Origin of the sequence: Caenispirillum bisanense, assembly GCF_900230255.1 — a bacterium.
Classification (GTDB): domain Bacteria; phylum Pseudomonadota; class Alphaproteobacteria; order Rhodospirillales; family Rhodospirillaceae; genus Caenispirillum; species Caenispirillum bisanense_A.
In genome coordinates, this window is sequence record NZ_OCNJ01000003.1 from 233,435 (window position 1) to 290,255 (window position 56,821).

General features: G+C 71.2%; 45 protein-coding genes (1 of these 45 only partly in view). 27 read left to right on the plus strand and 18 right to left on the minus strand.

All coding sequences use genetic code 11. The annotated features are described in order from the left end of the window. Positions 1-387 precede the first annotated feature (387 nt). Entirely contained in the window at positions 388-1,134 is a 747-nt protein-coding gene (locus CRP50_RS08325; protein WP_097278559.1) for an SGNH/GDSL hydrolase family protein, read from the plus strand. 13 nt (positions 1,135-1,147) lie between these two features. Here the strand turns inward: CRP50_RS08325 and CRP50_RS08330 are convergent, their stop codons facing one another. From CRP50_RS08330 to CRP50_RS08340, 3 genes are all read right to left on the minus strand, one after another. Then, the gene (locus CRP50_RS08330; protein WP_097278560.1) at positions 1,148-3,535 is read right to left on the minus strand and encodes a glucose/quinate/shikimate family membrane-bound PQQ-dependent dehydrogenase; all 2,388 of its coding nucleotides are present in this window, start codon (positions 3,533-3,535) and stop codon (positions 1,148-1,150) included. Between the two features lie 93 nt (positions 3,536-3,628). Beyond that, on the minus strand, positions 3,629-4,021 hold the full coding sequence (locus CRP50_RS08335) for a VOC family protein (RefSeq protein ID WP_217992018.1): 393 nt from the start codon (positions 4,019-4,021) through the stop codon (positions 3,629-3,631). After that, positions 4,018-4,920, minus strand: coding sequence for a LysR family transcriptional regulator (locus tag CRP50_RS08340; protein WP_217992019.1), 903 nt, complete (start codon positions 4,918-4,920; stop codon positions 4,018-4,020). The genes CRP50_RS08335 and CRP50_RS08340 overlap by 4 nt, the downstream gene beginning before the upstream one ends. A 189-nt stretch (positions 4,921-5,109) precedes the next feature. On the opposite strand from CRP50_RS08340, the gene cimA reads away from it, so the two are divergent. The 3 genes from cimA (at position 5,110) to bluB (ending at position 8,273) form a co-directional block, all read left to right on the plus strand. Next, positions 5,110-6,705, plus strand: a complete 1,596-nt coding sequence (cimA, locus tag CRP50_RS08345; protein WP_097278563.1) for a citramalate synthase — start codon at positions 5,110-5,112, stop codon at positions 6,703-6,705. A 75-nt stretch (positions 6,706-6,780) separates the two neighbouring features. Continuing rightward, the gene (locus tag CRP50_RS08350; protein ID WP_416045205.1) at positions 6,781-7,617 is read left to right on the plus strand and encodes an RNA methyltransferase; all 837 of its coding nucleotides are present in this window, start codon (positions 6,781-6,783) and stop codon (positions 7,615-7,617) included. Beyond that, positions 7,614-8,273 carry a 5,6-dimethylbenzimidazole synthase gene (bluB, locus tag CRP50_RS08355; protein WP_097278565.1) on the plus strand — a complete coding sequence of 220 codons (660 nt, stop codon included), beginning with the start codon at positions 7,614-7,616 and terminating at the stop codon, positions 8,271-8,273. Before CRP50_RS08350 ends, bluB begins: the two co-directional genes overlap by 4 nt. Positions 8,274-8,287: 14 nt before the next feature. On the opposite strand, the gene CRP50_RS08360 is transcribed toward bluB, so the two are convergent. Continuing rightward, positions 8,288-9,424: a HEAT repeat domain-containing protein gene (locus CRP50_RS08360; protein ID WP_141415091.1), complete on the minus strand. Its 1,137-nt coding sequence runs from the start codon at positions 9,422-9,424 to the stop codon at positions 8,288-8,290. Between the two features lie 326 nt (positions 9,425-9,750). On the opposite strand from CRP50_RS08360, the gene CRP50_RS08365 reads away from it, so the two are divergent. From CRP50_RS08365 to CRP50_RS08380, 4 genes are all read left to right on the plus strand, one after another. Then, a complete protein-coding gene (locus CRP50_RS08365; protein WP_097278568.1) occupies positions 9,751-11,355 on the plus strand; it encodes an ABC transporter ATP-binding protein in 1,605 nt (534 codons plus the stop codon). Then, positions 11,345-12,463, plus strand: a complete 1,119-nt coding sequence (locus CRP50_RS08370; protein ID WP_097278569.1) for an ABC transporter permease — start codon at positions 11,345-11,347, stop codon at positions 12,461-12,463. Before CRP50_RS08365 ends, CRP50_RS08370 begins: the two co-directional genes overlap by 11 nt. A gap of 1 nt (position 12,464) precedes the next feature. Further along, positions 12,465-13,385, plus strand: a complete 921-nt coding sequence (locus CRP50_RS08375; protein WP_097278571.1) for an ABC transporter permease — start codon at positions 12,465-12,467, stop codon at positions 13,383-13,385. Between the two features lie 85 nt (positions 13,386-13,470). Further along, entirely contained in the window at positions 13,471-14,589 is a 1,119-nt protein-coding gene (locus CRP50_RS08380; protein WP_097278572.1) for a BMP family ABC transporter substrate-binding protein, read from the plus strand. Between the two features lie 87 nt (positions 14,590-14,676). On the opposite strand, the gene CRP50_RS08385 is transcribed toward CRP50_RS08380, so the two are convergent. Both CRP50_RS08385 and CRP50_RS08390 read right to left on the minus strand, forming a co-directional pair. After that, positions 14,677-15,336, minus strand: coding sequence for a PRC-barrel domain-containing protein (locus tag CRP50_RS08385; RefSeq protein ID WP_097278573.1), 660 nt, complete (start codon positions 15,334-15,336; stop codon positions 14,677-14,679). Positions 15,337-15,526: 190 nt separating this feature from the next. Further along, a complete protein-coding gene (locus CRP50_RS08390) occupies positions 15,527-16,846 on the minus strand; it encodes a DUF4142 domain-containing protein (protein WP_097278574.1) in 1,320 nt (439 codons plus the stop codon). A 364-nt stretch (positions 16,847-17,210) separates the two neighbouring features. Here CRP50_RS08390 and CRP50_RS08395 point away from each other — a divergent pair, with 364 nt between their 5' ends. From CRP50_RS08395 to CRP50_RS08410, 4 genes are all read left to right on the plus strand, one after another. Beyond that, on the plus strand, positions 17,211-18,158 hold the full coding sequence (locus CRP50_RS08395) for a TAXI family TRAP transporter solute-binding subunit (protein ID WP_097278576.1): 948 nt from the start codon (positions 17,211-17,213) through the stop codon (positions 18,156-18,158). Positions 18,159-18,317: 159 nt separating this feature from the next. Further along, positions 18,318-20,441: a TRAP transporter permease gene (locus tag CRP50_RS08400; RefSeq protein ID WP_097278577.1), complete on the plus strand. Its 2,124-nt coding sequence runs from the start codon at positions 18,318-18,320 to the stop codon at positions 20,439-20,441. Further along, positions 20,438-20,842: a DUF1850 domain-containing protein gene (locus CRP50_RS08405; RefSeq protein WP_097278578.1), complete on the plus strand. Its 405-nt coding sequence runs from the start codon at positions 20,438-20,440 to the stop codon at positions 20,840-20,842. The genes CRP50_RS08400 and CRP50_RS08405 overlap by 4 nt, the downstream gene beginning before the upstream one ends. Before the next feature lie 84 nt (positions 20,843-20,926). Beyond that, on the plus strand, positions 20,927-22,183 hold the full coding sequence (locus CRP50_RS08410) for a hypothetical protein (protein ID WP_097278580.1): 1,257 nt from the start codon (positions 20,927-20,929) through the stop codon (positions 22,181-22,183). A 51-nt stretch (positions 22,184-22,234) separates the two neighbouring features. On the opposite strand, the gene CRP50_RS08415 is transcribed toward CRP50_RS08410, so the two are convergent. Then, positions 22,235-23,206, minus strand: coding sequence for a hypothetical protein (locus CRP50_RS08415; RefSeq protein WP_097278581.1), 972 nt, complete (start codon positions 23,204-23,206; stop codon positions 22,235-22,237). A 166-nt stretch (positions 23,207-23,372) separates the two neighbouring features. Then, positions 23,373-25,724, minus strand: a complete 2,352-nt coding sequence (locus tag CRP50_RS08420; RefSeq protein ID WP_097278582.1) for a Tex family protein — start codon at positions 25,722-25,724, stop codon at positions 23,373-23,375. A gap of 184 nt (positions 25,725-25,908) precedes the next feature. Between CRP50_RS08420 and CRP50_RS08425 the strand changes: the two genes are divergently transcribed. The 3 genes from CRP50_RS08425 (at position 25,909) to CRP50_RS08435 (ending at position 27,704) form a co-directional block, all read left to right on the plus strand. Next, a complete protein-coding gene (locus tag CRP50_RS08425; protein ID WP_176525085.1) occupies positions 25,909-26,358 on the plus strand; it encodes an SRPBCC family protein in 450 nt (149 codons plus the stop codon). 106 nt (positions 26,359-26,464) lie between these two features. After that, positions 26,465-26,881 (plus strand): ferritin-like domain-containing protein, encoded by a 417-nt coding sequence (locus CRP50_RS26015; protein WP_097278584.1) that lies wholly within the window; start codon positions 26,465-26,467, stop codon positions 26,879-26,881. A gap of 4 nt (positions 26,882-26,885) precedes the next feature. Then, positions 26,886-27,704 (plus strand): family 1 encapsulin nanocompartment shell protein, encoded by an 819-nt coding sequence (locus CRP50_RS08435; protein ID WP_097278585.1) that lies wholly within the window; start codon positions 26,886-26,888, stop codon positions 27,702-27,704. Between the two features lie 7 nt (positions 27,705-27,711). Here the strand turns inward: CRP50_RS08435 and CRP50_RS08440 are convergent, their stop codons facing one another. Genes CRP50_RS08440 through CRP50_RS08450 form a run of 3 tightly spaced genes read right to left on the minus strand, consistent with a single transcriptional unit; the run spans position 27,712 to position 34,261 of the window. Beyond that, positions 27,712-28,842 carry a M14 family metallopeptidase gene (locus CRP50_RS08440; RefSeq protein ID WP_097278586.1) on the minus strand — a complete coding sequence of 377 codons (1,131 nt, stop codon included), beginning with the start codon at positions 28,840-28,842 and terminating at the stop codon, positions 27,712-27,714. A gap of 9 nt (positions 28,843-28,851) precedes the next feature. Further along, positions 28,852-29,235: a response regulator gene (locus tag CRP50_RS08445; RefSeq protein ID WP_176525086.1), complete on the minus strand. Its 384-nt coding sequence runs from the start codon at positions 29,233-29,235 to the stop codon at positions 28,852-28,854. A 16-nt stretch (positions 29,236-29,251) separates the two neighbouring features. Beyond that, on the minus strand, positions 29,252-34,261 hold the full coding sequence (locus CRP50_RS08450) for a PAS domain S-box protein (protein WP_097278589.1): 5,010 nt from the start codon (positions 34,259-34,261) through the stop codon (positions 29,252-29,254). A gap of 86 nt (positions 34,262-34,347) precedes the next feature. Here CRP50_RS08450 and CRP50_RS08455 point away from each other — a divergent pair, with 86 nt between their 5' ends. Next, positions 34,348-35,325: a cation diffusion facilitator family transporter gene (locus CRP50_RS08455; RefSeq protein WP_097278590.1), complete on the plus strand. Its 978-nt coding sequence runs from the start codon at positions 34,348-34,350 to the stop codon at positions 35,323-35,325. Positions 35,326-35,389: 64 nt separating this feature from the next. Next, positions 35,390-35,953 (plus strand): thermonuclease family protein, encoded by a 564-nt coding sequence (locus CRP50_RS08460; RefSeq protein ID WP_097278591.1) that lies wholly within the window; start codon positions 35,390-35,392, stop codon positions 35,951-35,953. Between the two features lie 272 nt (positions 35,954-36,225). Here the strand turns inward: CRP50_RS08460 and CRP50_RS08465 are convergent, their stop codons facing one another. The 5 genes from CRP50_RS08465 to CRP50_RS08485 form a co-directional block, all read right to left on the minus strand. Further along, positions 36,226-37,464: an ABC transporter substrate-binding protein gene (locus tag CRP50_RS08465; protein ID WP_245913411.1), complete on the minus strand. Its 1,239-nt coding sequence runs from the start codon at positions 37,462-37,464 to the stop codon at positions 36,226-36,228. Between the two features lie 21 nt (positions 37,465-37,485). After that, on the minus strand, positions 37,486-39,033 hold the full coding sequence (locus tag CRP50_RS08470) for an AMP-binding protein (RefSeq protein ID WP_097278592.1): 1,548 nt from the start codon (positions 39,031-39,033) through the stop codon (positions 37,486-37,488). Between the two features lie 85 nt (positions 39,034-39,118). Continuing rightward, positions 39,119-40,486 (minus strand): ATP-binding protein, encoded by a 1,368-nt coding sequence (locus tag CRP50_RS08475; protein WP_097278593.1) that lies wholly within the window; start codon positions 40,484-40,486, stop codon positions 39,119-39,121. Next, on the minus strand, positions 40,483-41,232 hold the full coding sequence (locus tag CRP50_RS08480; protein ID WP_217992020.1) for a response regulator: 750 nt from the start codon (positions 41,230-41,232) through the stop codon (positions 40,483-40,485). Before CRP50_RS08480 ends, CRP50_RS08475 begins: the two co-directional genes overlap by 4 nt. A 64-nt stretch (positions 41,233-41,296) precedes the next feature. Continuing rightward, the gene (locus tag CRP50_RS08485; protein ID WP_141415092.1) at positions 41,297-42,511 is read right to left on the minus strand and encodes an NnrS family protein; all 1,215 of its coding nucleotides are present in this window, start codon (positions 42,509-42,511) and stop codon (positions 41,297-41,299) included. 100 nt (positions 42,512-42,611) lie between these two features. Between CRP50_RS08485 and CRP50_RS08490 the strand changes: the two genes are divergently transcribed. The 3 genes from CRP50_RS08490 (at position 42,612) to CRP50_RS08500 (ending at position 45,385) form a co-directional block, all read left to right on the plus strand. After that, positions 42,612-43,301, plus strand: a complete 690-nt coding sequence (locus CRP50_RS08490; RefSeq protein WP_097278597.1) for an NnrU family protein — start codon at positions 42,612-42,614, stop codon at positions 43,299-43,301. 84 nt (positions 43,302-43,385) lie between these two features. Continuing rightward, the gene (locus tag CRP50_RS08495) at positions 43,386-44,546 is read left to right on the plus strand and encodes an SIR2 family protein (protein WP_097278598.1); all 1,161 of its coding nucleotides are present in this window, start codon (positions 43,386-43,388) and stop codon (positions 44,544-44,546) included. Positions 44,547-44,569: 23 nt separating this feature from the next. After that, entirely contained in the window at positions 44,570-45,385 is an 816-nt protein-coding gene (locus tag CRP50_RS08500) for an alpha/beta hydrolase family esterase (protein ID WP_097278599.1), read from the plus strand. A 7-nt stretch (positions 45,386-45,392) separates the two neighbouring features. On the opposite strand, the gene CRP50_RS08505 is transcribed toward CRP50_RS08500, so the two are convergent. Together CRP50_RS08505 and CRP50_RS08510 are read right to left on the minus strand one after the other, a co-directional pair. Beyond that, positions 45,393-46,415, minus strand: a complete 1,023-nt coding sequence (locus CRP50_RS08505; RefSeq protein WP_097278600.1) for a 2-oxoacid:ferredoxin oxidoreductase subunit beta — start codon at positions 46,413-46,415, stop codon at positions 45,393-45,395. Positions 46,416-46,420: 5 nt separating this feature from the next. Further along, positions 46,421-48,316 (minus strand): 2-oxoacid:acceptor oxidoreductase subunit alpha, encoded by a 1,896-nt coding sequence (locus CRP50_RS08510; protein ID WP_097278602.1) that lies wholly within the window; start codon positions 48,314-48,316, stop codon positions 46,421-46,423. A gap of 315 nt (positions 48,317-48,631) precedes the next feature. Here CRP50_RS08510 and CRP50_RS08515 point away from each other — a divergent pair, with 315 nt between their 5' ends. From CRP50_RS08515 to CRP50_RS08545, 7 genes are all read left to right on the plus strand, one after another. Beyond that, the gene (locus CRP50_RS08515; protein ID WP_097278603.1) at positions 48,632-49,822 is read left to right on the plus strand and encodes an amidohydrolase family protein; all 1,191 of its coding nucleotides are present in this window, start codon (positions 48,632-48,634) and stop codon (positions 49,820-49,822) included. A 101-nt stretch (positions 49,823-49,923) separates the two neighbouring features. Then, positions 49,924-50,763: an FAD binding domain-containing protein gene (locus tag CRP50_RS08520; protein WP_097278604.1), complete on the plus strand. Its 840-nt coding sequence runs from the start codon at positions 49,924-49,926 to the stop codon at positions 50,761-50,763. After that, positions 50,760-53,531 (plus strand): molybdopterin-dependent oxidoreductase, encoded by a 2,772-nt coding sequence (locus CRP50_RS08525; protein ID WP_097278605.1) that lies wholly within the window; start codon positions 50,760-50,762, stop codon positions 53,529-53,531. Before CRP50_RS08520 ends, CRP50_RS08525 begins: the two co-directional genes overlap by 4 nt. Positions 53,532-53,535: 4 nt before the next feature. Further along, entirely contained in the window at positions 53,536-55,029 is a 1,494-nt protein-coding gene (locus CRP50_RS08530; RefSeq protein WP_097278607.1) for a 6-hydroxynicotinate reductase, read from the plus strand. A gap of 14 nt (positions 55,030-55,043) precedes the next feature. Further along, positions 55,044-55,952 carry a UPF0280 family protein gene (locus tag CRP50_RS08535; protein ID WP_097278608.1) on the plus strand — a complete coding sequence of 303 codons (909 nt, stop codon included), beginning with the start codon at positions 55,044-55,046 and terminating at the stop codon, positions 55,950-55,952. Next, positions 55,945-56,529 carry an amino acid synthesis family protein gene (locus CRP50_RS08540; RefSeq protein WP_097278609.1) on the plus strand — a complete coding sequence of 195 codons (585 nt, stop codon included), beginning with the start codon at positions 55,945-55,947 and terminating at the stop codon, positions 56,527-56,529. The genes CRP50_RS08535 and CRP50_RS08540 overlap by 8 nt, the downstream gene beginning before the upstream one ends. Next, positions 56,526-56,821, plus strand: partial view of an amino acid synthesis family protein gene (locus CRP50_RS08545; protein WP_097278610.1) — the 5' portion only. Its footprint extends 289 nt past the window's final position; the window shows 296 of its 585 coding nt (coding positions 1-296); its start codon is at positions 56,526-56,528; its stop codon lies off the right edge, out of view. Before CRP50_RS08540 ends, CRP50_RS08545 begins: the two co-directional genes overlap by 4 nt.

Sequence of the window (56,821 nt, forward strand, 5' to 3'; positions counted from 1 at the left end):
ATGCGCGGGTCGAGCCCGCGCATGACAAGGTTTTGAGATCGCTGAGGAAATTGCCATGGCCGGGCGTGACCCGGCCACCCGCGGCGTCACGGCCGGCGGCCGCGGGCGCCGTCCTCCACGGCAGGCACCCGTGCACGCCGTGGGTGCGCGGGTCGAGCCCGCGCATGACAAGTGGTTGAAATTTCTCCTTAAATTGTCATGGCCGGACTTGATCCGGCCATCCACGGCGCCACCGGCGGCGGCCGTGGCGTCCTGTGCCTCGGCGGGCGGAAGGTGCGTCCCCACCCGCTGTGACAACCGCCTCCGCCGCCCCGGAAACGTTAACCCGGCGGTAAGAGACCGGCCTCACTGTCGCGGCAGCCGTCCCCGTGCCAGGAGCCGCCGTCCATGTCCCTCCGCCGTCTCATCGCCCTTGCCGCCGTCGCCCTCGTGGCGGGACCGGCCGCCGCCTCGGCCGCGTCCGAGCGCTGCGCCGTCGCCGCCACGGCCCATCCGCCGCTGCCGCGGGTGGCGCGGCTGGTGACCGAGGGGCAGCCGCTGCGCATCGTCGCCATCGGCTCGTCAAGCACCGAGGGTACCGGCGCCACCAGCCCCGACCGCACCTATCCGGCGCAGCTGCGCGCCATCCTCGCCACCGGGCGCCCGGCGGTCGCGGCGGAAATCGTCAACAGCGGCATCGGCGGCGAGACGGTGGGCATGAACATGGCGCGGCTGGACCGCGACGTGCTGGCGCACCGCCCTGACCTCGTCATCTCGCAGATCACCACCAACGACGTCTTCCGCAACGTGCCGCAGGCGACCTATGCCGCCGAAGCGCGGGAGGGCATCCGACGCCTGCGCGCCGGCGGCGCCGACGTCATCCTCATGGAGCCGCAGTACCTCGCCGCCAAGGCGGGCGACGGCGCCTTCCTGGCCGCCGTCGCCACGGTGCGCGAGCTCGGGGCGGAGTTCGGGCTGCCGGTGGTCGCGCGCTTCGACTTCATGAAGCAGTGGCTGGACGACGGCCGCTTCACACCGACCGACCTGCTGTCGGCCGACGGCCTGCATATGACCGACGCCAGCTACCGCTGCCTCGCCGAGGTGGTGGCCGACATCGTGGCGCCGCCGGCCGTCGCCACCGCCTCGGGCGGCTGACACACCCCCCGGCTCATTGCGGCAGGGCGTAGGCGATGACGGCGTCGCCCGCCTTGGTGCCGAGCGACCCGTGGCCGCCGGCGATCACCAGCACGTACTGCCGGCCGTCGGCGCCCTCGTAGCTCATGGGCGTCGCCTGTCCCCCGGCGGGCAGGCGGGCGCGCCACAGCTCGTCGCCCGTCGCCACGTCGTAACCGCGCACGTAGTAGTCGAGCGTCCCCGACAGGAAGGCGACGCCGCCCGCGGTCACCACGGGGCCGCCCAGGTCGGGCACGCCCATGGCGAAGGGCAGGGGCACCGGCGCCATGTCGCGCACGGTGCCGTTCTTGTGCATCCAGACGATCTCGCCGGTGGTCAGGTCTGCCGCCGAAACGTAGCCCCACGGCGGCTGCTGGCAGGGCAGGCCGATGGGCGACAGGAAGGGCTTCAGCTCCACCGCGTAGGGCGCGCCGAAGTTCTCGTTGAGCGCCGGCAGGCTGCCCTCGGGCGCCTTCGTGTTGACGTACAGGGACTCGTCGTCCTCGCGCGGGATCAGCCTGGACGTGAAGGCGAGGTAGGCGGGCGTCGAGAAGGCGATCTGGCGGTGCGGGTCGACGGCGATGCCGCCCCAGTTGAAGACGCCGAAGTTGCCGGGATAGATGAGCGAGCCCTGCAGCGACGGCGGCGTGTAGCGACCCTCGTAGCGCAGCTGCTTCAACTGGATGCGGCAGGCGAGCTGGTCGAACAGCGTCGCGCCCCACATGTCGGCGCCGTCGAGCGGCGGCGGATCGTAGCTGAGCGCCGATACCGGCTGGGTCGCGGCGGTGTGGTCCCCTTCGGCGGCACCCTGCGGCGCCACGACCTCGGTCACCGGCAGGATGGGCTCGCCGGTGCGGCGGTCGAGGACGTAAAGGTCGCCCTGCTTGGTGGGCTGCACCAGGGCCGGCACGGTCTCGGCGTCGATGGTGAGGTCGACGAGGCTCGGCTGGGCCGGCACGTCGTAGTCCCACAGGTCGTGGTGGACGGTCTGGAAGTGCCACCGCGGCATCCCCGTTCGCAGGTCCAGCGCGACCACCGACGTCGAGTAGCGCTCCACCATCGCGCTGCGGTTGCCGCCGAACTGGTCGGGCGGCTGGTTGCCGAGCGGCACGTAGACCAGCCCCAGGTCCTCGTCCGCCGCCGAGATGGACCAGCTGTTGGGGGAATTGGGCGTGTAGGTCTCGCCCTCGGGCAGCGGGTCGGTCTGGGTCGGGTTCGCAGGGTCCCAGTTCCACAGCAGGTCGCCCGTCGCCGCGTCGAAGCCGCGGATGACGCCCGACGGCTCGCTGGTCGAGACGTTGTCGAGCACGGTGCCGCCGATCACCACCACGTCGCGCGTCACCACCGGCGGCGAGGTGGAGTAGTACGCGCCGGGGTTCACGTTGGGCATGTGCTGCCACAGGTCGACGTCGCCGTTGCCGCCGAACTGCTCGCACCGGGTGCCGGTTTCCGGGTCGAGGGCGATGAGGCGGCCGTCGGCGGTCGGCATGTAGAGGCGGGCGTCGCAGCGCTCGCCTGCGCCCGCATCCGCTCCCGCCGCCTGCGCGGCCGGCGGGCGGTAGCCGAGGCCGCGGCAGGTGAGGTGCTGCAGGGCCAGCTCGCCCTGGATCTTCGGGTCGAAGCGCCACAGTTCCTCGCCCGTGTCGGGGTCCAGCGCGATGACGAACTGGTGCGGCGTGCACAGGAACAGGCGGTCGCCGATCTTCAGCGGCGTCACCTCGAAGGTGGTTTCCGTCGGGTCGCCCGGCTGGCCGCGCATGTCGCCGGTGTGATACTCCCACGCCACTTCCAGCCGGTCGACGTTCTCCGGCGTGATCTGGGCGAGCGGGCTGTAGCGCTTGCCGTCGTGGGTGCGGCCATAGGCGTGCCACTCGCCGGCCGGGATGCCGAAGGTTTCCGCCGCCGCGCCGGCCGGAGCCTCGGCGACGCGCCCGGCGATGCGGTGCGGATCGGTGAACCAGGACGCGACGGCGACCGCCAGCGACACCGCCAGCACCACGGCGAGCGGCAGGCCGGGCCGGCGCGCCAGGGTGCCGCCGGTGGGCGCGCGCAACGGCCGGGTGATCCACGGCAGCAGCAGGAGGGCGCCGAGCACGAAGACCAGCCCGCCGCGCGTCGCAAGCGGCCACCAGTCGAGCCCCGCCTCCCGTAATGCCCAGGCGAGCGTTCCCGCCACGACCGCCGCGAAGACCCACAAAGCCGCCGGACGGCCGGCGACGAGCAGCGCCGCCGTCGCCAGCAGACCGAGGCCGGCGATCAGGTAGAACCACGATCCGCCGAGGGCGATCAGCCACCCGCCGCCGGCGGCGAGCGCGAGGCCGCACAGGGCGAGCACCGCGGCCAGAATCCAGACGAGGGCGGAGCGGGGCGAGGCGGCGGCCATGGCATGTTTCTCCGGCGACGAGCAGGATGCGTGCACGGTGAACGCGCGGTTCGCGCCGGCGTTGCACTGCGCGGTCGCCTGAGAAGCCGCCCCTTACGCGCTGATTTCGTTCGATAGTTCGACGAGATTGCCGTCCGGGTCACGGATGTAGACCGACAGCAGCGGCGCCCGCGCGCCCGTCCGTTTCACCGGGCCGTCCTCCACCGCCACGCCCTCCGCCGCCAGATGGGCGAGAACGGCCTCCATGGGGGTGGCCGTGCGGAAGCACAGGTCGGCGGAGCCGGGCAGGGGCGTGCGGGCCTTGGGCTCGAACTCGGCGCCGGCCTGGTGCAGGTTGATCTTCTGACTGCCGAAGGCGAGCGCCGTGCGCCCGCCGCCGAAGGTGACCGGCTCCATCCCCAGCACCCGGGCATAGAAGTCGGTGGTGACGGCGATGTCGGCGACGGTGAGGACCAAGTGGTCGAGGGCGTCGAGGCGGATGGTCACGGGGCGGGCTCCACGGCGGCGAGCAATTGAGCGAGCAGCAGGCGGGCGGGCACGGTCAGGGCCTCGCGGTCGCGTACGGTGATGACGAGGTCGCGGCGCGCCCACGGGTCGGTGAGCGGCACGGCGGCGATGCCCATGCGCCCGAGGTGCGGCCGCACGCAGCCGGCCGGCAGCACTGCGATGCCGAGCCCGGCCTCCACAAGCCGCATGGCGGCGTCGAAGCTGGTGACGGTCAGGCGCATGCGCAGCTCCGTGCCCGCCTCGCGGGCGGCCTGGGAGAGCAGGGCCTGCAGGGCGCTGTCGTCGCGCAGCACGATGTGCTCCCACGCCAGCAGGTCGCGGAACTCCGCCGTCTCGCGCGCCGCCGGGGCGGAGCCGGCCGGCACCACCGCCACCAGCCCGTCGCCGCGGTAGGGCAGGCTGTCGAGCCCCGGCGGCAGATCGACATGGACCGAATGCAGGCCGAGGTCCACCACCCCGTCCACCACCGCCTGCACCACGCGGGCGCTGGTCATCTGCTCCAGCGCCACGCTGATGCCGGGCTGGGCGGCGGAAAAGGCGGCCAGTTCCTCCGGCAGGTGCAGCAGCAGGGCGGAGGTATTGGCGGCGAGGCTCACGCGCCCGCGCAGGCCCTCGGCGTATTCCGACAACTCGCCCTGCATGCGGTCGATGATGCCGAACAGGCTGCGCGCATGGCGTGCCAGGGCGGCGCCGGCGGCCGTCGGCACCACGCCCTTGCTGTGGCGGGTGAGCAGGGGCGTGCGCAGCGTCGCCTCCAGGTCGGAGATGCGCTTGGAGACGGCGGAGGCGGCGATGTGCTCGCGGTCCGCCGCCCGCGCGATGTTGCCCTCCTCGGCGACGGCGAGGAACAGCTTGAGGGTGACGAGGTCGTAGCGCATGCGGGCATCCGGATGGGTCCTGGTACGCCGTACCCTGCGACATTTTCCTGACATCGCGCAATCTGCGTCTGCGCGCGGCAGCCATCGCGACGCGCGACGGATGTGTCGCGGCGTGCTGGGGTCTTGGCACGGGCGCCGGGGTGGGGCATTCTCCGCCATTCCCGAATCGTCAAGGCACCAGGAAGACCGATGACCGACGACAGGCGCGTCTACATCTACGACAGCACGCTGCGCGACGGTGCGCAGACGCACGGTGTGGATTTCTCCGCGGCCGACAAGGCGGCGATCACGCGCGAACTGGACGCCATCGGCATCGACTACATCGAAGGCGGCTGGCCCGGCGCCAACCCCACCGACGACGCCTTCTTCAAGAACCTGCCCGAGACGAAGCGCGGCCGCATCGCCGCCTTCGGCATGACGCGGCGCGGCGGCCGCTCGGCCAGCAACGACCCCGGCCTGACGGCGGTGGTGAACGCCGGCGCGCCGGTGGTGACGCTGGTGGGCAAGAGCTGGGACTTCCAGTGCAAGGTCGCGCTGGGCGTGGAACTCGACGAGAACCTGCGCATGATCGGCGACAGCATCGCCCACGCCGGCACGGTGGCGCGCGAGGTGATGTTCGACGCCGAGCACTTCTTCGACGGCTACAAGGCCAACCCCGACTACGCGCTGTCGTGCATCAAGGCGGCCTACGACGCCGGTGCCCGCTGGGTGGTGCTGTGCGACACCAACGGCGGCACCCTGCCGCACGAGGTGGAGGCCATCGTCGCCGCCGTGACGCGGGTGGTGCCGGGCGGCAACGTCGGCATCCACTGCCACGACGACACCGGCAACGCCGTCGCCAACAGCCTGGCCGCCGTGCGCGTCGGCGCCCGCCAGATCCAGGGCACCCTCAACGGCCTGGGCGAGCGCTGCGGCAACGCCAACCTGATCTCCATCATCCCGAGCCTCATGCTCAAGATGGGCTTCGAGACGGGGCTGACCGCCGACGACCTGAAGGGCCTGCAGCGCCTGTCGCGCTCGCTCGACGCGCGCCTCAACCGGGTGCCCGACCGCGGCGCGCCCTACGTCGGCGAGAGCGCCTTCGCTCACAAGGGCGGCCTGCACGTGTCGGCCGTCGCCAAGGACCCCAAGTGCTACGAGCACGTCGACCCGGCCAGCGTCGGCAACCGGCGGCTCATCCTGGTGTCCAACCAGGCCGGCCTGTCGAACCTGCTGGCGCGGTTCGAGGAGATCGGCATGGAGGTGGACCGCAAGGACCCGCGCCTCGCCCGCCTCATCGAGCTGGTGAAGGAGCGCGAGTTCCAGGGCTACGCCTACGACGGCGCCTGGGCGAGCTTCGAGCTACTGGCCCGCCGCATGCTGGAAGACGTGCCCGAGTACTTCAAGGTCGACGCCTTCCGCGTCATCGACGAACGGCGCTGGAACGCCAAGGGCAAGCTCATCACCCTGTCGGAGGCCATCGCCAAGCTGACGGTGAAGGGCGAGCGGGTGATGTCGGTGGCCGAGGGTGACGGCCCGGTCAACGCGCTCGACGCCTGCCTGCGCAAGCTGCTGCTGCCGCGCTACCCGCAGCTCGGCGACCTGCGGCTGGTGGACTTCAAGGTCCGCATCCTCAACCCCGATGCGGCGACGGCGGCGGTGACCCGCGTCACCATCGAAAGCGCCGACGGCACCGGCACCCGCTGGACCACGGTCGGCGTTTCGGAAAACATCATCGACGCGTCTTTCGAGGCGTTGTCGGACAGCATCAACTTCAAGCTCTACCGCGAGGGCGCCACCGCCTGAGGCGGCGGGGCGCACTTCCGGTACGGCACGATTGGACCGATGGCAGGAACAGACAGAACCCGGGCCCGCGAGGCGGTGATCGACCCGCTCGCGCCCATCATCATCCTCGACCGCCCGCAGCTCGGGGAGAACGTCGGCACGGCGGCGCGCGCCATGCTCAACTGCGGCCTGACGCAGATGCGCCTGGTGCAGCCGCGCGAGGACCATCTGGGCGAGAAGGCGATCGCCGCCTCGTCGGGCGCGCTGGAGGTGCTGGAGAAGGCGCAGGTCTTCGACACGCTGGAGGAGGCGGTAGGGGACCTGCACCGCGTCTACGCCACCACGGCGCGCCGCCGCGACATGATCAAGCCGCTGATGACGCCGAAGCGCGCTGCCGAGGACATGCACGCCCAGGCGGCGCTCAACCAGCGCACCGGCATCCTGTTCGGCAAGGAGCGCACGGGGCTCGAGAACGACGCCCTCGCCGTGTCCGACATCATCGTCGAGGCGCCGCTCAATCCGGCCTATTGCTCGCTGAACCTGGCCCAGGCAGTACTGCTCATGGGCTACGAGTGGTACCAGATCAAGGTCGATCCGCCGGCCGAGGTTCTGGTCACCAACCAGAGCCAGGTCGCCAGCAAGGACATGGTGTTGCGCTTCTTCGCTCACCTGGAGGCCGAACTGGACGCCAGCGGTTTCCTGCGCGTGCCGGACAAGCGGCCGTCTATGGTGCGCAACATTCGCAACATGTTCTGGCGCGCCACCCTGACCGAGACCGAGGTGCGCACCCTGCACGGCATCGTCAAGGAACTGCGCTGGGGCCGCCGCCCCGACCAGCCGCCCTACAGCGGCCGCCAGAAGCCGTCGGAAGTGGGCGAGGAAGCCCTCGCCGCAGCGCCTCCGCCGCCCGACGACGCGGGGAGCGGCAAGTGACGGCCGCGGGGGGCGGCTCGGCGCCGGTCTTCGACCAGCGCTTCCGCGCCCAGCTGCGCGACCTGATCGCGTGGCGCCGCGACATCCGCCACTTCAAGCCGGACCCCCTGGACCCGGCGCTGGTGGACGACCTCGTCCGGCTGGCCTGCCAGGCGCCCTCGGTCGGCAACAGCCAGCCGTGGCGCTTCGTGCTGGTGGAGGACCCGGCCCTGCGGGTGCGGGTGCGGGCCAATTTCGCCGCTGCCAATTCGGAAGCCCTGCACGAATACGAGGGCGAGCGGGCCAAGCTCTACGCCTCGCTGAAGCTGGCCGGCCTCGACAAGGCGCCGGTGCAGATGGCGGTGTTCTGCGATGCCGCCGGGGCGCTCGGTCACGGTCTCGGCTCCCGGACGGTGCCGGAGACGCTGATGCATTCGGTGGCCGGCGCGGTGACGCTCCTCGCCCTGGCGGCGCGGGCGCATGGGGTGGGCGTCGGCTACGTCTCCATCCTCGACCCGCAGCGCCTGTGCGAGGATCTGGAGGTGCCGGCGGACTGGCATTTCGTCGCCTACCTGTGCCTCGGCTACCCGGGCATCGAGGACAGCGACGTGCCGGAACTGCAGCGCCGCGGCTGGCAGGACCGGCTGGAATACCGGAGCTTCGTGCACCGGCGGTAATGGGCCCTCAGGCCTCACCACTCCTCCGCCGCCGCTTCCGCCAGGGCGTCGAGGGCCTGCTGGGCGGCCTCGGCGACGCGGTCTTCGGAATCCTCCGCCAGTTCGCGCAGCACCGGGGCCGCCGTCAGGTCGCCCAGGGTTTCCAGCGCCGCCGCCACGGCCGCCCGCACCTCCGGCTTGCGGTCGCGGGCGAGGCGGCCGAGCCAGGTGACGGAGGCACGGCCGTCGATCTGGCCGAGCGCCGCCACGATGGCCAGCCGTCCCTCCAGGTCCGCCCGCTCCGCCGCCCGGCCGAGCAGCACGGCCGTATCCTCGTCGGCGACGGGCACCAGGGCCGCCACCACCGCCGGCAGGTCGAGCGGCGTCGCCGCCGGCAGCCAGGCTTCCAGGGCTTCCTTGCCGCCGCGCAGGGCCAGCGCGCCCAGCGCCAGGGCGGCGGCGCGCGCCACCGACTGCACCGGGTCGACCAGCAGAGCCTCCAAAGCCGGCGCCGTCTGGCGCAGGCGCAGGGCGCGGGCGAGGCCGCAGGCGCTGATACGCACGGCCGCCACCTCGTGCGTCAGGTGGCGACGGGCGAGGGGTGCCGCCGGCCGATGGCGCACCGCCGCCAGCACGTCGAGCGCCAGCGCCAGCGACTCGGCCGACAGGGCATCCAGCGTCGCGAGGTCGGTCACCGCCGTCGCGCAGGCGGGCTCGGCGACCGCCGCCAGCGCCCGCAAGGCGGCGCGCATCTCGGGCGCGGCGGCGTCGCGGTCGAAGCCCGCGAAGCGGTGGGCGAGGCGCAGCAGCACGGGCGCCGCCGCCCGCTCGGCCCGCGCGCCCAGGGCATCGGCCAGGGCCACGAAGGCCGCCATGGCCGGGCGGTCGTCGTCGAGCAGTTGCGTCAGGTGGGCGATCAGCTCCGCCGTCGGCAGTCCACCCAGCGACTCCATCGCCCCCGTCTCGACGGCCGGCGACTCCGCCTCGGCCGCCGCCGGGGCAGGGGCGGGGGGCGGCGCCGGCCGGCGCGGCCAGGCGAAGAGGTCGCCCTGGGAGCGGGCGGCGCCGCCGCGGCGGCCCTTGGCGGCGCGCTTGGCCGGCCGGGCGCCGGAGGGCGCGCGGCCACGGGTGCCGGCGGGGCGGGTGGGCTCGGGCAGGGGGAGGAGGTCCATGGCGGGCATCCGGCAGAAGGGGTGTTCGACGTCTGTTCCGTTCCGCCGATCATGGCGAGGATGAGAACATTCTGTCAACATGCCTCCGCTTTGGGCGCTGGCTGCCTCGCCGCCGGGCAGCGCCGCCGCCGACCTTGACCAAATGGACGAAAAAACGCCGGGCCTCCGATGTAATCGAATTGGCACAAACGGTGCAGCGCGGTAAAAGGAGTTTCGACGACGGAGCGCGCGGGGGCTGCCTTGCTGTCGCCTTTTGCCGATCCGGTCGAGACGCCGCCCTAGCGCATCCGATCCGGCCGTCGTCCGGCCGCTGTCATGGAAGAGGCATGTCCCCCACGCCCCGTACCGACGCCGACCGAACCGAGTCCGCGCCGCCGACGCCGCGTCTGGCCCTGCACGGCATCACCAAGGTCTTCCCCGGCACCATCGCCAACCAGGACGTCTCGCTGTCGCTGCTGCCCGGCGAGATCCACGCCCTGCTGGGCGAGAACGGCGCCGGCAAGTCGACGTTGGTGAAGATCGTCTACGGCCTGCTGCAGGCCGACGCCGGCGAGATCCGGTGGGAAGGGGCGCCGACCGTCATCGCCAGCCCGGCGGAGGCGCGCCGCCTCGGCATCGGCATGGTGTTCCAGCATTTCTCGCTGTTCGATTCGCTGACCGTCGCGGAGAACGTCGCCCTCGGCACCGGCGACCGCACCCCCATGCGCCAGCTGGAAGAGCGCATCCGCGAGGTCTCCACCCGCTACGGCCTGCCGCTCGACCCCAGGCGACCGGTCCATGCCCTGTCGGTGGGCGAACGCCAGCGCGTGGAGATCGTGCGCTGCCTGCTGCAGGACCCGCGCCTGCTCATCATGGACGAGCCGACCAGCGTGCTGACGCCGCAGGAGGCCGAGCAACTGTTCGAGACCCTGCGCCGCCTGCGCGAGGAAGGCCGCACCATCCTCTACATCTCGCACAAGCTGGAAGAGATCCGCGTGCTGTGCGACCGCGCCACCATCCTGCGCGCCGGTAAGGTGGTCGACGCCGTGAACCCGCGCGAGAAGACGGCCCGCCAGCTCGCCCAGGCCATGATCGGCTCCGACTTCGCCACGCCGGCCCGCGCCGCCGCGGCGGCCGTGGAGGCGCCGCGCGGTGACGGCCTGCTGGAGGTGGAGCGCCTCAACCTCGCCTCCGGCACGCCCTTCGGCACCACGCTGGTCGACGTGTCGCTGTCGCTGCATCCGGGCGAGATCCTCGGCATCGCCGGGGTCGCCGGCAACGGCCAGTTCGAGCTTCTGTCGGCGCTGTCGGGCGAGACGCTGGTGCAGGATGCCCGCAGCGTCCGCATCGCCGGTGCGCCGGCCGGCCACCTGGACCCGCGTCGCCGCCGTGAACTGGGCCTCGGCTTCGTGCCCGAGGAACGGCTCGGCCGCGGTGCCGTGCCCGACATGAGCCTGGCGGAAAACGCCCTGCTGTCGCGCGGCGGCGGGGCCGACGACATGGTCAGCCGCGGCCTCATCAGCTTCCGCAAGGCCCACGGCCTCGCCGAGCGCATCATCTCCGCCTACAACGTGGTGGCCGGCAACGGCGCGCGGGCGACGGCCAAGAGCCTGTCGGGCGGCAATTTGCAGAAGTTCATCATCGGCCGCGAGATCATGCGCAAGCCGCGCATCCTCATCGCCGCCCACCCCACCTGGGGCGTCGATGCCGGCGCCGCCGCCGCCATCCATCAGGCGCTGCTCGACCTGCGCGACCAGGGGACGGCGGTGCTCATCGTCAGCCAGGACCTGGATGAATTGTTCGTGCTGTCGGATCGCATCGCCGTCATGAGCCACGGCCGCCTGTCGGAAAGCCGCCCCGCCCACGAGGCGACGGTCGAGCAGATCGGCCTGCTCATGGGCGGCGTGTTCGAAACCTCCGACGCCTGGGAGGCGGACGCTCATGCGCATTAAGCTCGAGGCCCGCGCCCACACGCCGGCTGCCGTCGTCTATGCCACGCCCGTGGTGGCGGCGCTGCTGACGGCGGTCGCCGGGGGCGTGCTGTTCGCCGCCCTCGGCTACCCGCCGTTGCAGGCGCTGCACGCCTTCTTCATCCAGCCGCTGTCGACCCTGAACGGGCTGGCCGAGGTGGGGGTGAAGGCGACGCCGCTGGTGCTCATCGCCATCGGCCTGTCCATCGGCTTCCGCGGCAACGTGTGGAACATCGGCGCCGAGGGGCAACTGACCATGGGCGCCGTCACCGGCGGTGCCGTGGCGCTGGCGTTCTATGACGTCGAAGGGGTGTGGCTGTTGCCGCTCATGACGCTCGCGGGCGCGCTCGGCGGCATGGCCTACGGGGCGATCCCGGCACTGCTGAAGACGCGCTTCAATGCCTCGGAAATCCTGACGAGCCTCATGCTCACCTATGTGGCGACGCTGTTCCTCAGCTACCTCGTCCACGGGCCGCTCATGGACCCGGACGGCTTCAATTTCCCGCAGAGCCGCCTGTTCCACGACAGCGCCATCCTGCCGGTGCTGGGCTTCACCCGCCTGCACCTGGGCGCGGCGGTCGCGCTGTTCGTGGTGCTGGCCGGCTGGTTCGTCATGGCGCGCACGCTGATCGGCTTCCAGATCAAGGTCATCGGCCTGACGCCGGCGGCCGGCGGCTATGCCGGCTTCAGCCAGAAGCGGGTGGTGTGGCTGAGCTTCCTGGTGTCCGGCGGCCTCGCCGGCATGGCCGGGCTGTTCGAGGTGGCCGGCCCGATCGGCCAGTTGCAGCCCTCCATCTCGCCGGGCTACGGCTTCACCGCCATCATCGTCGCTTTCCTCGGCCGCCTGCATCCGCTCGGCATCCTGCTCGCCGGCCTGCTCATGGCGCTGTCCTACCTGGGCGGCGAGGTGGCGCAGATCGAGCTGGGGCTGCCGCTCGCCATGACCGGGGTGTTCCAGGGCATGCTGCTGTTCTTCCTGCTCGGCGCCGACGTCTTCACCCGCTACCGCCTGCGCCTCGGCAGCCCGCCGGCCGCCGCGCGCGTAGCCGCCGCCGCCGACAAGCCCAAGCCGGCCGGGGAGGCCGCCTGACATGGACCAGTTCGTCAACTTCATGGTCATCATGCTGGGCGCCGCCACGCCGCTCATCTTCGCCGCCGTCGGCGAGCTGGTGACGGAGAAGTCGGGGGTGCTCAACCTGGGTGTCGAGGGCATGATGCTCATGGGCGCCGTCGCCGCCTTCGCGACCACGCTGACCACCGGATCGCCGGTGCTCGGCCTGATCGCGGCCATGGCGGCGGGCGTGATGATGTCCATGATCTTCGGCCTGCTGACCCTGACGCTGCTCGCCAATCAGGTGGCGACGGGGCTCGCGCTGACCATCTTCGGCATCGGCCTGTCGTCCTTCGTCGGCCAGGACTTCGTCGGCAAGCCGGTGCAGGCGGTGGCGGCGGTGGATCTCGGCCCGCTGACCGCCATTCCGGTCATCGGCCCCATCGTGTTCGGCCAGAACCCGCTGGTCTACCTGGCGCTCGCCGTGGTGGCGGGCGTGGCGTGGTTCCTCTACCGCACCCGCGCCGGCCTGATCCTGCGCGCGGTCGGCGAGAGCCACCATGCGGCGCACGCCATCGGCTACCCGGTCATCGCCATCCGCTACGGCGCGGTCGCCTTCGGCGGCGCCATGGCCGGGCTCGGCGGCGCCTACCTGAGCCTCGCCTACACGCCGATGTGGGTGGAGAACATGACCGCCGGCCGCGGCTGGATCGCGCTGGCGCTGGTGGTCTTCGCCACCTGGCGGCCGTGGCGCGTGGTGGCCGGCGCCTGGCTGTTCGGCGGCGTCACCATCCTGCAGCTGCATGCGCAGGGGGCGGGCATCGCCGTGCCGTCGCAGCTCATGAACATGCTGCCCTACCTCGCCACCATCGTGGTGCTGGTCGTCATCTCGCGCGACGCCACCCGCATCCGCATGAACGCGCCGGCCTCCATCGGCAAGGTGTTCCATCCGGAACGCTGAGGAACAAGGCGTTCCACCCGGAACGCCGACGCCGGCGGACGCCGCCCGAACCATACGCCTGTCCCTTCAGAGGAGTGCATTGGGGATGAGTGAGAAGACCTGGACCATCACCCGCCGTACCGTGCTCGGCCTGGCGGCCGGCGCGCTGGCGCTGGGTGCCGCCGTGACCGCGCCGTTCGGCGGCGCCGCCCTGGCGGCCGACCCGTTCAAGGTCGGCTTCGTCTACGTCGGCCCGATCGGCGACCACGGCTGGTCCTACCAGCACGACCAGGGCCGTCTCGCCGTCGAGAAGCAGTTCGGCGACAAGGTGAAGACCACCTACGTCGAGAACGTCGCCGAGGGCGCCGACGCCGAGCGCGTCATCAACCAGCTGGCGCAGTCGGGCCACGACCTGATCTTCACCACGTCCTTCGGCTTCATGAACCCGACGGCCAAGGTCGCCAAGCGCTACCCGAACGTGAAGTTCGAGCACGCCACCGGCTACACCCGCGCCGACAATCTGGCGACCTATGCCGCCCGCTTCTACGAGGGCCGCTACCCTGTCGGCGTCATCGCCGGCCGCATGACCAAGTCCAACGTCATCGGCTACATCGCGCCGTTCCCGATCCCGGAAGTGGTGCGCGGCATCAACGCCTTCACCAAGGGCCTGCACTCGGTGAATCCCGAGGCCGACGTGAAGATCATCTACGTCAACGCCTGGTACGACCCGGGCAAGGAGCGTGAAGCCGCCGAGACGCTGGTCGCCCAGGGCGCCGACGTGCTGGTGCAGCACACGGACTCCGCCGCCGCCATGCAGCTGGCCGAGGAAAAGGGCCTGACCGCCTTCGGCCAGGCCTCCGACATGCGTCAGTTCGGCCCCAACGCCCAGGCGACCGCCATCGTCGACAACTGGAACGACTATTACGTCGCCCGCGTCCAGGCAGCCATGGACGGCACCTGGAAGAGCGAGGACACCTGGGGCGGCCTGAACACCGACATGGTGCACATGGCCGACTACGGCCCCAAGGTGCCGGAAGAGGTGAAGGCCGAGGCGAACGCCATCATCGAGAAGATCAAGTCGGGCGAATTCCAGATCTTCGCCGGCCCGATGAAGGACAACCAGGGCGCCGTCCGCGTCGAGGAGGGCAAGGTGGCCTCCGACAAGGACCTGCTGTCCATGGACTGGTACATCGAGGGCATCGACGCCCAGCTGCCGAAGAAGTAAGCCTTCGGCCGCAAGGTACGACGGAAAAGGCCGGTGTCCCGCGCGGGACACCGGCCTTCTTCTTGTGGAGCGAAGCGGGAAGGGGGCTTACTGCGGCGCCGTGCCGCCGCCCATGGTGCTGCCGCCCATGGTGCTGCCGCCCGCCGTGCCACCGGTGGGCGTACCCGCGCCGCCGGCCGGCATCTGCGCCGTTTCGGGCTGCTGCGGTTCGGTCGGCTCCGGCTCCCACTCGGGCAGCTGCGACAGCTGGTCGTTGGTCATGTCGACGTGCACGCCGTCGTCCTGGATGTCGACCGCCGACAGCTCCAGCGCGATGCTCTTCTCGCCGATGCCGAGGAAGCCGCCCTGGTTGACGACGATGCTCTGCATCATGCCGTCCTTGCCGACCAGCACGTCGGAGACTTCGCCGACCTTCTCGCCGTCCTGGCCGATGACGTCCATGCCGACCACGTCCTTCATGTCGGATGTGTCGGTCACGGCGGCGGTCTCGCCCTGCTGCGGGTCGGCGGGCGGCGGCGGGGCATCGGCGTCGGCCTGCTCGGCTTCCTGCTTCACCTCTTCCTTGGCTTCCTGAGCCTCCTGCTTGACTTCGCCGGCGGCCTCTTCGGCCTTCTGCTCGACGGCGGCGCCCGCCTCTTCGGCTTTCTGCTCGACCTTGGACTCGGTCTGCGTCGCGTCGGCGGCGAAGGCGGCCGGCGACAGGGCCATGAGGGCGACCGCGGCCGCCGCGGTGGTGAACTTGCGCATAGCGTGTCTCCTGCATCAGGTTCCACATTCGCCTTCATAACGCCCGGCGTGCAGTCCTGGCGGCACGGACACGAAGAAGTTTTCGTTCCGACACCGCTGGGACCACGGCAGCCACAGGAGCAGCATCAAGACCGCGCAAGAAAAAGGCCGGCACTGAATGCCGGCCTTCTCCCGCGCGGATCACCGCGGCTCAGTTGCCGGGGCCTTCCCATTCGGGAAGTTCGGAGATCTGCTGGTCGGTCATGTTGACCTGCACGCGGTCCTGGGCGACGGTCAGGTCGTCCATGTCGATGGCGATGGTCTTCTCGCCGATGCCGAGGAAGCCGCCGCGGTCGATGACGACGCGCTCGGCCTCGCCCTGCTGGTTCATCAGCACGTCGGAGATTTCGCCGACCTGCTCGCCGGTCTCGCCGTAGACGGCGGCCCCCACCAGATCCTGCAGGTTGGAGGCCTGGCCCATCTGGGCGGTCTGCGGCTGGCCGGTCTCCAGGGCCGTGCGCTCGCGCTGACGCTCGATCTCGTCCTGCTGGATGTCCAGCGCAGTGGTGTCGGTGCCGGGCTCGACGGAGCGGTCGTCGTCGGTGAGGGGCTGCGGCTGGCTTCGCTCCTGCGTCTGCGGCTGCTGCGCAGTCTGCTGCGTCTGCTGGGTGTCGCGCTCGACGATCGTCACGTCGGCCTGGCCCTGCTTCTGGACGTTGACGTCGGGCTTCGCCTGATCGATCTCGACCTCCGGCTTCGGCATGTCGACGCTGACCTGCGGCTCCGGCGTCTGGACCGTTACCTGCGGCTCGGGATCGACCACCGTCACGTTCGGCGCCGGCTGCTGCACGCCGACGTCGGTCGCGCCCTGGTCGACCACCACCTCGGTTCCCGGATCATTGGCCATGGCCTGCTGCTGGGACGACTTGCCCTGCGACTGGCCGCTGGAGGCCTGGACCTGGGCGCCCACCTGCTTGGCGACGTCCTGGGCCTGCTGATAGTGCTGCTCCAGGATCGGCGTCGTCTGGTCGGCGTAGGTCACCAGCGCCTGGAACTGCCCCTGCTTGGTGTACTGGCGATAGGCCTGCAGGTCCTTCTCGTGGTCCTTGACCATCATTTCCATGTAGGCGCGGTCGAACTGCTCGCCCTTCTGCTGCGTCAGGCGGTCGACCTTCTGCTGGGCGTCCTGCGGCAGCTGCTGCGGCACCTCGGCCTTGGCCTGCTGCAGGATCTGCTTCAGCTTGTCCTGCGCCTTGCCGTGCTCCTGGGCCATGCGCTCGCCGAACTGCTTCACCTGATCGTTCTGGCCCTGCTTCTGGGCCAATTCGCCGAGCTGCACTTCCATCATGTTGCCGGTGGCGGCTTCCTTGGCGAACTTCCGGTCCTGCTGGCTCATCTCGCCCTGTTTCTGCTGCTGCCCGCTCTGGGACTGCTGCTGGGCCTGGGGCTGGGTGGCCTGAGTCTGCTGCGCAACCGCGGGCACGGCAGTCATCAGCGCGACCACGGCGGCCGCCGTCGTGAACGTGCGCATGAAACACTCCTTCGTCGTGATTGGTGCGGGGGCCTCGTTGCCCTCTGTCCATCCCAACGATCCGAAGCCCGAGTGGCTCCCCAGGACTTGGCCCGATCAAACAAATTTACGCATAAACGTCGCCATGCGGCTACTTGCGGTTCATTGCCTGCGTAACGCTTGCCCTCAGTGGTGGAAAAGCAGAAAGAAAGTTGCCGCGCCTGCTGCTCTGGAAGAAATTCGCGGCGCCGTCTGGCAGATGCTCGGGCGCGCTCGGCGGTTGGCGCACGCCCTTCAAGGGCTTATAGTCCACTTCCGGGCTCTGGTATCACCGGCCGTGGGAAGCCGAAGACATAGCCGCATTCATTACCGGGAGGAATTTTTCATGAAGAAGACTATTGTGGCGGCAGCCTTCGCCGTCGCGAGCATGGTCGCGGCGCCGATGGCGCACGCCGAGCAGTTCGTCACCGTGCTCACCGGCGGCACCTCGGGTGTCTACTACCCGCTGGGCGTCGCGCTGTCGAAGCTCTATGCCGATTCCATTCCCGACGTGCGCACCAGCGTGCAGTCCACCAAGGCGTCGGTGGAGAACCTGAACCTGCTGCAGCAGGAACGCGGCGAAGTGGCCTTCGCCCTCGGTGACTCCGTCGCCGACGCCTGGGCCGGCAACGAGGAGGCGGGCTTCCGCCAGAAGCTGGACAAGATCCGCGGCCTCGCCGCCGTCTACCCCAACTTCATCCAGATCGTCGCCCGCAAGGACAGCGGCATCGCCACGCTGGCCGACCTGAAGGGCAAGCGCGTGTCCGTCGGTGCGCCCAAGTCGGGCACCGAGCTGAACGCCCGCAAGGTGTTCGGCGCCGCCGGCATGACCTACGACGACTTCGGCAAGGTCGAGTACCTGCCGTTCGGCGAGAGCGTCGAACTGATGAAGAACCGCCAGCTGGACGCCACGCTGCTGTCCGCCGGCCTTGGCGTGTCGGCCATCCGCGACCTCGCCTCCACCACCGACATCACCATCGTCGAAGTCCCGCCCGAGGTGGTCGAGAAGATCGGCGAGCCGGTGTTCATCTCGGAAAAGGTTCCGGCCGGCACCTACAACGGCGTCGACAAGGACACCCCGACCGTCGCCATCATCAACTTCCTGGTCACCCGCGAAGGCCTGTCCGACGACGTGGTCTACGAGATGACCAAGCAGATGTTCGAGAAGAAGGACCAGCTGGTCTCGGCGCACTCCGCCGCCCAGGGCATCGACCTGAAGACCGCCGCCAAGGGCATGCCGCTGCCGCTGCACCCGGGCGCCGAGAAGTACTACAAGGAGCAGGGCGCCCTCTGAGGCCCCGCGGGCTCCACACGAACGGCGGCGGCGGCCCGGCAACGGACCGCCGCCTGCTGCTTTCGGCTCGCCGCCGGTTGCCGCTGCTGAGCGACGCCGGCGGCCGCCGCATCCTCGACGCTTCGTCTTCCCGCACTCCGCCGAGATAGAGACCCGTCCATGTCCACCGGGAGCCACCCCGAGCCCGTCACCCCCGCCGAGCGGGAGGCCGACGCCGGCGTCATGCACATCAGCCTGGGCGAGCGCGACACGCTGCTCGGCAAGCTGGTCTTCGCCATCGCCATCGCCTTCTCGGCCTGGCAGATCCTCACCGCCGCCGGCCTGATCGCCGAAAGCACCATCATCGTGCGGTCGATCCACGTCGGCTTCGTCCTGCTGCTGACCTTCCTGCTGACGGCGCGCATGCGCACCAGCACCGGCATCCGGTTCTGGTCGGACGCCTTGCTCGGCGTTCTCGGCATGGGGCTCGCGTTCTACCACTGGGTCTTCGAGGCCGACATCATCTGGCGCGCCGGCGACCCCAACACCACCGACATCATCGTCGGCTGCATCACCGTGGTGCTGGTGTTCGAGGCGGCGCGGCGGGTCATGGGCATCGCCCTGCCCACCATCTGCGCCCTGTTTCTGGCCTATGCCCTGCTCGGGCAGTACCTGCCGAGCCCGCTGAACCACCGCGGCTATGCCTTCGAGCAGGTGGTGGACCAGATGTTCCTCGGCACCGAGGGCATCTACGGCATCCCGACCTACGTGTCGGCCACCTACATCTTCCTGTTCATCGTCTTCGGCTCGTTCCTCGAGCGCGCCGGCATCATCAAGCTGTTCACCGACATCTCCATCGGCTCCGTCGGCCACACCCAGGGCGGTCCGGCCAAGGTGGCGGTGGTCAGCTCGGCCCTCATGGGCACGGTGAACGGCTCGGGCGTCGCCAACGTGGTGACCACCGGCCAGTTCACCATCCCCATGATGAAGCGCTCCGGCTTCAAGCCGGCCTTCGCCGGCGCCGTCGAGGCGACCGCCAGCATGGGCGGCCAGATCATGCCGCCGGTGATGGGCGCCGTCGCCTTCATCATGGCCGAAACCCTGAACATGCCCTACGTGGAGATCATCAAGGCCGCCATCATCCCGGCCATTCTCTACTTCGGCACCGCCTTCTGGATGGTCCACCTGGAGGCCGGGCGCCTCGGCCTGAAGGGCCTGCCCAAGGACGAGCTGCCCAACGTGCGCAAGGCCGTCGCCGCCGGCTGGTACCTGCTGCTGCCGCTGGCGGTGCTGGTGTTCCTGCTGTTCGCCGGCTTCACGCCGCTGTTCGCCGGCACCGTCGGCCTCGGCTTCACGGCGATCATCATCATGGGTTCGGCGCTGTCGCTGCGCTTCCGGGCCATGGCGCTGCGCTACGTGTTCTGGGTCGTCATCGGCATCGTCGGCTGGCTCGCCTACGACAACAACCTGCTGCCCGAGATGCTGCTCGGCACCTCCGCCGTGCTGGTCGGCGGCCTGGCGCTGGTGAAGGGCGGCAAGCGCACCCTGCAGGTCTGCCTGGAGGCCCTCGGCGAGGGCGCCCGCAACGCCCTGCCGGTGGCGGTCGCCTGCGCGCTGGTCGGCGTCATCATCGGCACCATGACCCTGACGGGCGCGGCCACCAACTTCACCCGCGTCATCGTCGAGGTCGGCGAGAGCAACCTGTTCCTGTCGCTGGTGCTGACCATGCTCGCCTGCCTGGTGCTCGGCATGGGCATCCCGACCATCCCCAACTACATCATCACCAGCTCCCTCGTCGGGCCGGCGTTGGAGAACCTGGGCGTGCCGCTGATCGTCAGCCACATGTTCGTGTTCTACTTCGGCATCCTGGCCGACCTGACGCCGCCCGTCGCGCTGGCCGCTTTCGCCGCGTCGCCCATCGCCAAGGCATCGGGGTTGAGGATCGGGATGCAGTGCCTGCGCATCGCCGTGGCGGGCTTCGTCGTGCCCTACATGGCGGTCTACACCCCGGCGCTCATGCTGCAGGACGGCGGCCCCATGGCCGAGGCCATCGGCTATTGGCCGGCGGTCGCCTACATCATCCTGAAGGCCGTCATTTCCGTCGGCCTGTGGGGTGCGGCCTCCATCGGGCACCTGTTCACGCCGCTGGCGTGGTGGGAGCGCCTGTGGGCCGTGGCGGCCGCCTTCACGCTGGTGGTGGCGCTGCCCGTCACGGACGAGATCGGCTTCGCCCTGGCGCTGTCGTTCATCGCCTTCCAGGTGTTCGTCCGCCGCCGTCGCGCCACGCCCGCCGCGCCGGCATGAGCGTGGCCGCGGCCGCCCTCTGCATCGGCCTGCTCGGCACCACCGCCCCGGCGGCGGTGGTGCCGGAGCCGGCCTTCACGCTGACCTGGACCCATTCCGTCGAGAAGATCGTCTGGCGCGAGGCCTATGTCCTCGCGCCCCGCGGCCTGCGGCTGACCGAGGCGGCGGTGCAGGGCACCGGCGCCGGCATGGAGCCGCCGCCGGAGGCCCGCCTGGTCGACGGCTGGTACGTCTACGCGCCCGACCGCACGGTGACGGACATCGTGATCCCCGACAGCGACTTCACCGGTCCCATGACGCTCTGCGCCGGTGAGCGGTGCGCGCCGGTCGCCGCCTGGGCGGGGCGGCCGGCGGACGCCATCACGCCGGTGCGGCTGTGGCCGTGCCCGGCAGCGGACTGAGCGCGGCCCTGCCGTAGGGCAGGGGCGGGCGGCGGAGGGCTCGGGCAGGGTGGCGGCATCGTCACTCCTGCGGAGACTTCTCCCATGACCGGCTCGCCGTCCAGCCCCACCACCCCCACCTCCGGCTCCTCCACCGCCAAGGCGCCGGCGCCCTTGCCGCACCCGAAGGCGAGTTCCAGCGTCACCGGCCCCATCCGCCGCCTGCTGCTCACCATCGCCGCCGACGTCGCCCAGAACCTGCAGATGCAGGCCGTCTACCGCGCCATCCTGGTCGAGATGCCGGCGACCACCAGCTTCGTGATCGTCGTCAATCCGGCCGTGCAGGCGCTGGTGGAGGGCTGGGTGCAGCAGTTGAACATGCAGGCGCGGGTGCAGCAGATCGTGTTCGACGCCGATTTCACGGCCTGGGCGCGCGACCCCTTCGTCGCTGTCACCACCGACGGCGACGCCACCATCCACCTGGCGCAGCCCGAGCCGTCGGGGGACCATCCCGATACCCAGATCGTCGCGCAGATGGTGGCGGCCCCGGTGCCCGGCATCGCCGCCTATCCGACGCCGCTCTACTTCGACGGCGGCAACGTGCTGGCGGGTGACGACTTCTGCATCCTCGGCGCCAACGAGCGCCAGCGCACCCTCGACATGCTGGGGACGGGCGGCCTGCCGCAGCCGCAGCCGCCGACGACGCCGGAGGAACTGGTGGACCTGCTGTTCCAGCAGTACATCGTCGGCGTGGACCGGGCGCTCCACTGGCTCGGCCTGCCCGACATGCCCGAGCAGGAAGAAGTCCCCTTCGAGCATAACGGCGAAGAGTGGGAGCAGATCTTCTACTACGGCAACGACCCCGGCGCGCAGCAGCCGGTGTTCCACATCGACATGTTCCTCACCCTCATGGGGCGGGAGGACGACGGCTACCACGTCCTGCTCGGCAGCCCGACCCAGGCCGCGTACATCATGACCGGGCAGATGCAGACGCCGCCGGAAGCCCAGGCCGAGGCCTTCGACGCCTTGCAGACGCAGTTGCAGGAGATGGGCTTCATCGTCCACCGCAACCCCATGCCGCTGATCTACCAGGACGACCCGGTCGAGAAGCTGCGGACCTGGTACTACGCGGCCTACAACAACGCCCTGGTGCAGGTGGACGAGACCGGCCGCCGCGTCTGGCTGCCGAGCTTCGCCCACGGCATCTGGCAGCAGGCGCTGCAGCAGGTGGAGCAGGCCAACGTGCAGATCTGGCAGGAGCGCGGCTTCGAGGTGACGCTGATGCCCGACTTCCAGGTCTTCACGGCCATGGCCGGGGCACTGCGCTGCATCACCAACGATTTCGACCGCGGCGAGGCGTGACGATCCGGGCGCGGCGGCGGAGATGGAAAGCCGCCGCCGCGCCCGATCCAGTCAGCGCACCACGGTGCCGGCGTCTTCGTCCCACCGCCAGGCCGGCTGGTCGTTGGCGAGGTCGACGGCGCCCACCCAGTGCTCCGGCGTGTTCCAGTCGAGCCAGTCGGCCACACCGGCGAGCAGGGCCTCGCCGTGGCGGGTCGGCGCGAGCCGGCCGTCGCCGTCGCGGGCGAGCGCCGGGCGCGGGGCGTTCTCCAGCCGCCGCGCCACCGCCTCGAACATGAGCCCGCCGAGGAAGGGCTGCGGGTCGATGTCCTGCACGGCGCGGAACAGGTCGGCCACCGGCGACGGGCGGTAGGCCGCCGCCCGCAGAGTCAGGCGCTCGGTCAGCGACAGGCCGTCGCTGGTCCACGGCAGTTCCTGCAAGTGGCGGCGCAGGGCAGGGGCCAGGAACGGCAGGTCCGGCGTTCCCGTCTCCGCCAGGGCGCAGATCTCCTCCGGGTCCGGCGAGCGGAAGGCGCCCCAGGCGTCGGCGGCGGCCCGCAGCATGGCGGCGGTCACCGGCTCGGCCGTCGGCACCAGCTCCGCCAGATCGGCGGGGGCCAGCTGGCCGAGGCCGATGAAGCGGTCCACCGCCGGGTGGCGGTCGAGCGTCACCAGCGCCATCTCGCCGCCGGTCCGTCGCGGGTTTCGGCGGAACCACGCCAGCAGCCGGATGAGGCAGGCCTGGTCGTAGAGGTCGTGCTCGAACCACAGCAGCAGGCGGTCGCGCTCGCGCGCGTCCTTCAGCCCCTGCCACTCGGCCAGCAGCTTGCGGCGGGCTTCCCCGAAGGGCATGCCGTATTCGCGGGTGATGAAGTGGGCGCGGCGTTCGATGAGGGCGTCGCCGGAGTCGACCATGCCCGGCGGCAGCGGGCCCTGGCAGACGGGGTCCGAGAACTCCAGGTAGTCGCCGACGACACCGCCGGCGACCAGCTTCTCCCGGATGTCCGACCCGCAACGGATATGCAGGGTGTCAGGCGTGGACATTCACGCCTCCGGTGCAGTTGAGGAAGGATACGGGGTCCCGGCGAGGGACCCCGTTGGACCTACCGTAGCGGATATTCCCCTAGCCGGGAAAGGCTCTAAATAAAAAGGGGAATACTGCGCTGCACCATCCACCTTCGTCGAAATGACGAAGAGGTAAACGGCCGGGTTACTTCTTCTTCATGCCCGCCTTGGCGAAGGCTTCGGCAAGAGCACCACCGAATACACCCTGCGGCGCACTGGGCTTTTGGTCGCGTCCGCCGTCGCGACGATTGCCGCCCGACGGCCGCGGGCCGCGATTACGCTCCGTCTTCTCGGCGCCGCCGCCCGGCTTGCGTTCCGCACCGGGTTCGTCGGACATGCGCATGGTCAGGCTGATGCGCTTGCGCTCCAGGTCGACCTCCAGGACCTTCACCTTTACGATATCACCCGGCTTCACCACCTCGCGCGGGTCCTTCACGAAGCGGTCGGCCAGGGCGGACACGTGGACGAGGCCGTCCTGATGGACTCCGACGTCGACGAAGGCGCCGAAGTTGGCGACGTTGGAGACGACGCCTTCCAGGATCATGCCCGGCTTGAGGTCGCTGACCTTCTCCACGCCCTCCTTGAACTCGGCGGCGCGGAACTCGGGACGCGGGTCGCGGCCCGGCTTCTCCAGCTCCTTCAGGATGTCGGCGACGGTCGGCACGCCGAACTGCTCGTCGGTGAATCGCTCGGGGTCGAGGGAGCGCAGCAGCCTGGCGTTGCCGATCAGCTCCTTCACCGGGGTGCCCGTGGCCTCGACGATGCGGCGCACGACCGGGTAGGCTTCCGGGTGGACGGCGGAGCGGTCGAGCGGGTCGTCGCCGTTCATGACGCGCAGGAAGCCGGCGGCCTGCTCGAAGGCCTTGGGGCCGAGGCGCGGCACGTCCTTGAACTGCTTGCGGCCGGTGAAGGCGCCGTTCTCGTCGCGCCAGGCGACGATGTTGCGCGCCAGGCTCTCGCCGAGGCCCGAGACGCGGGCGAGCAGGGGGATGGAGGCCGTGTTGACGTCGACGCCGACGCCGTTCACGCAGTCTTCCACCACCGCATCCAGGGCGCGGGCCAGCTTGGTCTGGCCGACGTCGTGCTGGTACTGGCCGACGCCGATGCTCTTGGGGTCGATCTTCACCAGCTCGGCCAGCGGGTCCTGCAGGCGGCGGCCGATGGAGACGGCACCGCGCAAGGACACGTCCAGCTGCGGGAATTCCTTGGCCGCGAACTCCGACGCCGAATAGACCGAGGCGCCGGCCTCCGACACCATCACCTTGGTGAGCTTCAGCTGCGGGAATTGCTTCATCAGGTCGGCAGCGAGGCGGTCGGTTTCGCGGCTGGCGGTGCCGTTGCCGATGGCCACCAGCTCGACCCCGTGGCGGCCGCACAGGGCGGCGAGGATGGCGAGCGACTCGTCCCACTTCTTGGCCGGCTCGTGCGGGTAGATGGTCGCCGTCTCCAGCAGCTTGCCGGTCTGGTCGATGACGGCCACCTTCACGCCGGTGCGGAAGCCGGGGTCGAGGGCGAGCGTCGGGCGCATGCCGCCGGGGGCGGCCAGCAGCAGGTCGCGCAGGTTGCCGGCGAAGACCTTGATGGCCTCTTCCTCGGCGGCTTCGAACAGGCGGCCCATGAGGTCGAGTTCGATGTGCAGGCTGATCTTCACCCGCCACGCCCAGCGGGCGCAGTCGGTCAGCCAGCCGTCGGCCGGGCGGCCCTGGTCGACGATGCCGAAGCGGCGGGCGACCTTGTCCTCGAAGTGCGCCCGGCCGGGGCCGCCGTCGGCATCCTCCACCGACAGGGCGATCTGCAGCACCTCTTCCTTGCGGCCGCGGAACATGGCGAGCGCGCGGTGCGACGGGATCTTGGCGATGGGCTCGCCCCAGTCGAAGTAGTCGGAGAACTTGGCGCCCTCGCGCTCCTTGCCCTCGACCACGCGCGACTTCAGGCGGCCGGTGGTCCACACCTCCTCGCGCAGGGAGCCGACCAGTTCGGCGTCTTCGGCGAAGCGCTCCATGAGGATCTGGCGAGCGCCTTCCAGGGCGGCCTTGACGTCCTCGACGCCCTTCTCGGCATCGACGTACTGCGCCGCCACCGTCTCGGGGGTCTGGGTCGGATCGGCGAGCAGGCCGTCGGCCAGCGGCTCCAGGCCCTGCTCGCGGGCGATCATGGCCTTGGTGCGGCGCTTGGGGCGGTAGGGCAGGTAGAGGTCTTCCAGGCGCGCCTTGCTGTCGGCGGCGTCGATCTGCCCCTTCAGCTCGGGGGTCAGCTTGCCCTGTTCCTCGATGGACTTGAGGATGGCGCCGCGGCGTTCCTCCATCTCCCGCAGGTAGCGCAGCCGCTCGTCGAGGGTGCGCAGCTGGGTGTCGTCGAGGCCGCCGGTGGCCTCCTTGCGGTAGCGGGCGACGAAGGGAACGGTGGCGCCGCCGTCGAGCAGCTCGATGGTGGCGGCCACCTGGGCCTCGCGCACGCCGAGGTCGGCGGCGATGATCTGGGAGATGGAACGGGTCACGCGGGGCTTCTCACTGCGGTTGAGGCGCGGAAGGGATCGGGTGTCGGGCTGTGTACCGAACGACGGCGGCAAAAACCAGTCTTGACCTGTGGCGAAGGCATGGCGCGGGCCAGGACCGCGGACCGGCATCGTCCCGCCCGGCCCCCGCGTTTCCTCCATGGACCCCCTCAACCCGGAGGACCCCATGGTCGAGATCCGCGAAAGCATCACCGTTCCGGCGTCGGTCGAAGAAGTCTACCGCTACATGGACGCCAGCGTCCGCCTCATCGAGCTGACCCCCGGCATGCAGAAGCACGGCGACCTCGCCGACAAGCCGGGCGGCAAGGACAAGGACAAGGAAGCCCGCGTCGAGTACACCTACGAGATGCAGGGCATGCCCGTCCGCGGCTCCGTCGAGATCGCCGAGAGCGAGCGCAACCGCCGCGTCGTCTACCGCCTGACCGGCCCGAGCCCGGCGACCTTCACCTGGACCTTCGAGCCGGAAGGCGACAACGCCACCCGTGTGGCCGTGCACCTGGACTACGGCGCCGCCGTGCCCATGCCCGACGCCATGCTGTCGTTCTTCACCAAGGCCTATAACGAGGGCCAGGTCGGGGCCATGCTCGACCGCCTGCGCGGGCAGTTCATGCGGTAGCAAAACACGGCCGCACTGCAACCGGCTCTACCACCGATGCGTTCCAGAACCGGTCGCGGCGGCCGAGCCCGCCTGCGCCGATCCGTTCCCATCCTCAGGGGGTTCCATGGGCAGCGAAAGCCTTCACGCGCCGCGCGAGCGACTGTCGCGGCGCACACTGACCATTCACCACGCCATCGTCTCCATCATGGAAGAACTGGAGGCGGTGGACTGGTACCGCCAGCGCGCCGACGACTGCGAAGACGAGGAACTGCGCGAGATCCTGCTGCACAACATGCGCGAGGAGATCGAGCACGCCGCCATGGCGCTCGAGTGGCTGCGCCGGTACGACGCCGACGTCGACGAACAGTTCCGCACCTACCTCTTCACCGACGGCAAGCCGATCATGGCGGTGGAGGAAGGCGCCGAGCACGAGGAAGCCCCGGAGGACGTGGGGCTCGACGCCGACGCGACCAAACCGCCGTCACCCGCCCCCTCGGGCCGCCGGAAGACCATCGGATCGCTCAAGGGCAAGAAGGGCTGACGTCATGGACATGCTCAACCGCAAACTGGCTCCCTTCGGCGCGGACCTGTGGGAGACCATCGACGAAGCCGCCACCGAGGCCGCCGCGGCCATGCTCACCGGCCGCCGCTTCCTGGAGGTGGAAGGCCCCTACGGTCCCGGCCTGACCAACATCGAGGTCGGCAACGACGGCTTCTGCCGCCAGGTCGGCGACGACGAGGCCGGTGCCGTGGTCAGCCGCGCCGTCTCCATCCCCATGCTGCGCAAGCGGTTCCGCATCTCCACGCGCCGCCTGGTGGCCGCCACCGAATACGGGCAGCCGCTCAGCCTCGCGCCGGTGGAAGACGCCGCCGAGGCCATGGCGCGCCGCGAGGACGAGTTCGTCTACTACGGCAACAAGGATTTCGGGCTGGAAGGCCTGTTGACCGCCACCGGCCGCCGCACCCTCACCGCCGGCGACTGGACCCAGGTGGACCGGGCGCTGGAAGACGTGGTGAAGGCCGTCACGCTGCTCGACGACGGCGGCTTCCCCGGTCCTTACGCCATGGCGCTGTCGCCGGCGCTCTACAACCAGCTGTTCCGCCGCTACGAGGGCTCCGACCTGCTGCAGCTGGAGCACCTGAAGCGCGTCTGCACCGCCGGCATCTTCAAGGCCCCAATCGAGGGCGGCGTGGTGGTCGACGAGCGCGTCGGGCCCATCATCCTCGGCCAGGACCTCATGGCCGGCTACGTCGGCACCGACGGCATCCACCACGAGTTCTTCCTGACCGCCAGCATGGTGCTGCGCCTGGACGATCCGGAAGCCATCTGCACCCTGGACGCGACGCCCGCCACGGCGGCCTGACGCGCCGTCAGCCGGCCGCGACGAGGCCGGCCAGCGCCTGACGCACGACCTGGCGGGAGCGCCACAGCACCTGCTCCCGCCAGTCGTCGGCGTCCGGATAGAAATGGCGGCGCAGCGCCGCCTTTATGCGCCGCGTCTCCGGCGCCTGCCAGTCGACGGCTCCGGTCCGGTGCAGGACATGGTCGGCGCGCAGCACCTCGAACATCCGGCCGGTGGGGAAGGTGCCCACCTCCAGCGTCACGAATACCACCTGCGGTCCGACGGCGTGCCAGGCGTAGTCCACCAGCCCGGTCTTCGCCCCCGACGACGACGTGCCGAGCAGCGGCTCGGTCACCGACACGCCCCACCACGCCCGTGCCCGCGCCACCGCCGCGCTGCCCGGCGGATGGTCGCAGATCAGCTCCCCATAGCCGTAAGGACCGAGGCCGGTGTGCAGGTCGATCACCGCCACCGACCGGCGTTCGGCCATGCGGTGGCGGGCGAGGATGCTCTCCAGGGTCCGCCGCGACCACGTCGGGCCCGTGCCGCCGTGGAACAGTCCATCGGCATGGGTGTGCTGGCCGGCGGTGACCACCTCCTCCAGCGCCCGCTGGCCGTGGTCGGCGGCATAGGCGGCCAGCGCGGCGTCGGCGGCGGCGAGCGTCGCGGCGTCGGTGGCCGGCGGCACCAGGGCATCGGCGAGCGCCTCGTATCCCGCGTTGGCGGGCAGGGGGCCGGCGAAATCCACGAAGTTGCGATTGAGGTCGACGCCGTCCTCGTTCACCCGGCGCAGCCAGGCGAAGCCGTGCGGGTTGAGGGCGTGGATCAGCAGCAGGGCCGTGTCCGGCGGCAGGCGCGGCGCCGGGGCGGCACGCAGCAGGTCGGTCTGGATGCCGGCGCCGCAGAAGCCCTCGACGCCGTGGGTGGCACTCTGCAGCACCAGCACGCGGCCGGCGTCGGCGGGTCCGAGCCATGCCGTGTCCGTCGCCAGCGCCTCGCCGGAGGGGCCGGTCAGCGGGTGGGCGAAGCTCTCGACGGCCGCCTCCGCCGTCGCCGCGGCCGCCAGAAAGCGGCTGCGGGCGGCGGCGTAGTCGGCCGCGAAGGCGTCCTGTGCTGCCGGAGCGGCGGGATGCGGGGCGGCGGCGAACAGTTCGGCCATCGTGGTGCCTTACGAGGCCTTGGCGACCTGATCGAGGCCGAGCAGGCGCACCACCGTCTCCTGGATGAAGGCCGGCTCCACCGGCTTGCCCAGCACGGCGGACACGCCCAGGTGCAGCGCCCGCTCGCGCACGCCCTGCTCGCCGGTCACCATCACCAGCGGCACGTCGGCGCAGCCGGGCAGCAGGCGCAGGGCCTCCATGAAGGTCAGGCCGTCGAGGTTCGGCATCTTGTAGTCGGTGACCACCGCGGCGGGCGGCATGGTGGCGCAACTGGCCAGGGCGTCGAGCGGGTCCTGGAAGGAATCCGCCCGCAGGCCGGGTACGCGGTTCAGCAGATGCTTCAGCAGGAGGCCGCTGACGAGACTGTCGTCGACGATGACGATGCGATGCACGGGACCGTCTCCTGTGTCAGGCGTCGTGGAGTCTCTCCTCCACCGAGGCCCGGGTGCGTTGCAGAGTGCGATGCAATTCCGCCACGAGGTGCGGAATGACGTCCGCCGGTCCGGCCGCCGCCGCCGTCTGCAGCCGGTGCGCGACACCCGCCAGAGCCCTCAGTCCGAAGTTGGCGGCGCTGCCTTTCAGGCTGTGCGCCGCGTACTCCACCTGGTCCAGGTCCCCGGTCGATGCGCCCGACGTGATCGTGGCGGCGAAGGCCTCGGCCTCCGACAAACAGGTTATCAGCAAGTCCCGTACCAGTTCCGCAGGAAGTTGCTGTTCCAGTTCGACCAAAGCCGCATGATCGAGCAGCAGGGCGTCGTCGTCGCCGGGGGCGGCCGGGGCTTCACCGGCGGTCGGCGGTTCCCAGTCGACGCGGGCGACGGGGGCGGCGGCGACGCGGGTGATGACCTCGGCGAGACGACCGGCGTTCACCGGCTTGGACACGTAGTCGGTCATGCCGGCGGCGAGGCAGCGCTCGCGGTCGCTCGGCAGGGCGTTGGCGGTCATGGCGACGATGGGGATGGCGGCGACCTCGCCGGCCAGGCCGCGGATGCGGCGGGTGGCCTCCAGCCCGTCCATCTCGGGCATCTGCATGTCCATGAACACCAGGTCGTAGGGCAGGGCGCGCACGGCCTCCACCGCCTCCAGCCCGTTGCCCACCACGTCGACGTGATGGCCCAGGCGCTCCAGGATGCGCTGGGCGACCTGCTGGTTCACGTGGTTGTCCTCGGCCACCAGGATGCGCAGGCGCTGGGTCGCTTCCACCGGGTCGGGCAGGACGCGGGCGGCATCGGCGGCTTCCCCACTCGCTACGGCGGCGACGGCGGTGCGGTCGCCGGCCAGGGCGGCGGCGGCGAGGCGCAGGAAGACGCTCTGGCGGATGGGGCGGCCGACCAGGGCGTCGGTCTCCCGCCGGGCGACGCGGGAGGTGCCGCCGAAGCCGCCGAGCAGCAGCACCTTGAGGCCGGCCCAGCAGGGTTCCGCCTTGATGCGGCCGGGCAGGGCGCTGCCGTCGGGCAGGGCGCCGTCCACCACCACCAGATCGAAGCGGGTGCCGCAATCGCCCGTGAAGACGGTGCGTTCGCGCAGCCGCTCGATCCCCTCGTCGGCCGATCCGGCCAGCGCGACGGCGGCGCCGGCGCTGCGCAGGTGGCGGGTGGCGAGGTCGCGGGCCGGGCCGGGCGCGGCGATGAGCAGCACGCGCACCTCTGCCAGCGCGGCGGGAGGCGTTGCCGCCGGCTCGCCGGCGCACAGCGGCACCACCACCGTGAACACGCTGCCTTCGCCGAGCCGGCTTTCGACGGCGATGCGCCCGCCCATGGCCTCGGCGAGGCGCCGGCTGATGGCGAGGCCGAGGCCGGTGCCGCCGAACTGGCGTGCCACGCCCGACTCGCCCTGGTTGAACTCCTGGAAGAGGTGCGGCAGCACGTCCTCGGCGATGCCGCGGCCGGTGTCGGCGACGCGGACGGCGATGCCGCCGGCCTCGGGTTCGGCTTCCACCGTCAGGGTCACGGCGCCCCGTTCGGTGAACTTCACCGCGTTGCCGACCAGGTTGAGCAGGATCTGGCGCAGCCGCCCGGGGTCGCCGCGCCACCGCCCGGCCACCCCCGGCGCCACGTGGGCGGCGATGTCGACCATGCGGGTGAGGGCGCGCGGCGCCAGGATCTCCACCACGCTCTCCACCAGCGGCAGCAGCTCGAACTCGCTTTCCTCCAGCTCCAGGCGCCCGGCCTCCATCTTGGAGAAGTCGAGCACGTCGTTGAGGATGGCGAGCAGCGCATCGGCGCTTTCCCGGATGGTCTCGGCGAAACGGCGCTGCTGGCCGTCGAGCGGCGTGTCGAGCAGCAGCCCGGTCATGCCGATGACGCCGTTCATGGGCGTGCGGATCTCGTGGCTGATGGTGGCGAGGAACTGCGACTTGGCGCGCGCGCCGGCCTCCGCCTCCTCCTTGGCGTCGCGCAGCTGGCGGTCGATGCGCTTGCGCTCCGTGATGTCGCGGAAGGCCACCACGGCGCCCGAGATGACCCCGTCGTCGGCGATGGGGGCGACCGTGTAGGCGACGTCGAGGGCGCTGCCGTCCTTCTTCCAGAAGACGTCGTCCTCCACCAGCCGCGCCACCCCGTCGCGTGCCGCCGCCACCAGCGGGCTCGCATCGGGCGGCAGGTAGCCGCCGTCGGCGGTCTTGTAGTGGATCAGCGGGTGCAGCGGCACGCCCACCAGCTCCACCGGCTGGAACCCGAGCAGCCCGGCGCCGGCGCGGTTGACGAAGATGCAGTGGCCGGCGGTGTCGAGGCCGAAGATGCCGTCGGCGACGGAATTGAGGATCAGCTCGTTGCGCCGCGCCAGCCGTTCCAGCGCCGCCTGGGCGGTCTTCAGGTCGGTGACGTCGACGCGGGTGCCGACCACGCCGCCGTCGGGCGTGCGGCGCTCCACGCTCTGGATCCATCGCCCGTCGGCGAGGCGCTGCAGGAACGGCCGGCCGGAGGGGTCGCGGTGCTCGGCGAGGCGGCGCGTCACCCAGCGCTCCAGATCCTCGCCGGACTGGGCGAACAGGCCGAGGCGCACCGCTTCCTCCACCATGGCGGGGAACGAGACGCCGGGCTCCAGCATGTGGGCGACGCCGCCGTACATCTGGCGGTAGCGGTCGTTGCACAGCACCAGCCGGTCCTCGGCGTCGAACAGCGCGAAGCCTTCCGAGATGGCGGCGATGGCGGTGTAGAGCTTGCGCTCGGCCGAGGTGACGCGCTCTTCCGCCTCGATGCGGTCGGTGACGTCGGTGCCGGTGCCGCGGTAGCCGAGGAAGCGCCCGTCGTCGGCGAAGATCGGCTTGCCCGACACCTGGAACCAGCGCGACCGGCCGGTCTGCGGACCGGTGCGGTAGAGGAAGTTCTTGAACGGCCGCCGCGCCTCCAGATCGGCCAGATGCTCGGCGATCCGCGCGGGCTCGTTGACCGGGTCGAACAGGTCCTGGCGGCGGCGGCCGATGACCCAGTCGCGGATCTCCGGCTCGCTCAGGGTGGTGGCCCCGGTCAGGCGGGTGAAGCGCAACTCGGCGTCCATTTCCCAGAACCAGTCCGAAGTCGCCTCGGCGAGGTCGCGGAAGCGCTGTTCGCTGGCGCGCAGCGCTTCCTCGGCCCGAGCCCGCACGGTGATGTCGCGCACCACGCCGATGAACAGGCGCTGGCCGCCTTCCTCCACCTCGCCGACGGCGATCTCCATGGGGAAGATCGTGCCGTCGCTGCGCTGGCCGGACAGGCGCCGCACCACCCCGATGATGCCGCCCTCGCCGGTGGCGAGGTAGCGCGTCAGCTTGGCGTCGTGGCCGTCGGCATACGGCTCCGGCATCAGCATGGCGACCGGCGCGCCGATCATGCGGGCCGCCGGATAGCCGAAGATCCGTTCCGTCGCCGGGTTGACGGCGCGGATGATGCCGTCCTCGGAAATGGTGACGAGGCCGTCGACGACGGTGGCATGGATGGCCCGCAGCCGCGCCTCGCGGGCGGCCAGCTCCTCGGTGGTGCGGCGCAGGCCGGTGATGTCGACGGAGATGCCGAGCACGCCCGTGCGCCCGTCGCCGAGACGGATGGGCTGCTTCAGGGTGCGGTAGAAGCGCACCTCGCCGCTCGGCAGCGTGAAGGGTTCCTCCACCTCCCGGGCCACGCCGGTGTCGATCACCTCGCGGTCCATGCGCAGGTAGCCCTCGACCTCGTCGGCGTGGTCGTGGATCTCGGCGTTGTGGGCCTCGACCATTTCTTCGGGCGTGCGGTCGAACAGGGCGGCCAGCGCCTTGTTGGCGAGCAGGAAGCGGTTGTCGCGGTCCTTGACGAAGATGAGGTTGGGGTCGCTGTCGATGACCGTGCGCACGAAATCGCGCTGGCGGCTCGCCTCGCGCTCCAGGGCCTTGCGCTCCTCGATGTCGACGGAATAGCCGACCAGCACCTGGGTGCCGCCGCTGGCTTCCACCACCGCCTTGCCGGCGATGAAGGTGCGCTCGCGCCCGTGGCGGTCGATCACCGTTTCCTCGTGGGCGTCGAGCCGGCCCAGGCGCCACACCTGCTCGTCGGCGGCGCGCAGGCGGGCGGCCACCTCGGGCGGGAAGAGATCGAAGTCGGTACGCCCCTCGACCGCGCCGCGCTCGGCGCCGACGGTCGCCAGGCACTCGCGGTTCATGAACAGGAAGCGGCCGTCCCGGCGCTTGACGAACACGTTCATGGGCAGCGTGTCGAGGATGTCGGCCAGCAGCCGGCGCTGGCGGTGCAGGTCCAGTTCGGTGTTGCGCAGGTCCGTGATATCGGTGCTGTGCACCAGGGCGGCGCGGTCGCCGGTGGCCGGGTCGTCGATGGGCATGATCTCGGTCAGGTGCCAGCGCGGCTCCTGTCCCGGACCGACCGCGATCTCCACCGCCGCCGCGAAGGCGAGCCCCTCCGCCGCCTGGGCGAGGAGGTCGGCGGCGAGGTCCGGGTGCCGCAGGGCCTCGGCGAACGGCCCGCCGGCCGGGCCGAACTGGCGAATGGCCGCGGCATTGCGCTGGATGACGCGGCCGTCCAGTCCGACCAGGCAGGTGGCGCCGGGCGCGTGGCGCATGATTTCGGTGCCGCGCAGCAGATCCGGCGCCACGGCGCTGCGGTCGAGCACCGCCGCTTCCACCAGCATGGGCTCTGCGAACCCGGGCCAGCGCGCGGCGGAGCACCGGCAGGCGGCGGTGACGGCGACGCCGGCCGGATAGAGGGTCCAGGTTTCCTCCAGCGTCTGCCCGGCGGCGAAGGCGGCGCGGTAGCCGGCGAGGCGGGCGGCGACGGCGGGGGAGGGGTTCGTGAAGTCGCGGCCGCACAGCTCCGCCACGCTCTCCGCCGCCCACAGGCGCAGGGCGGCTGCGTTCGCCCACACCATGCGCAACGTTTGCAGATCGAACACCCAGACCGGGGTCGTCAGGCGGTCGAGGAGATCGGCGGGCGGCGCAGGCGGAGGGACGACGGTCATCGGTACTACCAAAGGCGGGGTGGGCGGTGCCACTATACGCCGAGCGGCCGGGCCGCGTCGCGCCGGAACATGCAGCACGGACCATCATGAGCGACCATCATCACGATCACCACCACCACCACGGCACCATGGCGGCGCCGGCCAGCGACCGCGATGCGCGGCGGGTTCTGGTGGCCTTCGTGCTCACCGCGTCGTTCATGGTGGCGGAGGTGGTGGGCGGCATGGTCTCGGGCTCGCTGGCGCTGCTCGCCGATGCCGGGCACATGCTGACCGATGCGGCGTCGCTGGCGCTGGCGCTGTTCGCCTTCCGCCTCGCCCGCCGACCCGCCGACGCCGCGCGCACCTACGGATGGCACCGGGTGCAGGTGCTGGCGGCCTTCGTCAACGCCCTGGCGCTGCTCGTCATCGTCGCCTGGATCGGCTGGGAGGCGGCGGCGCGCCTGCTGGCGCAGCAGCCGGTGGGCGGCGGCATGATGCTGGGCGTGGCGGTGGCGGGGCTCGCGGTCAACGTGGCGGCCTTCGCGGTGCTGCACGGCGGCGACCAGCGGAACGTCAACCTGCGCGGCGCGGCGCTGCACGTGCTGGGCGATCTGCTGGGGTCGGTGGCGGCCATCGTCGCGGCGCTGGTCATCCTGTGGACCGGCTGGACGCCCATCGACCCCATCCTGTCGCTGCTGGTGGCGTTGCTCATCCTGCGCACCACCATGCCGCTGCTGCGGCGCACGGCGCACATCCTGCTGGAGGGCACGCCCGAGGCGCTCGACGTCGCATCCCTGCGCGATCATGTGGCGACGGTGGACGGCGTGGTCGAAGTGCACCATGTCCATGCCTGGATGCTGACGCCGGATCGGAACCTGGTGACGCTGCACGCGCGTATCCTACCCGGGACCGACGACACGACGGTCCTGCACCGCATCCACCACGAGCTGCGCGAGCGGTTCGACGTCGGGCACGCCACCGTGCAGATCGAGCGCGACACCGAGTGCCCGGCGCCGCCGTGCCGGCCGGGCCAGGGGAGCGGGCCCGGGCCTGCCACGACATCGCCTCATTCGCGCTCCCATTGACGCCACATGCGCGGGCCAGCCTCGGGCCTGAAGAGTCGACGGTCGCGCCACGGAGGTCCGGACCATGAAAACCCACCGCCTGATACTCGCCGCCGGTCTCGGCGTCGCCGTGACCCTGGCTGCCACCGGCGGTCGGCCGCACGCCCAGACGTCGGAGACCGCGCCCGCCGTGTCGGTCGAAAAGAAGGACGTGATGGTGCTCGACGGCAACACGCTGCGGCTCGGCGACCGGGTGGTGACGCTCGCGGGCGTCGAGGCGCCGGCCCTGCGGCAGCAGTGCGTGCGCGACCAGCGCGTCGAGCCCTGCGGCGAACAGGCGGCGCAGGCCCTGCAGAAGATCGTCGATCTGTCGGTGAAGCCGGTGGAATGCCGGCTGGAGAGCGGCGGCGAGGCGGTCTGCCTCGTCGAGGGCCGCGACATCGGCGAAGCGCTGGTGCTCCAGGGGCGCGCCCTGTCCAAATCCGACCGCTACGTCGAGGCCGAGGCACAGGCCAAGAAGGGCAATCTCGGCCTGTGGAGCAGCGCCTGGGTGCCGCCCGACCAGTGGCGCGACGGCCACCGCATGCCGGAAGAAGTCGCCGCCCGCAGCCGCGCCGTCGCCGGCGAAAAGAAGCCGCAGCAGGACTGACGCGCACGCAGCAGGACAGGATGTGGGGGAGGGTCTTCCAGCGGTGACGGGACGCCGCGGCGTCCGGTCGCGGATGGGGGATCGGGGACACGTCGCCAGGCCGGGCAAGCAAGGGGGGGAAGCCCGACCGGCGTGGACGCGGGCTGACCCGTCACCGCCGGAGGCCGAAGAATGGCCGTCGCGTTAACGAATCTGAAATGCATTTATCGCATGGCCGATATGCATATTATGCCCAAAGGCATAAGATGTAGGTCGCGAGACCCAGTCGGGGCCTACTTGACCAACGGACAGTTCCCATCCTTCAACGGCCGGTAGGCCTCGGCGCCCGGGATGACGCGGACCAGCTTCAGCAGGTCCCACTCGCCGGTGGACTCGGCCGGGGTCTTGGCCTGCATCAGGTACATGTCGTGCACCATGCGGCCGTCGGCGCGGACCACGCCCTTCGGCGCGAACATGTCGGCGACGGGTAGCGCCCGCATCTGCGCCTGCACGGCGTCGGGGTCGTCGGTGCCGGCCGCTTCCACCGCTTTCAGGTAGTGGTGCACGGCCGAATAGACGCCGGCGTGGATCATGCTCGGCATCTGCCCGGTGCGGCCGTAGAAGCGGGCCGACCACTCGCGAGTCGCCTCGTTCAGGTTCCAGTAGAAGCCGGTCGTGAGCAGGAGTCCCTGGGCGGCATCGAGCCCGAGGGCGTGGATGTTCTGCAGGAAGATGAGCATGGCCGCCAGCTTCTGCGGCCCCGGCGTGATGCCGAACTCGGCCGCCTGCTTGACCGCCAGAACGGTGTCGGCGCCGGCGTTGACCAGCCCGATGACGTCCACCTTCCGCGCCTGCGCCTGCAGCAGCAGCGACGACAGGTCGGGCGCGCCGAGCGGGTGGTGCGACCCACCGACCACGATGCCGCCGGCCGCCGCCACGAAACGCTTGGTGTCGGCGTCCAGCGCGTGCCCGAAGGCATAGTCGACGACGATGTTGTACCAGGTCTTGCCGCCGTCCTCGACCAGCGCGGTGGCGGTGCCCTTGGCGAGGGCATAGGTGTCGTAGGCCCAGTGGAAGCCGTAGGGACTGCACTTCTCGCCGGTGAAGGCGGTGGCGGCGGCGCCGACCGCGAGCACGATGGTCTTCGTCTCGCGCCCCACCTCCTGCACGGCCAGCATGGCGCCGGAATTGGGGATGTCGGCGACGGCGTCGACGCCCCGCTCGGCGGCCCAGGTGCGGACGACCGCGGCGGCCCGGTCGGGATCGTTGCGGTGATCCTCGAACACCATGTCCACCGGTACGCCGAGGACGCGGCCGGCGAACTCCTCCACCGCCATGCGGGCGGCGACCACCGATCCCTCGCCGCTGATGTCGGCATAGACGCCCGAACGGTCGTTGAGCACGCCGATGCGCACGACGCCGTCGGACGGGCGCGCCGCTTCGGCCGCGTCGGCATGGCCGGGCAGCACCGCCGCGACGAGCGCCAGTCCGGCCGCCGCGGCGCGGACGGCCCATGAACCCTTGACCCCCAACCCGATCCCCTCCAGCCGCGATCAGTCGCCGCCGCCGTCCTCCGCCCCGGACAGCAGGCGCCGCAGTTCCGTTTTCAAGACCTTACCGTAGTTGTTTTTCGGCAAGTGTTCCACGAAACGATAGCGTTTCGGTCGCTTGAAACGGGCGATGGCCGCGAGGCAGAGGGCGTCCAGTTCCTCGGCCGTGCAGGCGGCGCCCGCGGCGGGCACCACGAAGGCGATCACTTCCTCGCCCCAGTCGGCGTGCGGCTGCCCGACCACCGAGACCTCGCGCACCGCCGGATGGGTCAGCAGCACTTCTTCCACCTCGCGCGGATAGATGTTGCTGCCGCCCGAGATGATGACGTCCTTGCTGCGGTCCTTCAGCGTCAGGAAGCCGTCGTCGTCGAGCGCGCCCATGTCGCCGGTGAACAGCCAGCCGTCATGCACCGTGCGCGCCGTCGCCTCGGCGTCCTGCCAGTAGCCGAGCATGACCGACGGGCCGCGCACCAGCACCTCGCCGGTTTCGCCGGGCGGCAGCGGGCGGCCCTCGTCGTCGGCCACCCGCACCTCGACCAGCGTCTGCCGCACGCCGACGGAGGCGAGACGCGCCTCGTGCCGGGGATGGGCGGCGTCGGCGTGCAGGGCCTTGGACAGGGCGGTGATGGTCATGGGGCTCTCGCCCTGGCCGTAGATCTGGGCGAGCTTGGGGCCGAACACCTCCATGGCGCGCCGGCAGTCGGCCACGTACATGGGGCCGCCGCCGTAGACGATGGTCTTCAGGTTGCGCGTATCGGACCCGCCCGCCGCCGGCGCATGGGCGAGGCGGTGAACCATGGTGGGCGCCGCGAAGAACGACAGGCCGGGCTGGTGCGGCAGCAGGGCGAGGATCTCGTCGGGCTCGAAGCCGCCGCTTTCGGGGATCACCTGCCGCGCCATGGCGGCCACGTGCGGCAGGATGTAGAGGCCGGAGCCGTGGCTCATGGGGGCGGCGTGAAGCAGGGCGTCGGCGGCCGAGACGGCGTCGACGTCCATGAAGTAGCAGGCCGTCATGGTCAGGAGGTTGCGGTTGGACAGCATGGCGCCCTTGGGCCGCCCCGTGGTGCCGCTGGTGTAGAACAGCCACGCGAGATCGTCCTGGCCACGCGGCACCGGGGGCAGCGGGTCGTGGGCGAGCAGGCCGCGCCACTCCGCCGAGCCGGCCTCGATCAGGCGCACGCCGCCGTCGCGCACGACAGGGCAGGCGCCCAGGCTGCCGGCCATGTCCGGCGTCACCAGCACGACGCGGGCGCCCGAGTGGGCGAGCATGTAGTCGAATTCCAGGCTGTGCAGCTTGGCGTTCATGGGCACCGCCGCAAGCCCGCCGTGCCAGATGCCGAACAGCGCCTCCACGTACTCCGGGCAATTGGTCATGGCGATGGCGACCCGCTCGCCCTCCGCCAGGCCCAGCCCATGGCGCAAGGCGCCGGCGAGGCGGGCGGCGCGGTCGGCGAGGGCGGCCCAGGTGGCGACGGTGGTCGTCCCCACCTGCACGGCGGGCGCCGTGGCGGCGACCCCGGCGGCGCGGGTGAGCAGGGTGGCGAGGTTCATGGCGGCGGCGATCTCCCTGTGGGCCGTTCTGTGCGGCGTTTCAGGGGCTTATCCTACGACACCTGTGCCGCCACGTCAGGAGCCGCTAAAGGGGGAGTGTCACGGTCACCCGCAGGCCGCCGCCGGGCGCGTCGCTGAGGGTGATGGTGCCGCCGTGGGCATGGACGATGGTCCGCGCCACCGACAGGCCGAGCCCGGTGCCGCCCGTTTCCCGCGAGCGCGACGCCTCGATGCGGTAGAACGGCGCGAAGACCTTCTCGCGCTCCGCCGGCGGGATGCCGGGGCCGCGGTCGTCCACCGTCACCACCGCCGCGCCGGCGTCCCGCGTCACCAGGACGGAGGCGCTGCCGCCGTACTTCTCGGCGTTGTCGAGCAGGTTGGCGAAGACCCGCTTCAGGCCGGTCGGGCGCGCCTGCAGGACGAGGGCGTCCGGTGCCTCCACCGTCACCGGCCGGCCTTCCGCCGCGTCGCGCAGCAGGGCGGCGAGGTCGACGGCGGCGGGCGGTTCCGCCTGCGCGTCCTGGCGGGCGAAGGCGAGGGTGGCGGCGATCATGCGCTCCATGTCTTCCAGATCGGCGAGCATCTTGTCGCGGTCGGTCTCGTCGTCCATCAGTTCGGCGCGCAGGCGCAGGCGGGTGATGGGCGTGCGCAGGTCGTGGGAGATGGCCGCCAGCATGCGCGTACGGTCCTCGACGTAGCGCGTGAGGCGGCGCTGCATTTCATTGAAGGCTGCCGCCGCCCGCCGCACCTCGCGCGGGCCGGTTTCGGGCAGGGGCTCGGTGCGGACGTCGACGCCGAGCCGCACCGCCGCCGCCTCCAGGGTGCGCAAGGGACGCACGGCGCGGCGCAGGCCCCAATAGGCGATGGCGCCGACCACCAGGGTCACGGCGGTCACCAGCACCAGGAACTGCGGCTGCCACAGGCGTTCCGGGCGGTCGAGCACGACGACGCCGGTCAGCCACATCCCGTCGCTCAGGCGCATGCCGGCCGCCACATGGGGCAGGGCGCCGGGGGCGGTCATGCGGGCGTGCATGCGGCCCATGCCGGGCGGCATGTCGGAGGGCGGCGGCAGGTCGTCGCGCAGGCGGCCGACGCTCAGCTCCACCGCGTCGGGCAGACGCTCGCGCAGCAGCCCCTCCATGATCCGCACCAGCGGCCCGATCCCCGGTTCCACCACCGGCGCCGGGCTCAGCACCACGCGGAAGCCGTGGCTGCCCATGGCGCGGGCGACGCCGCGCCGGGCCTCGGGCGGCGCGGCGGCCACCGTCTCCACCGCCGCCGCCATGCGGTCGGCGGCCTGGCGCAGGCCCGCCGCCTCCAGCGCCGCTTCGCGGTTGCGGGCGTAGAGGCCGAGCACGGCGAGGTGCGACACCAGCAGGACGGCCGCCAGCACCACCACGAACCAGCCGGTGATGGTGTCGGGCAGCAGGCGGATGCGGCGGCGCGCGCTCATGCCCGTTCGACCTCCGGCGTGAACAGATAGCCGCCGCCGCGCACGGTCTTGATGAGGCTGGGCTGCTTGGGGTCGGGCTCGATCTTGCGGCGCAGCCGGCTGACCTGGATGTCGACGCTGCGGTCGAAGGCGATGGCCTGGCGGCCGCGGGCGAGGTCCAGCAACTGGTCGCGCGAGAGCACCCGGCGCGGATGCTCCACGAAGGCGAGCAGCATGTCGTATTCGCCGGCCGACAGGTCCAGTTCCGTGCCGTCGGCGGCGGTGCAGGTTCGGGTGGCGGGGTCGAGCACCAGCCCGGCGAAGCGGTAGGATGGCTCGCCGGGCGCATCGGGGGCAGTGTCGGGCGCCGGCGCGACGTCGGGCGGCGCGGCCCGGCGCAGCACTGCCTTGACACGGGCCACCAGCTCGCGCGGGTTGAAGGGCTTGGGCAGGTAGTCGTCGGCGCCCATCTCCAGGCCGACGATGCGGTCCACGTCTTCGCCCATGGCGGTGAGCATGACGATGGGTGTGCGGTCGCCCTCGGCGCGCAGGGTGCGGCAGAGCGTAAGCCCGTCGTCGCCCGGCAGCATGAGGTCGAGCACCACCAGATCGGGCCGGTCCTCGGCCATGCGGGCGCGCATTTCCACCCCGTCGGCCGCCGTCGTCACCCGGAAGCCGTGGCGGACGAGGAAGCGGCCGAGCAGGTCGCGGATTTCGCGGTCGTCGTCGACGACGAGCAGATGAGGTTCGGCGGGCAGCGTGCTCATGATGGCCGAGGATACCCCCTCCCGGCCCCGCGGCGGAGAGGGAAAAGCACGCCGTTACACTGTGTTACGGTGCGATACGGCGGGGCTGCGTCAGGATCGGCGCATAGACCACGAGGAAGCACAGGAAGGCGAGGCTCCACAGCACGCCCGACGACACCATCAGGCCCAGGTAGGCGCCGGGCTTCAGCGCCGGGCCGAACACCCGCACCAGCGCCGCCATGCCGACCAGCAGGAAGGCGAGGCTGGTGAGCGGTGCCGCCACGATGACCCGCCCGCTGTGGCCGAGGGCGGCGCGGCTCATGACCGCCAGCGTCATGGTGCCGACGGCGCCGACGGTCATGGCGTGCCAGGCGGTGGTCGGCGGCAGCCAGTCGAACAGATGCGCCGCCGCCTCGGTCAGGAAGGCGATGCCGATCCAGGCATAGCCCACGTGCAGGACGAAGAGGATGGGCTCGGCCAGCGTCGCCATGCCGTTCCAGTGCGACAGCCGCCACAACACCGCCACGCCGGCCAGCAGCGCCGCGATCCCGGTCAGCCACCACCACGCGCCGAGGGCGTGCAGGATCAGCATGAGCAGGGCGAGACCGACGGCCACCTTCTCCAGCGCCCCGTCCTGGCGCACCGAATCGGGCCGGCCGTGGGCTTGCATCCAATTGCGGGTGAAAGTGGGCACGATGCGCCCGCCGATCAGCACCATCATCACCGCCGCCACGTCGATGGCGAGGCGGCGGCCGTAGGTGCCCGTCGCGGCGATGCCCATGAACTCCAGGTGACTGAGCAAGGTGCACAGCCACCACACCATGAGCAACGGCAGGAACACCTGGTTGCGCGGCTTGCGGGTCGGCAAGAGGGCGCGGGCCAGCACGCCGATCAGCACCGGCAGGAAGGCGAGGTCGACCGCCGCCACCAGCCACTCCGGCAGCAGCCCCGCCGCCCACAGGCCGATGCGCCCGGCCAGCCACAGGCCCGCCAGCAGCATGACCGTGCCGCGTCCCGGCTCGGCGCAGCCCGTCCAGTGCGGCACGGCGGTGAGCAGGAAGCCGGCGGCCGTCGCCACGGTGAAGCCGAACAGCATCTCGTGGGCGTGCCAGCCGACCGGGTGCGTGGCTGGCCCGAGCGCCGCCCCGCCCGGCACCGCCAGCCACAGCGCCCACAGCGCCACGGCGAGCGTCGCGTGCAGGCCGGCGAGCAGGAAGAAGACGCGGAAGGCGGCGGAAAACACGGCCGGTCCGCCGGATCGCGACGCGGCGGAGGCGGCGGCGCGGTCGGTGTCTGTCATGGCGATCTTGATCCCGGTCAAGTGGCGGGTCAGGGTCGTGGCCTAGGGTGGTCCTGCACCCCCGGCGTGTTCCCTCTCGTGCACTGGACCGACGTTTGACATGACCCAATTGTTGCTCGCCGTCGCGGTCTTCCTGCTGACCCACAGCCTGCCCGCCGCCCGCCCCCTGCGCAGCCGCCTGATCGCCACCGTCGGGCGCGGCCCCTACATGGCCGGATACTCCGCCCTCAGCCTGCTGGTGCTGGCCTGGGTCGGCTGGGCCTATGCCACCGCGCCCTACGTGCCGGTGCGCGATTACGTGGGGGCGACGGCCTGGGTGCCGCTCGTGCTCATGCCGGTCGCCTGCATCCTGGGCGTGGCGGCGCTGACGCAGCCGAACCCGCTGTCGGTGGCGGTGCGCTCGCGCGGCTTCGATCCCGACCGGCCGGGGGTGACAGCGGTGGTGCGCCATCCGCTCATCTGGGCTTTCATCCTGTGGGCCGGCTCCCACCTGATCGCCAACGAGGATCTGGCGTCGCTCATCCTGTTCGGGCTGCTGCTGGCGCTCAGCCTCGCCGGACCGCTCGCGGTGGACGCCAAGGCGCGCCGCGGCCTGGGCGAGGCGGAATGGCGGCGGCTGGCCGCCCGCACCTCGGCCTGGCCGCTGGCGGCGCCACTGACGGGGCGGGTGCGGTGGCGCGATGCGTGGCCGGGCTGGGTGCCGGTGGCGGCGGGGCTGCTGCTCTACGTCGCGCTCTTGCACCTGCACGGGCCGGTGATCGGCGTGGTACCCTGGGCGGGGCTGTCCTGAGGCGCGGCGACCCGCGCCGCCGCGGCGGCGTTGCTGGGAGCGTGGGGCGAATCCGGCCCCGTCACGGGAGGGAGGAGGAGCCGCATGCCGTTGGTAGACCGGGCGCTGTCGCAGACCATCGAGGCCTTTGCCGACGTGCTCGACCGATTGCTCGGCGGCGACCCCGAAAGCACGCCGCCGCCCGTCATGACCTTCTGGTGCGGCGCCGGGTTTTCCAAGGCCTGGGACCGCCATGCCCCCACCGACGGCGAGCTGTTCGTGCTGCAGGCCGACGAACTGGAGGACTTCCCCAACCTCCGCCAGTTGCTGAAGGCCATCGGCTGGGGCGACCACGACCACATCAACTTCGAGGGCTTCAAGACCCTCGGCTACATCATCGACATGCAGATCCGCCACCCGGAGATCCGCAACCGCCATGTCGATGCCCACAACCTGAAGCTCAGCGTCAACGAGATCCGCACCCTCATCCAGCGCCGCTTCCGCGCCGCCTGCGAGATGGCGACGGTGGACCCGGAGACCCTGCGCTTCCCCGTGCGGGACGACCCCGACAAGCGCGCCATCCTGAGCTTCTTCGACCGGCTGGCGACATCGGCCAGCCGCATGGGGCGGGCGGTGCCGACGCCCTTGTTCCACTTCGTGACCACCAACTACGACTTCACCATCGAGACCATCCTCGACCACATCGGCGGCGGCCCGTCGGTGTTCGGGCGGCTTTATCGCGGCGTCACGCCGTCGCGCATCTGCGGCCGCACCATCTGGGACCACCTGCCGCTGACCGTCGACCGCAACCTCATCAAGGTGAACGGCGGGTTCGAGATCCTGCGCAGCGGCGACACCTATCACTTCGACTACCGCGACCGCCGCGACGAGGCCGTGCGCGAGGAGCCGCCGCTGCTCATCCTGCCGTCGCGGGCGCAGGACTACGGCGACCCCTACTTCCATGAAATCTTCCCGAAGGCGGTGCGGCTGCTGCGCGAGACCGACGTGCTGGTGATCGTCGGCTACAGCATGCCGCGCGAGGACGCGCTGCTGCGCTTCATCCTGCGCCAACTGGCGGAAAACCCCGAGGACGCCCGCGGCAAGCACGTCTTCCTCATCGACACCAAGCCGCCGGACGTCATCCGCGAGCGGCTGGAGAAGGTGTTCTTCTCCATCGACCGCATCGGCTGGCCGCGCACCCACTACTACCCCGGCCGGTTCGAGGACTTCTGCCGCGCCGCCGCCGGCGCCGGGGAGTACTGCTGACGCGGCTTGCGCGTTGTTGGGGTATGACCGACCGTCGTGCCGCCCTCGTGTTCTGGCTCCTGTCGACCGCGCCCGCCGCCGCCGCTTCGGCCGGCTGCGGTCAGCCGCCCCCGGATCGGCCGCCGCAGGCGGTGGGGCTGGAGGGTGGTGCGCGCGGCATCCTCGTCGCCGTGCCCGAAGCCTACGATCCCGCCGTGCCGCACCGGCTGATCGTCGCCTTCCACGGCCGCACCAACCCGGCGGAGCGCGTGCGTCGCTACTACGGCCTGGAGGACGCGGCCAAGCGCCCGACCATAGTCGTCTATCCGCGCGCCGAGCGGCAATCCGACGGCACCTTCGTCTGGCGCCTGCCGCAGGACGCGGCCCTGTTCGACGCGGTGGTGGAGCGCATGGCGGCGGACTATTGCGTCGACCGCGACCGCGTCTTCGCGGTCGGCCATTCCCTCGGCGCCACCTTCGCCAACACGCTCGCCTGTGCGCGGGGCGAGACCTTGCGCGGCGTGGCGACGGTGGCCGGCGGCATCCAGCCGGCCGAGTGCCGGGGAGAGGCGGCGGCGCTGTTGCTCCATCACCCGCAGGACCGGCTGGTGCCGGTGGAGACGGGGCAGGCGGCGCGCGATGCCTTGCTCGCCGCCAACGATCTGCCCGCGACGCCGGCGGAAAGCTTCGCCGAGCCCTATGTATGCCGCCGCTACGGCGCCGCCGACGATCCGGCGCCGGTGGCGTGGTGCCTGCACGATCAGTCTGCCACCCGCACCGGCCGCACTTACGCCCACCAGTGGCCCGACGGCGCGGAGCAGGCGGCGCTCGCCTTCTTCCGCGCCCTCGAAGGCGACTGAGCGGCCCCTACGCGACGGTCCAGGTGTCGCCCTTGTGGAGCAGGGCGAGGATGTCCTCCACCGGGTCGGCGGCGGTATCCACCGCCGGTGCCCGGCAGGCCGACTCGAACGTCTCGGCGGGGGCGCAGTGCAGCACGCCCATGACCATGGGGAAGTGCGGCGGCCGCAGGGACGCCAGCGCCATGCCGAGCAGGCGGTTGGTCTCGTCGTGGACCAGCGCGTCGGCCTCGGTCACGCCGTTTTCGCCGAGCGTCGCCACCGCCAGGCCGAAGCCGTCGGGCGAGCGGACGAGGCCCTTGCTTCCGTCGCGGCCGAACAGCATGGGCTTGCCGTGTTCCACGAACAGCACGGTGTCGGCGACGGTCTTCTTGTCGGTCACCGAGTCGAAGGCGCCGTCGTTGTAGATGATGCAGTTCTGCAGGATCTCGACGAAGGACGCGCCCTTGTGGGCGTGGGCGCGCTTCAGCACCTCGGGCAGTTGCTTGAGCAGGGTGTCGCCGCCGCGCGCCACGAAGCGGGCGCCGGCGCCGAGCGCGAAGGCCGCCGGCACCAGCGGCGCGTCGATGGACCCGGCCGGGCTCGACGGCGAGCGGGTGCCGCAGGGCGAGGTGGGCGAATACTGCCCCTTGGTCAGGCCGTAGATCTCGTTGTTGAACAACAGGATGTTCAGATCCACGTTGCGCCGCAGGACGTGCAGCATGTGGTTACCGCCGATGGACAACCCGTCGCCGTCGCCGGTCACCACCCAGACGTCCAGCTCCGGGTTGGTCACCTTGAGGCCCGTCGCGACGGCCGGCGCGCGGCCGTGGATGGTGTGGAAGCCGTAGGTCGCCATGTAATAGGGAAACCGCGACGAACAGCCGATGCCCGACACGAAGACGGTGGAGTCCGGCGTCGCGCCCAGTTGCGGCAGGGTGCGCTGGACGGCCTTCAGGATGGCGTAGTCGCCGCAACCGGGGCACCACCGCACGTCCTGGTCGGAGGCGAAGTCCTTGTCGGTGAAGCGGGGGGAGTCGCTCTGGATGCCCATGGCGGTCACTCCGTCAGGGAGGCGAGAAGGGCGGCGATTTCCGCCACCTTGAAGGGCTGGCCCTGCACCTTGGTGTGCGAGCGCACGTCGCGCAGCAGCTCCGAGCGCAGCAGGGTGGCGAGCTGTCCGGTGTTCAGCTCCGGCACCACCACGTGCTCAAACCCGTCGAGCAGCTCGCCCAGGTCGGGTGGCAGCGGCCACACATGACGCAGGTGGATGTGCGACACCGCCTTGCCGGCGGCGCGGGCGCGGCTGACGGCGACTCGGATGGCGCCGTAGGTGGAGCCCCAGCCGACCACGGCGACCTTGCCGGTGCGCTCGCCCTGGTCGACCTCCTGCGGCGGCAGGTCGCGGGCGACGGCCGCCAGCTTGCCCATGCGGGCGTCGGTCATGCGCTGGTGGTTGGCCGGTGCGTAGGAGATGTTGCCGCTGTCGTAATCCTTCTCGATGCCGCCGATGCGGTGGGCGAGGCCGGGCGTACCCGGCTTCACCCAGGGCCGCGCCAGGGTCTCGGCATCGCGCAGGAAGGGGTGGAAGCCTTCCGGCTCGGTGCGGAAGGTGGTGGGGAAGGGCGTCATGGAGTCGGCGTCGGGCAGGCGCCAGGGCTCGGCGGCATTGGCGATGTAGCCGTCCGACAGCAGCATGACCGGCGTCATGTGGCGCACCGCCAGCTTCACCGCCTCGATGGCGCAGTGGAAGCAGTCCGACGGCGTGGCGGCGGCGATCACCGGGATCTGGGCGTCGCCGTTGCGGCCATACACCGCCTGCAGCAGGTCCGCCTGCTCCGTCTTGGTGGGCAGGCCGGTGGAGGGGCCGCCGCGCTGCACGTCGACGATGACCAGCGGCAGTTCGGTCGCGATGGCGAGGCCGATGGCCTCCGTCTTCAGCGCGACTCCGGGGCCGGAACTGGTGGTGACGCCGAGCGACCCGCCGTAGGAGGCACCGATGGCGGCGCAGATGGCGGCGATCTCGTCTTCCGCCTGGAAGGTGGTGACGCCGCGGTCCTTCATGCGCGCCAGGGTGTGCAGCATGGAGGAGGCGGGCGTGATGGGGTAGGAGCCGAGGAACAGCGGCAGCCCCGCCAGCCGCGCCCCCGCCCACAAGCCCCACGACAGGGTCTCGGCGCCGGTGACGGTGCGGTAGGTGCCGGGGGCGACCTGGGCGGCGGGAATGTCGAAGCGGCGCACGTCGCCGCTCAGTTCCATGGTCTCGCCGTAGGCATGGCCGGCCTTCAGGGCGGCGACGTTGGAGTCGCGCACCGTATCCTTGAACTTGCGGGCGAGCCAGGCTTCCACCGCCGCGGTGTCGCGGCCGAACATCCACAGCACGAGGCCGAGCGTCCACATGTTCTTGCAGCGCAGGCCGTCCTTCTGGCCGAGGCCGAAGTCCTTCACCGCACCGAGCGTGAGGGCCGAGACGTCGAGCGGCAGCACGCGCACGCGGGCGAGGCTGCCGTCTTCCAGCGGGTTGGCGTCGTAGCCGGCCTTCTTCAGGTCGCGCTCGGCGAAGGCGCCGCTGTCGACGATGACGAGGCCGCCTTCGCGCACGTCCGCCACGTTCACCTTCAGCGCCGCGGGGTTGAGCGCCACCAGAACGTCGGGCGTGTCGCCGGCCGTCAGGATTTCCGTCTGGCCGATGTTGATGGAATAGGCCGAGACGCCGTAGGTGGTGCCGACGGGCGCACGGATCTCCGCCGGGTAGTCGGGGAAGGTGGCGAAGTCGTTGCCGAACTGCGCCGACGAGGCCGCCATGCGGGTGCCGGTCAGCTGGATGCCGTCGCCCGAGTCGCCGGCGAAACGGATACGCACGAAATCCACTTCCGGCGTCAGCGAGACACGGCCGGCGGCAGAGCGGCGGCCGGCGAGCTTCTGCCCGGAAGCGGGGAGGGTGGGGGCTGTCATGGAACGGTCCTCCGCACGGTTGGCGGTGCGGCGCCGCTCCGCCCGCGGTTGGGCGGCGGCGCTCTCCTGATTGAGTGTATGCAAACGAAATGAAGGGCGTCAACGGGGCAAAGTAGTCCTGACCGACCGGTCAATTACCCACGGACTTTGCAAGAAATGATCTTGCGCGGACTGTGGCGAGAAAGGGGCTTGCGCCGGCCCGCCGGTTCTGGAACACTTGCCTCATAACGTAAGCATGCAAACGAGTTTCCGGCGCCGCCGCAGGGGTCCCCGACGGACGGACGAACCGGAAACCGCATGAACAGGAGGCGAAGCATGGCAGCCATCGCGCAGCCGAGTACCGCCGGAAAACTGGTCGTCCGCAACATCGGTCTGTTGCTGTCGGGCGACCTGAAGGCTCCCATTCTCGACGCCGACTGCATCGTCTGCGTCGACGGCAAGATCGCCCAGGTCGGGCGGGAAGCCGACTGCGACACCGGGGCGGCCGACCGCGTGGTCGACGCCAAGGGCACCACCGTCGCGCCCGGCCTCATCGACAGTCACGTCCACCCGGTGCTCGGCGACTGGACGCCGCGGCAGAACCAGTTCGGCTGGATCGACAGCTTCCTCAACGGCGGCGTCACCACCATGGTCTCGGCCGGCGAGGTCCACGTTCCCGGGCGGCCCAAGGACATCGTCGGCGTCAAGGCCATGGCGATCTTCGCCCAGCGCTCCTTCCTCAACGCCCGGCCGGGCGGCGTGAAGGTCCACGCCGGGGCGCCGGTCATCGAACAGGGCATGACCGAGGAAGACTTCAAGGACATGGCCGAGGCCGGCGTCAAGCTGCTCGGCGAGGTCGGCCTCGGCAGCGTCAAGGCCGGCGAGGAAGCCCGCCAGATGGTCGCCTGGGCGCGCAAATATGGCATCCAGTCCACCATCCATACCGGCGGCCCGTCCATTCCCGGCTCCGGCCTCATCGACGCCGACGTGGTGCTGGAAGCCGACGCCGACATCATCGGCCACATCAACGGCGGCCACACCGCCCTGCCGCAGAACCAGATCCGCTGCCTGTGCGAAAGCTGCCACCGCGGCATCGAGATCGTTCACAACGGCAACGAGAAGATGGCGCTCTTCGCCATGCGCACGGCCTTCGAGCTGGGCGCGCCGGAGCGCGTCATCCTCGGCACCGACAGCCCGGCGGGCTCGGGCGTCCAGCCGCTCGGCATCCTGCGCATGGTGAGCATGCTGTCGAGCCTGGGCGACGTGCCGGCGGAGGTGGCTTTCTGCTTCGCCACCGGCAACACCGCCCGCATGCGCGACCTGGACTGCGGCCTGATCGAGGTCGGCCGTGCCGCCGACTTCGTCATCATGGACCGCGCCCAGCACACGGCGGGCCGGAACCTGCTGGAAAGCGTGCAACTGGGCGACCTGCCCGGCATCAGCATGACCATCATCGACGGGCTGGTGCGCACCGGCCGGTCGCGCAACACCCCGCCGGCCGAACGGCTGGCGGAACTGGTGAGCTGACGCGACCGCCGGACGCCGCGCCCGGGGGCCGCCCGTCTCCCGCTCCCTTCCAGCGGGCGGCCCCCCTTCTTCCCACGTGACGACGACACGGGGACCACGGAATGCCGAAATACTTGCGCGTTCACAGCGTCGACCAGGCGCTCGAGTGCCTCAGTGACGGTCCCTGGCGCATCATCGCCGGCGGCACCGACGTCTATCCGGCGCTGGGCGAGGGGCCCATGCGCGACGACATTCTCGACATCTCGGGCCTGCGTGACCTGCGCGGCATCCGGCGCGACGGCGACGCGTGGCGCATCGGCGCCCTGACCACCTGGACCGACGTGCTGCGCGCCGACCTGCCGGCGTGGTTCGATGGCCTGAAGCTGGCGGCGCGCGAGGTCGGCTCGGTGCAGATCCAGAACGCCGGCACGGTCGCCGGCAACGTCTGCAACGCCTCGCCCGCCGCCGACGGCACCGCCGCCCTGATGGCGCTCGACGCCGCCGTGGAGGTCAGCGGCCCGGCGGGCCTGCGCGTGCAGCCGCTCGGCGACTTCGTCACCGGCGTGCGCCGCACCACGCTGGCGCCGGGTGAACTGGTGACGGCGGTCATCGTGCCCGACGGCGGCGAGGCCGGCGTGTCCGACTTCCTCAAGCTCGGCGCGCGGCATTATCTGGTCATCTCCATCGCCATGGTCTCCGTGGTCCTGCGCCTGAGCGGCGGGAGCATCGCCCGCGCCGGCGTCGCCGTCGGCTCCTGTTCCCCCGTCGCCCGCCGGCTGCCGGACCTGGAGGCACGCCTCGCCGGTCGAGCGCCGGAAGGGCTGGCCGCGCTGGTGGAAGACGGCGACGCCGCCGTCCTCAGCCCCATCGACGACGTGCGCGCCAGCGCCGCCTACCGCCGCGAAGCCGCCCTGACCCTGGTGCGCCGCGCCCTGACCCGCTGCGAGGAGGCCCTGCGATGACCCTCGACCTCCGCCCCGCCGACGTCCGCCCGGTGGACCTGACGGCATCCGTGCCCGTCTCCTTCACCCTGAACGGCCGCGCCGTCACCATCGCCGTGGAGCCCATGCGCCGCCTGACCCAGGTGCTGCGCGAGCAGATGGGCCTGACCGGCACCAAGGTCGGCTGCGACGCCGGCGACTGCGGCGCCTGCACGGTGCTCATGGACGACGAACCGGTCTGCGCCTGCATGGTCCAGGCCGGCCGGCTGGAGGGCTCGCGCGTCGAGACGGTGGAAGGCCTCGCCGCCGACGGCACGCCGCACCGCCTGCAACAGGCCTTCCTGCGCTTCGGTGCCGCCCAGTGCGGCATCTGTACCCCCGGCATGCTCATGGCGGCGGTGGCGCTGCTGCGGGCCTGTCCGCACCCGTCGGAGCAACAGGTGAAGGACGCCCTCGGCGGTGTTCTCTGTCGCTGTACGGGCTATTCCAAGATCATCCAGGCCGTCATGCACGCCAACGACCCGCTGCCCGAGGCGGTGACGGCGGAAGCGGGCGGGGCGGTCGGCAGCCGGCTGGACCGGCTCGACGGCCTGCCCAAGGTGCTCGGCACCGACGTATTCGGCGCCGATGCCTGGCCGGCCGACAGTCTGCTCGTGCGGGTGATCCGCAGCCCGCACCACCGCGCCCGCTTCCGGTTCGGCGACATCGACGCCTTCGTGCGCGCCCATCCCGGCGTCGAGACGGTGCTGACGGCCGCCGACATTCCCGGCCGCAACCTGTTCGGCGTCATCCCGCCGCTGGCCGACCAACCCGTCTTCGCCACCGACGAATGCCGCTTCAAGGGCGAGGCGGTGGCCGCCGTGGTGGGCGAGGAAGCGGTGCTGCGCCACCTCGACCTCGGCGCCTTCCCGGTGGAGTGGGAGGCCCTGCCGGCCGTCCTCACCCCGCCCGAGGCGCTGGCGGAGGATGCGCCGCAGGTCCATACCGCACGGGCCGGCAACGTGCTGGTGCGGGGCCTGGTCCGCCACGGCGACCCGCAGGCGGCCCTGCCGCAGGCTCATGCCGTGGTGGAGGGGAGCTATTCCACCGGCTTCATCGAACACGCTTATATCGAGCCGGAAGCAGGCTGGGCGCGGCGGTCGGGCGACCGCATCGAGATCGCCGCCTGCACCCAGGCGCCCTACATGGACCGCGATGACATGGCGGCCATCCTCGGCCTCGACCCCGAAGCGGTGCGCATCCTGCCGACCGCCGTCGGCGGCGGTTTCGGCAGCAAGCTCGACCTGTCCTTGCAGCCCTACATCGCACTGGCGGCGTGGAAGACCGGCCGCCCGGCGCGCATGGTCTACAGCCGCACCGAAAGCATGGCGACCACCACCAAGCGCCACCCGTCGGCCGTCACCGCCCGCATCGGCGCCGATGCCGAGGGCAAGCTGGTCGCCATGGAGTTCGAGGGCGTGTTCAACACCGGCGCCTATGCCTCCTGGGGGCCGACGGTCGCCAACCGGGTGCCGGTTCACGCCAGCGGCCCCTACCGCCATCCCAACTACGAGGCGCGGTCGCTCGCCGTCCACACCCACACCGCCCCGGCCGGCGCCTTCCGCGGCTTCGGCGTGCCGCAGTCGGCGGTGGCGCAGGAGACGCTGTTCGACGAACTGGCCGACAAGGTGGGCCTCGACCGCCTGGAGTTCCGCCTGCGCAATGCGCTCGACAACGGGCTGCCGACGGTCACCGGCCAGGTGTTTGCGCAAGGCGTCGGCATCAAGCAGTGCTTCGAGGCCCTGCGGGAGCCGTGGCGGGAGGCGCGCGCCGCCGCCGCCGCCTTCAATGCCGCCTCCGACGGGCGCATCCTGCGCGGCGTCGGGGTGGCCGGCATGTGGTACGGCTGCGGCAATACCTCGCTGCCCAACCCGTCCACCATCCGCGTCGGCCTGACCGCCGAGGGGCGGCTCGTGCTGCACCAGGGGGCGGTGGACATCGGCCAGGGCTCCAACACCGTGATCGCCCAGATCTGCGCCGACGCCCTCGGCCTGCCGGTGTCGCAGATGAGCCTGTTGGGTGCGGATACCGACCTGACGCCCGACGCCGGCAAGACCTCGGCCTCGCGCCAGACCTTCGTGTCGGGCAAGGCCGCCTACCTGTCGGGCAAGGCGCTGCGCGACCAGATCCTGCTGCGCCTCAACGCCGCGCCGGATACTCCGCTGGTGCTCGACGGTCCGTGTCTGCGGGCGGGTGACCGGGTGCTCGACCTGCGCACCCTGGAACCCGACGCCCGCGGCTACGTGCTGGCGGCGGAGGAAAGCTTCGACCCGCCGACCGCGCCGCTCGACGAGAACGGCCAGGGCGAGCCCTACGCCGCCTTCGGCTGGGGCGCCCATCTGGCGGAGGTGGAAATCGACACCGAACTCGGCCGCGTCACCGTAAAGCGCCTGGTCTGCGCCCACGATGTCGGCCGCGCCGTCAACCCGACCCTCATCGAGGGGCAGGTGGAAGGCGGCTCGGCGCAGGGCCTCGGCCTCGCGCTGATGGAGGAATTCATCCCCGGCCGCACCGAGAACCTGCACGACTACCTGATCCCGACGGCCGGCGACGTGCCCGAGGTCCGCACCATCCTGATCGAGGAAGCCGACAGCCACGGTCCGTTCGGCGCCAAAGGCATCGGCGAGCAGGTGCTGATCCCGACCGCGCCCGCCATCCTCAACGCCATCCGCGACGCCACCGGCGTGCTGGTGCGCGACCTGCCGGTGACCCCCGACAGGCTGCGCCGCGCGCTGCGTGAGAAGGGGTAACGCCATGTCCGCCACCACCCTGCCCGACAAGCCGGTCACCGACGCCTCCGGCAAGATCCGCTGCGATGCCTGTCCGGTCATGTGCTACATCGCCGACGGCAAGTCGGGCGCCTGCGACCGCTATGCCAACGTCGGCGGCGAGCTGACCCGCCTCGACCCGCTGGTGGTGCTGGAAGGCACGCTGGAGAAGGGCGAACAGGTGGTGCCCTTCATGGCGACCGGCACCGACTGGGACGGCGATCTGGTGAACCCCGGCGAGCGCTTCGTCACCGCCGTCGGCGCCGGCACCACCTATCCGGACTACAAGCCGGCGCCCTTCATCGTCTCCAGCGAGGCCGACGGCGTCGACATGGTGACGGTGGTGACGGAAGGCATCTTCAGCTACTGCGGCGCCAAGCTGAAGATCGACACCGACCGCCACATCGGCCCGGAGCGCGCCCTGGTGCGCTTCAAGGGCGAGCCGGTCGGCCACGTCACCACGGGCGAATACGGCTCGCAGATGATGTCCGTCGGCGGCGTCAACCACCTGACGGGCGGCAGCAAGAAGGAAGGCCGCATGACCTGCCAGGCCATCCTGGACCTGTGCAACCGGCAGGCGGTGGAACTGACCATCGACGACGGCGCCACCATCGTGGTGCAGGCGGGCAAGCCGCCCATCGTCGACGGCGAGCAGGAAAACCGCATGCGCGTCGGCTGCGGCTCGGCCACCATCGGCATGTTCGCCCGCCAGTGGTTCGGCCACGTGGACGACGTGGTGGTGGTGGACGACCACATCACCGGCGTGCTGTCGGAACACCAGGCCGGCAAGGTGCTGGGCGTCGAGCCGACGGGCATCAGCATCAAGGGCCGCCGCTCCACCCCCGGTCGCTACTTCCAGGTGGCCGAGCCCGGCACCGGCTGGGGCGGCACCGACATTTCCGACCCGCTCACCATCCTCGGCGATTTCAACGCCAAGGAGGCGCGGCCGGGCCTGACGCTGCTCATGGTCTCCACCACCGGCGACCACGCCGCCTACTACGTGCTCGACGAGGCGCTGAAGCCGGTACCGGCCGAGATGCCCGAACCCCTGCGCCTGACCGTCGAGCGCATCCAGGAAAACTGCGAGCCGGCCCTGTGCTCGGTCGTCTTCATCGGCGGCGCCGGCGGGTCGCTGCGGGCGGGCGTCACCGAGAACCCGGTGAAGCTCACCAAGTCGGTGAAGGACACCCTGACCTACGTGTCGAGCGGCGGTGCACCCGTCTACGTCTGGCCGGGCGGCGGCATCACCTTCATGGTGGACGTGACGCGCATGCCGGAAAACTCCTTCGGCTACGTGCCGACGCCGGCCATCGTGGCGCCCATCGAGTTCACCATGCGGCTCGACGATTACCGCACCCTCGGCGGACACATGGACTCGGTGGTGCCGCTGGAGCGCGTGCGCGACGTCGCCCGCAAGCGCAACCTGCTGGCCAGCACCACCAATCCCTGGCCCATGAACCGCACCAACTTCCGCTGGTAGCCGGAGCCGCCGCCATGCAGACCGCCACCCACCGCCTGTTGCCCGATGGCCGCCGCCTGCACCTGCAGCACGGCCCCATCGACCTCATCGTCGGCGCCGACGGCCCGGCGCCCGAGGTGCGCGCGGCCCACGCCCAGGCGGCGGCGCGGTTCGAGACGGTGCTGACCGAGCTGGTGGCCGAACTGCCGGTCCTCCGTACACCGGTGGGCGTGGCGCCGTGCCCGCTCGCCGGCCCCGTCGCCCGCCGTATGTGGGGCGCGACGCGGCCGCACGTGCCGATCTTCGTCACCCCCATGGCGGCCGTCGCCGGCGCCGTGGCGGACGAGGTGCTGGCGGCACTGACCGCCGGCCGGGCGCTCACCCGGGCCTACGTCAACAACGGCGGCGACATCGCCCTGCACTTGACGCCGGGCGCCGTGCCCTGGCGGCTCGGCGTGGTGGTGGACCCGGCGGCGCCGAAGAGCCCCGGGGCGCTCACCGTGCGCCCCGACATGCCGGTGCGCGGGGTGGCGACCAGCGGGCGGCTCGGCCGCAGCCTGTCGCTCGGCATCGCCGACTCCGTCACCGTGCTGGCCCGCACGGCCGCCGAGGCGGACGCCGCCGCGACCTTGCTCGCCAACGCCGTCGACCTGCCGGACCATCCGGCGGTGACGCGCACCCCCGCCCGCAGCCTGCAGCCCGACAGCGACTTGGGCGACCGGTTGGTCACCACCGCCGTCGGGCCGCTCGACCCGGTGGAAGTGGCGGAGGCCCTGCACGCCGGCCGCCATGCCGCCGAGCACATGCGCGAGCGCGGCCTGATCGCCGCCGCCGTTCTGGTGCTGGGCGGGCAGGTGCGGGTGGTCGGCGGGCCGAACCTCATCATGGCGCCGCCGCCGCGCTTCGTCGGGACACAACAGAGGGAGGACCGCATCCATGCCTGAGGTCGTGCTGCGCAAGCAGCAAGTGGTCGTCGAGGAGATCTTCCACGAAGGCGGCCCGCGCGCCGCCGAACCGCTCCGCCGCGCCGCCGTCGTCAGCGTCATCGCCAACCCCTTCGCCGGCCGCTACGAGGCCGACATCGAGGGGTTCATGGAAGACCTGAAGCCGCTCGGCCTCGCCATGGCGCAGCGCCTGCTCCAGGTGCTCGGCGGCGACCCGAAGGCGGTGCAGGGCTACGGCAAGGGCGCCATCGTGGGGGCCGCCGGCGAGCTGGAGCACGGCGCCCTGTGGCACGTGCCCGGCGGCTACGCCATGCGCGAGGCGCTGGGCGGCGCCAAGGCCATCGTGCCCTCCACCAAGAAGGTCGGCGGCCCGGGTACGCGCCTCGACGTGCCGGTGACGCATGTGGACGCCTCCTACGTCCGCAGCCATTTCGACGCCATGGAGGTCGGCATCCCCGACTCCCCGCGCGCCGACGAGATGGCGGTCGTGCTGGTCATGACCACCGGGCCGCGCATCCACGCCCGCGTCGGCGGCCTCAAGGCTTCCGAGATCAAGGGGGAGGACGGACTGCGATGAGCGCCGAGATCCGCAAGCTGATGGTCGTCGTCGACGAGATCCACCGCGAGATGGGCCGCGAGATCAGCCCGCCCACCCGCCGCGCCGCCGCCGTCGCCGTCATCGCCAACCCCTTCGCCGGCCGCTACGTCGAGGACCTGACGGAGCTGATGGACATCGGCGCCGAGCTGGGCGGGCTGCTCGGCCGGCGGGCGGTGGAGGCACTCGGCGTCGCGCCCTCGGCCATCGAGAGCTACGGCAAGGCCGCCATGGTCGGCGAGAACGGCGAACTGGAACACGCCGCCGCCATCCT

What these genes read in the sequence shown, in the direction of transcription:
- CRP50_RS08365 (WP_097278568.1), top strand. Translation starts at nt 9,751, where the DNA reads ATGTCCCCCACGCCCCGTACCGACGCCGACCGAACCGAGTCCGCGCCG.
- CRP50_RS08490 (WP_097278597.1), top strand. Translation starts at nt 42,612, where the DNA reads ATGACCCAATTGTTGCTCGCCGTCGCGGTCTTCCTGCTGACCCACAGC.
- CRP50_RS08460 (WP_097278591.1), top strand. Translation starts at nt 35,390, where the DNA reads ATGAAAACCCACCGCCTGATACTCGCCGCCGGTCTCGGCGTCGCCGTG.
- CRP50_RS08485 (WP_141415092.1), bottom strand. Translation starts at nt 42,511, where the DNA reads ATGACAGACACCGACCGCGCCGCCGCCTCCGCCGCGTCGCGATCCGGC.
- CRP50_RS08435 (WP_097278585.1), top strand. Translation starts at nt 26,886, where the DNA reads ATGGACATGCTCAACCGCAAACTGGCTCCCTTCGGCGCGGACCTGTGG.
- CRP50_RS08450 (WP_097278589.1), bottom strand. Translation starts at nt 34,261, where the DNA reads ATGACCGTCGTCCCTCCGCCTGCGCCGCCCGCCGATCTCCTCGACCGC.
- CRP50_RS08405 (WP_097278578.1), top strand. Translation starts at nt 20,438, where the DNA reads ATGAGCGTGGCCGCGGCCGCCCTCTGCATCGGCCTGCTCGGCACCACC.
- CRP50_RS08440 (WP_097278586.1), bottom strand. Translation starts at nt 28,842, where the DNA reads ATGGCCGAACTGTTCGCCGCCGCCCCGCATCCCGCCGCTCCGGCAGCA.
- CRP50_RS08495 (WP_097278598.1), top strand. Translation starts at nt 43,386, where the DNA reads ATGCCGTTGGTAGACCGGGCGCTGTCGCAGACCATCGAGGCCTTTGCC.
- CRP50_RS08500 (WP_097278599.1), top strand. Translation starts at nt 44,570, where the DNA reads ATGACCGACCGTCGTGCCGCCCTCGTGTTCTGGCTCCTGTCGACCGCG.
- CRP50_RS08410 (WP_097278580.1), top strand. Translation starts at nt 20,927, where the DNA reads ATGACCGGCTCGCCGTCCAGCCCCACCACCCCCACCTCCGGCTCCTCC.
- CRP50_RS08510 (WP_097278602.1), bottom strand. Translation starts at nt 48,316, where the DNA reads ATGACAGCCCCCACCCTCCCCGCTTCCGGGCAGAAGCTCGCCGGCCGC.
- CRP50_RS08470 (WP_097278592.1), bottom strand. Translation starts at nt 39,033, where the DNA reads ATGAACCTCGCCACCCTGCTCACCCGCGCCGCCGGGGTCGCCGCCACG.
- CRP50_RS08515 (WP_097278603.1), top strand. Translation starts at nt 48,632, where the DNA reads ATGGCAGCCATCGCGCAGCCGAGTACCGCCGGAAAACTGGTCGTCCGC.
- CRP50_RS08390 (WP_097278574.1), bottom strand. Translation starts at nt 16,846, where the DNA reads ATGCGCACGTTCACGACGGCGGCCGCCGTGGTCGCGCTGATGACTGCC.
- CRP50_RS08540 (WP_097278609.1), top strand. Translation starts at nt 55,945, where the DNA reads ATGCCTGAGGTCGTGCTGCGCAAGCAGCAAGTGGTCGTCGAGGAGATC.
- CRP50_RS08395 (WP_097278576.1), top strand. Translation starts at nt 17,211, where the DNA reads ATGAAGAAGACTATTGTGGCGGCAGCCTTCGCCGTCGCGAGCATGGTC.
- CRP50_RS08400 (WP_097278577.1), top strand. Translation starts at nt 18,318, where the DNA reads ATGTCCACCGGGAGCCACCCCGAGCCCGTCACCCCCGCCGAGCGGGAG.
- CRP50_RS08535 (WP_097278608.1), top strand. Translation starts at nt 55,044, where the DNA reads ATGCAGACCGCCACCCACCGCCTGTTGCCCGATGGCCGCCGCCTGCAC.
- CRP50_RS08480 (WP_217992020.1), bottom strand. Translation starts at nt 41,232, where the DNA reads ATGAGCACGCTGCCCGCCGAACCTCATCTGCTCGTCGTCGACGACGAC.
- CRP50_RS08505 (WP_097278600.1), bottom strand. Translation starts at nt 46,415, where the DNA reads ATGGGCATCCAGAGCGACTCCCCCCGCTTCACCGACAAGGACTTCGCC.
- CRP50_RS26015 (WP_097278584.1), top strand. Translation starts at nt 26,465, where the DNA reads ATGGGCAGCGAAAGCCTTCACGCGCCGCGCGAGCGACTGTCGCGGCGC.
- CRP50_RS08530 (WP_097278607.1), top strand. Translation starts at nt 53,536, where the DNA reads ATGTCCGCCACCACCCTGCCCGACAAGCCGGTCACCGACGCCTCCGGC.
- CRP50_RS08380 (WP_097278572.1), top strand. Translation starts at nt 13,471, where the DNA reads ATGAGTGAGAAGACCTGGACCATCACCCGCCGTACCGTGCTCGGCCTG.
- CRP50_RS08385 (WP_097278573.1), bottom strand. Translation starts at nt 15,336, where the DNA reads ATGCGCAAGTTCACCACCGCGGCGGCCGCGGTCGCCCTCATGGCCCTG.
- CRP50_RS08455 (WP_097278590.1), top strand. Translation starts at nt 34,348, where the DNA reads ATGAGCGACCATCATCACGATCACCACCACCACCACGGCACCATGGCG.
- CRP50_RS08520 (WP_097278604.1), top strand. Translation starts at nt 49,924, where the DNA reads ATGCCGAAATACTTGCGCGTTCACAGCGTCGACCAGGCGCTCGAGTGC.
- CRP50_RS08425 (WP_176525085.1), top strand. Translation starts at nt 25,909, where the DNA reads ATGGTCGAGATCCGCGAAAGCATCACCGTTCCGGCGTCGGTCGAAGAA.
- CRP50_RS08325 (WP_097278559.1), top strand. Translation starts at nt 388, where the DNA reads ATGTCCCTCCGCCGTCTCATCGCCCTTGCCGCCGTCGCCCTCGTGGCG.
- CRP50_RS08525 (WP_097278605.1), top strand. Translation starts at nt 50,760, where the DNA reads ATGACCCTCGACCTCCGCCCCGCCGACGTCCGCCCGGTGGACCTGACG.
- CRP50_RS08475 (WP_097278593.1), bottom strand. Translation starts at nt 40,486, where the DNA reads ATGAGCGCGCGCCGCCGCATCCGCCTGCTGCCCGACACCATCACCGGC.
- CRP50_RS08340 (WP_217992019.1), bottom strand. Translation starts at nt 4,920, where the DNA reads ATGCGCTACGACCTCGTCACCCTCAAGCTGTTCCTCGCCGTCGCCGAG.
- CRP50_RS08415 (WP_097278581.1), bottom strand. Translation starts at nt 23,206, where the DNA reads ATGTCCACGCCTGACACCCTGCATATCCGTTGCGGGTCGGACATCCGG.
- CRP50_RS08370 (WP_097278569.1), top strand. Translation starts at nt 11,345, where the DNA reads ATGCGCATTAAGCTCGAGGCCCGCGCCCACACGCCGGCTGCCGTCGTC.
- CRP50_RS08375 (WP_097278571.1), top strand. Translation starts at nt 12,465, where the DNA reads ATGGACCAGTTCGTCAACTTCATGGTCATCATGCTGGGCGCCGCCACG.
- CRP50_RS08330 (WP_097278560.1), bottom strand. Translation starts at nt 3,535, where the DNA reads ATGGCCGCCGCCTCGCCCCGCTCCGCCCTCGTCTGGATTCTGGCCGCG.
- CRP50_RS08360 (WP_141415091.1), bottom strand. Translation starts at nt 9,424, where the DNA reads ATGGACCTCCTCCCCCTGCCCGAGCCCACCCGCCCCGCCGGCACCCGT.
- cimA (WP_097278563.1), top strand. Translation starts at nt 5,110, where the DNA reads ATGACCGACGACAGGCGCGTCTACATCTACGACAGCACGCTGCGCGAC.